At 71.8% G+C, this 56,745-nt stretch carries 53 protein-coding genes, 1 tRNA gene and 1 pseudogene (1 of these 55 only partly in view); 20 read left to right on the forward strand and 35 right to left on the reverse strand.

The genetic code is table 11. The features are described 5' to 3' along the window. From J7I97_RS39455 to rsmI, 4 genes and pseudogenes are all read right to left on the reverse strand, one after another. Positions 1–1,163, reverse strand: a pseudogene (locus J7I97_RS39455) (hypothetical protein); the annotation flags it as partial. 112 nt (positions 1,164–1,275) lie between these two features. Then, entirely contained in the window at positions 1,276–2,151 is an 876-nt protein-coding gene (locus J7I97_RS03925) for a TatD family hydrolase (protein ID WP_214930962.1), read from the reverse strand. Positions 2,152–2,181: 30 nt separating this feature from the next. Continuing rightward, on the reverse strand, positions 2,182–2,574 hold the full coding sequence (locus tag J7I97_RS03930; protein WP_214931057.1) for a hypothetical protein: 393 nt from the start codon (positions 2,572–2,574) through the stop codon (positions 2,182–2,184). Positions 2,575–2,848: 274 nt separating this feature from the next. Further along, positions 2,849–3,697, reverse strand: coding sequence for a 16S rRNA (cytidine(1402)-2'-O)-methyltransferase (gene rsmI, locus J7I97_RS03935; protein WP_214930963.1), 849 nt, complete (start codon positions 3,695–3,697; stop codon positions 2,849–2,851). A gap of 156 nt (positions 3,698–3,853) precedes the next feature. On the opposite strand from rsmI, the gene J7I97_RS03940 reads away from it, so the two are divergent. The 5 genes from J7I97_RS03940 (at position 3,854) to J7I97_RS03960 (ending at position 9,509) form a co-directional block, all read left to right on the forward strand. Further along, entirely contained in the window at positions 3,854–5,632 is a 1,779-nt protein-coding gene (locus J7I97_RS03940) for a phospholipid carrier-dependent glycosyltransferase (RefSeq protein WP_214930964.1), read from the forward strand. Positions 5,633–6,049: 417 nt separating this feature from the next. Continuing rightward, entirely contained in the window at positions 6,050–6,670 is a 621-nt protein-coding gene (locus J7I97_RS03945; protein ID WP_214930965.1) for an antibiotic biosynthesis monooxygenase, read from the forward strand. Between the two features lie 108 nt (positions 6,671–6,778). Beyond that, the gene (locus J7I97_RS03950; protein ID WP_214930966.1) at positions 6,779–7,198 is read left to right on the forward strand and encodes a GAF domain-containing protein; all 420 of its coding nucleotides are present in this window, start codon (positions 6,779–6,781) and stop codon (positions 7,196–7,198) included. 160 nt (positions 7,199–7,358) lie between these two features. After that, positions 7,359–9,005, forward strand: coding sequence for a penicillin-binding transpeptidase domain-containing protein (locus J7I97_RS03955; RefSeq protein WP_214930967.1), 1,647 nt, complete (start codon positions 7,359–7,361; stop codon positions 9,003–9,005). 33 nt (positions 9,006–9,038) lie between these two features. Beyond that, positions 9,039–9,509 (forward strand): YbaK/EbsC family protein, encoded by a 471-nt coding sequence (locus J7I97_RS03960; RefSeq protein WP_214930968.1) that lies wholly within the window; start codon positions 9,039–9,041, stop codon positions 9,507–9,509. A gap of 113 nt (positions 9,510–9,622) precedes the next feature. Here J7I97_RS03960 and J7I97_RS03965 read toward each other — a convergent pair whose 3' ends face one another. From J7I97_RS03965 to J7I97_RS03980, 4 genes are read right to left on the reverse strand one after another with little or no spacing between them, the layout of a single operon-like run. Next, a complete protein-coding gene (locus J7I97_RS03965; RefSeq protein ID WP_214930969.1) occupies positions 9,623–10,834 on the reverse strand; it encodes a serine hydrolase domain-containing protein in 1,212 nt (403 codons plus the stop codon). Between the two features lie 38 nt (positions 10,835–10,872). Further along, positions 10,873–11,649 carry an energy-coupling factor ABC transporter ATP-binding protein gene (locus J7I97_RS03970; RefSeq protein ID WP_214930970.1) on the reverse strand — a complete coding sequence of 259 codons (777 nt, stop codon included), beginning with the start codon at positions 11,647–11,649 and terminating at the stop codon, positions 10,873–10,875. A 23-nt stretch (positions 11,650–11,672) separates the two neighbouring features. Further along, complete coding sequence (gene cbiQ, locus J7I97_RS03975; protein WP_214930971.1) at positions 11,673–12,434, reverse strand: cobalt ECF transporter T component CbiQ; 762 nt, start codon at positions 12,432–12,434, stop codon at positions 11,673–11,675. 1 nt (position 12,435) lies between these two features. Continuing rightward, positions 12,436–13,497, reverse strand: coding sequence for an energy-coupling factor ABC transporter permease (locus J7I97_RS03980; protein WP_214930972.1), 1,062 nt, complete (start codon positions 13,495–13,497; stop codon positions 12,436–12,438). A 188-nt stretch (positions 13,498–13,685) separates the two neighbouring features. Between J7I97_RS03980 and J7I97_RS03985 the strand changes: the two genes are divergently transcribed. Next, positions 13,686–14,108, forward strand: coding sequence for an SsgA family sporulation/cell division regulator (locus J7I97_RS03985; RefSeq protein ID WP_214930973.1), 423 nt, complete (start codon positions 13,686–13,688; stop codon positions 14,106–14,108). Between the two features lie 77 nt (positions 14,109–14,185). On the opposite strand, the gene J7I97_RS03990 is transcribed toward J7I97_RS03985, so the two are convergent. Together J7I97_RS03990 and J7I97_RS03995 are read right to left on the reverse strand one after the other, a co-directional pair. After that, entirely contained in the window at positions 14,186–16,393 is a 2,208-nt protein-coding gene (locus J7I97_RS03990; protein ID WP_214930974.1) for an MMPL family transporter, read from the reverse strand. 104 nt (positions 16,394–16,497) lie between these two features. Continuing rightward, a complete protein-coding gene (locus J7I97_RS03995) occupies positions 16,498–17,088 on the reverse strand; it encodes a TetR/AcrR family transcriptional regulator (RefSeq protein WP_214930975.1) in 591 nt (196 codons plus the stop codon). A 166-nt stretch (positions 17,089–17,254) separates the two neighbouring features. On the opposite strand from J7I97_RS03995, the gene J7I97_RS04000 reads away from it, so the two are divergent. Continuing rightward, positions 17,255–20,536: a S41 family peptidase gene (locus J7I97_RS04000; protein ID WP_214930976.1), complete on the forward strand. Its 3,282-nt coding sequence runs from the start codon at positions 17,255–17,257 to the stop codon at positions 20,534–20,536. Between the two features lie 103 nt (positions 20,537–20,639). Here J7I97_RS04000 and J7I97_RS04005 read toward each other — a convergent pair whose 3' ends face one another. The 4 genes from J7I97_RS04005 to J7I97_RS04020 form a co-directional block, all read right to left on the reverse strand. Further along, positions 20,640–20,831 carry a hypothetical protein gene (locus tag J7I97_RS04005; RefSeq protein WP_214930977.1) on the reverse strand — a complete coding sequence of 64 codons (192 nt, stop codon included), beginning with the start codon at positions 20,829–20,831 and terminating at the stop codon, positions 20,640–20,642. 76 nt (positions 20,832–20,907) lie between these two features. Beyond that, complete coding sequence (locus J7I97_RS04010) at positions 20,908–21,792, reverse strand: SDR family oxidoreductase (protein WP_214930978.1); 885 nt, start codon at positions 21,790–21,792, stop codon at positions 20,908–20,910. Beyond that, positions 21,789–22,727 (reverse strand): alpha/beta fold hydrolase, encoded by a 939-nt coding sequence (locus J7I97_RS04015; RefSeq protein WP_214930979.1) that lies wholly within the window; start codon positions 22,725–22,727, stop codon positions 21,789–21,791. The genes J7I97_RS04010 and J7I97_RS04015 overlap by 4 nt, the downstream gene beginning before the upstream one ends. Next, positions 22,724–24,277 (reverse strand): NAD(P)/FAD-dependent oxidoreductase, encoded by a 1,554-nt coding sequence (locus J7I97_RS04020; protein WP_214931058.1) that lies wholly within the window; start codon positions 24,275–24,277, stop codon positions 22,724–22,726. The genes J7I97_RS04015 and J7I97_RS04020 overlap by 4 nt, the downstream gene beginning before the upstream one ends. 167 nt (positions 24,278–24,444) lie before the next feature. Between J7I97_RS04020 and J7I97_RS04025 the strand changes: the two genes are divergently transcribed. After that, positions 24,445–25,143, forward strand: coding sequence for a MerR family transcriptional regulator (locus J7I97_RS04025; RefSeq protein ID WP_308365415.1), 699 nt, complete (start codon positions 24,445–24,447; stop codon positions 25,141–25,143). A 35-nt stretch (positions 25,144–25,178) separates the two neighbouring features. Here the strand turns inward: J7I97_RS04025 and J7I97_RS04030 are convergent, their stop codons facing one another. After that, on the reverse strand, positions 25,179–25,982 hold the full coding sequence (locus J7I97_RS04030; RefSeq protein WP_214930980.1) for an exodeoxyribonuclease III: 804 nt from the start codon (positions 25,980–25,982) through the stop codon (positions 25,179–25,181). A gap of 69 nt (positions 25,983–26,051) precedes the next feature. Here J7I97_RS04030 and J7I97_RS04035 point away from each other — a divergent pair, with 69 nt between their 5' ends. After that, a complete protein-coding gene (locus J7I97_RS04035; RefSeq protein WP_214930981.1) occupies positions 26,052–26,543 on the forward strand; it encodes a GNAT family N-acetyltransferase in 492 nt (163 codons plus the stop codon). A gap of 423 nt (positions 26,544–26,966) precedes the next feature. Here J7I97_RS04035 and J7I97_RS04040 read toward each other — a convergent pair whose 3' ends face one another. From J7I97_RS04040 to galU, 9 genes are all read right to left on the reverse strand, one after another. After that, positions 26,967–28,328: a CoA transferase gene (locus tag J7I97_RS04040; RefSeq protein ID WP_214930982.1), complete on the reverse strand. Its 1,362-nt coding sequence runs from the start codon at positions 28,326–28,328 to the stop codon at positions 26,967–26,969. Between the two features lie 326 nt (positions 28,329–28,654). Beyond that, complete coding sequence (locus J7I97_RS04045; RefSeq protein ID WP_214930983.1) at positions 28,655–29,542, reverse strand: hypothetical protein; 888 nt, start codon at positions 29,540–29,542, stop codon at positions 28,655–28,657. A 219-nt stretch (positions 29,543–29,761) separates the two neighbouring features. Continuing rightward, a tRNA-Ala gene (locus J7I97_RS04050) sits at positions 29,762–29,835 on the reverse strand. Between the two features lie 77 nt (positions 29,836–29,912). After that, a complete protein-coding gene (locus tag J7I97_RS04055) occupies positions 29,913–30,950 on the reverse strand; it encodes a hypothetical protein (RefSeq protein ID WP_214930984.1) in 1,038 nt (345 codons plus the stop codon). 146 nt (positions 30,951–31,096) lie between these two features. Beyond that, positions 31,097–31,690: a GNAT family N-acetyltransferase gene (locus tag J7I97_RS04060; RefSeq protein ID WP_214930985.1), complete on the reverse strand. Its 594-nt coding sequence runs from the start codon at positions 31,688–31,690 to the stop codon at positions 31,097–31,099. Positions 31,691–31,707: 17 nt separating this feature from the next. Next, a complete protein-coding gene (locus J7I97_RS04065; protein WP_374195434.1) occupies positions 31,708–32,370 on the reverse strand; it encodes a molybdenum cofactor biosynthesis protein B in 663 nt (220 codons plus the stop codon). After that, complete coding sequence (gene moaC, locus J7I97_RS04070) at positions 32,367–32,846, reverse strand: cyclic pyranopterin monophosphate synthase MoaC (RefSeq protein WP_214930986.1); 480 nt, start codon at positions 32,844–32,846, stop codon at positions 32,367–32,369. The genes J7I97_RS04065 and moaC overlap by 4 nt, the downstream gene beginning before the upstream one ends. Before the next feature lie 73 nt (positions 32,847–32,919). Then, entirely contained in the window at positions 32,920–34,275 is a 1,356-nt protein-coding gene (glp, locus tag J7I97_RS04075; protein WP_214930987.1) for a gephyrin-like molybdotransferase Glp, read from the reverse strand. Positions 34,276–34,279: 4 nt separating this feature from the next. After that, complete coding sequence (gene galU / locus J7I97_RS04080) at positions 34,280–35,182, reverse strand: UTP--glucose-1-phosphate uridylyltransferase GalU (RefSeq protein WP_214930988.1); 903 nt, start codon at positions 35,180–35,182, stop codon at positions 34,280–34,282. 45 nt (positions 35,183–35,227) lie between these two features. Between galU and J7I97_RS04085 the strand changes: the two genes are divergently transcribed. Beyond that, positions 35,228–35,890, forward strand: coding sequence for a 5-formyltetrahydrofolate cyclo-ligase (locus J7I97_RS04085; RefSeq protein WP_214930989.1), 663 nt, complete (start codon positions 35,228–35,230; stop codon positions 35,888–35,890). Here the strand turns inward: J7I97_RS04085 and J7I97_RS04090 are convergent. Further along, on the reverse strand, positions 35,885–38,731 hold the full coding sequence (locus tag J7I97_RS04090) for a penicillin acylase family protein (protein WP_214930990.1): 2,847 nt from the start codon (positions 38,729–38,731) through the stop codon (positions 35,885–35,887). The genes J7I97_RS04085 and J7I97_RS04090 overlap by 6 nt on opposite strands. A 280-nt stretch (positions 38,732–39,011) precedes the next feature. Here J7I97_RS04090 and J7I97_RS04095 point away from each other — a divergent pair, with 280 nt between their 5' ends. From J7I97_RS04095 to mscL, 7 genes are all read left to right on the forward strand, one after another. Next, positions 39,012–40,469, forward strand: coding sequence for a potassium/proton antiporter (locus J7I97_RS04095; protein ID WP_308363430.1), 1,458 nt, complete (start codon positions 39,012–39,014; stop codon positions 40,467–40,469). A 388-nt stretch (positions 40,470–40,857) separates the two neighbouring features. Next, a complete protein-coding gene (locus J7I97_RS04100; RefSeq protein WP_308363427.1) occupies positions 40,858–42,180 on the forward strand; it encodes an MFS transporter in 1,323 nt (440 codons plus the stop codon). 67 nt (positions 42,181–42,247) lie between these two features. Continuing rightward, on the forward strand, positions 42,248–42,574 hold the full coding sequence (locus J7I97_RS04105; RefSeq protein ID WP_214930992.1) for an FmdB family zinc ribbon protein: 327 nt from the start codon (positions 42,248–42,250) through the stop codon (positions 42,572–42,574). A gap of 76 nt (positions 42,575–42,650) precedes the next feature. Further along, positions 42,651–43,484 (forward strand): S-methyl-5'-thioadenosine phosphorylase, encoded by an 834-nt coding sequence (locus J7I97_RS04110; protein ID WP_214930993.1) that lies wholly within the window; start codon positions 42,651–42,653, stop codon positions 43,482–43,484. Beyond that, on the forward strand, positions 43,436–43,699 hold the full coding sequence (locus J7I97_RS40155; RefSeq protein WP_374103548.1) for an orotidine 5'-phosphate decarboxylase / HUMPS family protein: 264 nt from the start codon (positions 43,436–43,438) through the stop codon (positions 43,697–43,699). Before J7I97_RS04110 ends, J7I97_RS40155 begins: the two co-directional genes overlap by 49 nt. Positions 43,700–44,078: 379 nt before the next feature. Further along, positions 44,079–44,366 (forward strand): hypothetical protein, encoded by a 288-nt coding sequence (locus J7I97_RS39795; protein ID WP_308363424.1) that lies wholly within the window; start codon positions 44,079–44,081, stop codon positions 44,364–44,366. Between the two features lie 123 nt (positions 44,367–44,489). Next, positions 44,490–44,993, forward strand: a complete 504-nt coding sequence (mscL, locus tag J7I97_RS04125; RefSeq protein WP_214930995.1) for a large conductance mechanosensitive channel protein MscL — start codon at positions 44,490–44,492, stop codon at positions 44,991–44,993. 10 nt (positions 44,994–45,003) lie between these two features. On the opposite strand, the gene J7I97_RS04130 is transcribed toward mscL, so the two are convergent. From J7I97_RS04130 to J7I97_RS04155, 6 genes are all read right to left on the reverse strand, one after another. Next, positions 45,004–45,213 carry a hypothetical protein gene (locus J7I97_RS04130; protein ID WP_214930996.1) on the reverse strand — a complete coding sequence of 70 codons (210 nt, stop codon included), beginning with the start codon at positions 45,211–45,213 and terminating at the stop codon, positions 45,004–45,006. A gap of 133 nt (positions 45,214–45,346) precedes the next feature. Beyond that, on the reverse strand, positions 45,347–45,715 hold the full coding sequence (locus J7I97_RS04135; RefSeq protein WP_214930997.1) for a hypothetical protein: 369 nt from the start codon (positions 45,713–45,715) through the stop codon (positions 45,347–45,349). Further along, positions 45,712–46,356 carry a ubiquinol-cytochrome c reductase iron-sulfur subunit gene (locus J7I97_RS04140; RefSeq protein WP_214930998.1) on the reverse strand — a complete coding sequence of 215 codons (645 nt, stop codon included), beginning with the start codon at positions 46,354–46,356 and terminating at the stop codon, positions 45,712–45,714. Before J7I97_RS04140 ends, J7I97_RS04135 begins: the two co-directional genes overlap by 4 nt. Continuing rightward, positions 46,353–46,952, reverse strand: a complete 600-nt coding sequence (locus J7I97_RS04145) for a 4Fe-4S dicluster domain-containing protein (protein ID WP_214930999.1) — start codon at positions 46,950–46,952, stop codon at positions 46,353–46,355. The genes J7I97_RS04140 and J7I97_RS04145 overlap by 4 nt, the downstream gene beginning before the upstream one ends. Positions 46,953–46,959: 7 nt before the next feature. Then, a complete protein-coding gene (locus J7I97_RS04150; protein WP_214931000.1) occupies positions 46,960–49,278 on the reverse strand; it encodes a molybdopterin oxidoreductase family protein in 2,319 nt (772 codons plus the stop codon). Continuing rightward, entirely contained in the window at positions 49,275–50,393 is a 1,119-nt protein-coding gene (locus J7I97_RS04155) for an MFS transporter (protein WP_214931001.1), read from the reverse strand. The genes J7I97_RS04150 and J7I97_RS04155 overlap by 4 nt, the downstream gene beginning before the upstream one ends. 192 nt (positions 50,394–50,585) lie before the next feature. Between J7I97_RS04155 and J7I97_RS04160 the strand changes: the two genes are divergently transcribed. Further along, positions 50,586–51,740, forward strand: coding sequence for a low temperature requirement protein A (locus J7I97_RS04160; protein ID WP_214931002.1), 1,155 nt, complete (start codon positions 50,586–50,588; stop codon positions 51,738–51,740). A gap of 43 nt (positions 51,741–51,783) precedes the next feature. Next, positions 51,784–53,040 (forward strand): cytochrome P450, encoded by a 1,257-nt coding sequence (locus tag J7I97_RS04165; RefSeq protein WP_214931003.1) that lies wholly within the window; start codon positions 51,784–51,786, stop codon positions 53,038–53,040. Between the two features lie 148 nt (positions 53,041–53,188). Here the strand turns inward: J7I97_RS04165 and J7I97_RS04170 are convergent, their stop codons facing one another. Continuing rightward, positions 53,189–53,683, reverse strand: coding sequence for a DUF5949 family protein (locus tag J7I97_RS04170; protein ID WP_214931004.1), 495 nt, complete (start codon positions 53,681–53,683; stop codon positions 53,189–53,191). 57 nt (positions 53,684–53,740) lie between these two features. Further along, positions 53,741–54,358 carry a DUF4352 domain-containing protein gene (locus tag J7I97_RS04175; RefSeq protein WP_214931005.1) on the reverse strand — a complete coding sequence of 206 codons (618 nt, stop codon included), beginning with the start codon at positions 54,356–54,358 and terminating at the stop codon, positions 53,741–53,743. A 211-nt stretch (positions 54,359–54,569) separates the two neighbouring features. Between J7I97_RS04175 and J7I97_RS04180 the strand changes: the two genes are divergently transcribed. Beyond that, positions 54,570–55,022, forward strand: a complete 453-nt coding sequence (locus J7I97_RS04180) for a DUF6299 family protein (RefSeq protein WP_214931006.1) — start codon at positions 54,570–54,572, stop codon at positions 55,020–55,022. A gap of 100 nt (positions 55,023–55,122) precedes the next feature. Here the strand turns inward: J7I97_RS04180 and J7I97_RS04185 are convergent, their stop codons facing one another. Then, positions 55,123–55,266 (reverse strand): hypothetical protein, encoded by a 144-nt coding sequence (locus tag J7I97_RS04185; protein WP_214931068.1) that lies wholly within the window; start codon positions 55,264–55,266, stop codon positions 55,123–55,125. Between the two features lie 109 nt (positions 55,267–55,375). Then, positions 55,376–56,745: the 3' portion of a SpoIIE family protein phosphatase gene (locus J7I97_RS04190; RefSeq protein ID WP_214931007.1), read on the reverse strand. Its footprint extends 718 nt past the window's final position; only the last 1,370 of its 2,088 coding nucleotides appear in the window; its start codon lies off the right edge, out of view; its stop codon occupies positions 55,376–55,378.

Raw genomic sequence — 56,745 nt, forward strand, 5'->3', positions numbered from 1 at the left:
GCCCCCGCCCCCGCCCCGGCGTCTCCCCCTCCGGCGGCCCGCCGCCGGCCGGGCACCCCGGGCACTCCCGTCCCGGGATCCGGACTCCGCCGTCGGCCGGTACCGGGACCCGCCGGGGCGGGCAGAGTGCCGGCCGCCGCGCCCGCCTGCGGGGCCCCACGCCGCCTGCCGGGTCCGGAACCCGCCAGGGCGGGCGGGGTGCCGGCCGCCGTGGCCGGCTGCGCGGCTCCGCGCCACCTGCCGGTGCCGGGTCCCGCCGGGGGCGCCGGTTCACCGGCCTCGGCCGCGAGTCCTCGGCGTCGGCCGGGCGGGATGTCCGCGCCGCCGTCGACCGGACTTCCGGCGCGGCGCCGTCGGCCAGGCCCCGCGGCCTCCTCCGGGTCCTCCCGCAGGGCGGCTGTCCGGCCCCGCCGCCCCGACCCAGCACCCCCGCCGCCGTCCCCCGCCAGGGCAGGCGGGGTGCCGGCCGCCGTGGCCCACACGCCCTCCGGCCCGGCCGTCGCCGCCCCCGCCGTGTCCCACACGCCCCCCGGGCTGGAAATCGCCTCCCCCCGGTCCCACACACCATCCGCCGGCCCAGCCGCCGCCTCCGCCTTCGCCGGGTCCCACGCACCGTCCAGCGGCCGGGCCTCCGCTTCCGCCCTGGCCCACGCGCCGCCCTGGCCGGCCTCCTCCCGCGTCGGCTCCCACACGCCGTCCGGCGGCTCGGCCACCAGTTCCGCACGGGCCCACGCGCCACCAACCGGACCGGGCACCTCCCCCCGGTCCCACACGCCGTCCGGAGGCTCAGCCACCGCTCCCGCACGGGCCCACACGCCCCCACCCGGACCGGGCACCGCCGCCCCCCGGTCCCACGCGCCGTCCGGCCCGGCCGCCGTGTCCTCTCCCGTCAGGGCCCACGAGCCACCCGGGCCGGCAGCCGCCTCCGCCCCGTTCCAGTGGGCCGGGCCCCCGGGCGTGGCAGGGCCGATGCCGGCCGGCGTGTCCGGGCCGGGAGGGGGGTCCCAGGCCAAGGCCGGGGAGGCCATCGGCTCGGGCTCGGGGGTCCAGGTATCAGCCGGGGAGGCCATCGCCTCGGGGGTCCAACTGTCGGCCGGCCAGGCCATCGGCTCGGGGGTCCAGGTGTCGGCCGGCCAGGCCCCCGGCAAAGGACTTTCGCTCACGACGCTCGCTCCACTGGTCCGGCCCCGCTGGTTCGGGCACGGCACCCTAGCGGGAGTGGCCGTCACTCACCAAAGCCGACTGGCTACCCAGCGTGTCGCAGCGGCGGCGGCGTCAGTACGCGAAGGCCCGCGCCGTGTTGGCCGCCAGCGCCGTCGCCATGGCGTCCTCGTCGAGGCCGCGGACCGCGGCCATCGCCCGCACCGTCAGCGGAATGAGGTACGGCGCGTTGGGCCGACCGCGGTACGGCGCCGGGGTGAGGTACGGGGCGTCCGTCTCCACCAGGACCAGCTCCAGCGGGGCCACGGCGAGCGCGTCGCGCAGCGGCTGGGCGTTCTTGAAGGTGACGGTTCCGGCGAAGGACATGTAGTAGCCGGCGGCGGCGCACTCGCGGGCCATCTCCGCGTCCCCGGAGTAGCAGTGGAAGACGGTGCGCTCGGGCGCGCCCTCCTCGCGCAGCACGCGCAGCACGTCCGCGTGGGCCTCGCGGTCGTGGATGACGAGGGCCTTGCCCTGCCGCTTGGCGATCTCGATGTGCGCGCGGAAGGAACGCTCCTGCGCGGCCATCCCCTCGGGGCCGGTGCGGAAGTAGTCCAGCCCGGTCTCGCCGACGGCCTTGACGTGGTCGAGCGCGGCCAGCGCCTCGATCTCGGCCAGTGCGTCGTCCAGCGCGGCCTCGCCACCGCCGGCCCTGGCGCCCTGCCGCGACCAGCCGTCGGGGTCCCCCAGGACGATCCGGGGGGCTTCGTTCGGGTGAAGGGCCACGGCCGCGTGGACGTTTTCGTGGGCGGCCGCGGTCTCGGCCGCCCAGCGGGAGCCCTTCACGTCGCAGCCCACCTGGACCACCGTGGTCACGCCCACCGAGGCGGCCTTGCGCAGGCCCTCCTCGACGGTGCCGGACTGCATGTCCAGATGGGTGTGCGAATCGGCCACCGCCACCCGGAGGGGTTCGGGCAGCGGGGGCAGGGCGTCGTTCGAGGTACGGCTCATACGGCCGATCTTATGACCGGGTTATGGGGCCTACCGCCTGAATATCGCCCGCAGCCGGGCCAGCAGACCGCGCCGTTCGTCCCGCCCCTGCGGGTCGATGGCCACGGGCCCGGGTGCGTCGTGCGACACGGGCGTCTTCCGCGGCTTCGGCGTGCGCGGGGTGTACGCCCCGGCCGGCACCGGTCCGGCGATCCCGGGCGCGATGCGGTGGTGGTAGATGTTGTCGAGCGTGCCCAGCACGGACGAGACCTGACCCTCGCGCATGATCCGTACCACGTGGCCACCGCAGTTCAAGCACGTCGGGTTCGACAGCGGAGAGGAAACCTTTTCGCCGTTGACCGTGTAGATGATGAACGGCTGGCCGTGGCCGTCGACGTGGTGCTCGATCTCGTACCCCTGCTCCCAGCCGTACCCGCACTTCATGCATGCGAAGGAGTACGCCTCGTGCACGGTCTGCACGGCAGGTGTGAAGGCGGCGGCCGGTACGTCGGCGGATACGGAAACCGGGGTGACCGGGGTGTCAGCGATCTCACTCATGCGAGCTCCTCTTGTTCCACTGGTGCCATTGCCAGTGGACGCCTCTTCGGGCGGGAGCGCATCAGGCCCTGTCTACTGTTGGACGGTCTTTGGGCGACTCATGCCCAAAGCGCCCGGTGCGCGGTCTGAGCTTTGCTTTTCAGGTTAGCTCTTTACCGACTTACGGCACCTTTTGTGCCGCATTCTTTGCCGCCACGACCGCGTCGAAGACCTCTCTCTTGGGTACCCCCGCTTCGGCCGCGACCTCCGCGATGGCCTCCTTGCGCCGTTCGCCCGCCTCCTCGCGCACCCGGACCCTGCGCACCAGTTCCTCGGCGTCGACGTCGCCGGGCCGGGGCGCCGGCGCGCCTTCGACGACGACGGTGATCTCCCCGCGCACGCCTTCGGCGGCCCAGGCCGCCAGCTCGCCGAGCCCGCCGCGCTTGATCTCCTCGTAGGTCTTGGTCAGCTCGCGGCACACGGCGGCCCGCCGGCCGGCGCCGAAGACCTCGGCCATGGCGGCCAGGGTGTCGTCGAGCCGGTGCGGGGCCTCGAAGTAGACGAGGGTCCGGCGCTCGCCCTCGACCTCGCGAAGCCGGCCGAGGCGCTCGCCGGCCTTGCGCGGCAGGAACCCCTCGAAGCAGAACCGGTCCACCGGCAGCCCGGACAGGGCGAGCGCGGTGAGGACGGCGGACGGCCCGGGCACGGCCGTGACCTTGATGTCCTTCTCCACGGCGGCGGCGACAAGCCGGTATCCGGGGTCCGAGACGGAGGGCATCCCGGCGTCGGTCACCAGCAGGACGCGCTTGCCGGCCTCCAGGGCCTCGACCAGCTCGGGGGTGCGGGCGGACTCGTTGCCCTCGAAGTACGACAGGACGCGCCCGGTGGTCTGCACGCCGAGCCCCTGGGTCAGCCGGCGCAGCCGCCGGGTGTCCTCGGCGGCGACCACATCGGCCCGCTCCAGCTCGGCGCCGAGCCGCGGCGGGGCGTCCGCGAGGTCCCCGATCGGGGTGCCGGCGAGCACGAGCACGCCGGCCCCGCCTGCCGCAGAAGCGGAGGAAGGGGAGGAAGCGGAGGATTCGGAACCGGGCGGCTGGTCAATTGTCACGCACCCATCCTCTCAGCCGTCCCACCCGGCGCGCCCCGGCGCTGGGGTTCGCACAGATCCGTTCCCTACGATGACCCGGTGACCAGTACCGCGACGCCGCCGCCCAGCCCCGCGGGGGCCCCGCCCGCCCCTCCGGCGGGGCGCGACTCGACCGAACAGCCGTCCCCCTGGCTGCGCCGCCTGCGCGGCTTCGGCTACGTGCCACCCGCCGGAGCCGGGCCGCGCGGCGCGGACGTGCGCACCCGCCTGGTGCCCCCGTACACCCGGCCGTCCGCGCAGTTGTGGACGGCGCTCGGCATCCCGGCCGTGGAGGAGCGCACCTGGCAGCGGGTCCTGGCGTGGGCCGGGCCGCTGCTGGTGGCGCTGGTCGCGGGGGTGCTGCGCTTCGTTCACCTGGGCAGCCCCAAGGCGGTGATATTCGACGAGACGTACTACGCCAAGGACGCCTGGGCCACGGTCCATCAGGGCTACGAGGCGAGCTGGCCCAAGGACATCGACAAGTCGATCCTCGCCAACCCCGACGGGATCTCGCTGCCGCTGGACGCGGGCTACGTCGTGCACCCGCCGGTCGGCAAATGGGTGATCGGGCTCGGCGAGTGGATGTTCGGTTTCACGCCGTTCGGCTGGCGGTTCATGACCGCGGTGCTCGGCACCCTGTCGGTGCTGATGCTGTGCCGGATCGGGCGGCGCCTGTTCCGCTCGACCTTCCTGGGGTGCCTGGCGGGCGCGCTGCTGGCGGTGGACGGCCTGCACCTGGTGATGAGCCGTACGGCGCTGCTCGACCTGGTGCTGATGTTCTTCGTACTGGCGGCCTTCGGTGCGCTGGTCATCGACCGGGACAAGGCCCGGGCCAGACTCGCGGCCGCGCTGCCGGTGGACGCCGAGGGCCGGGCCCGCCCGGATCTGAAGATCGCCGAGACCCTCGGCCTGGGCTGGCGCCCGTACCGGATCCTGGCAGGCGTGTGCCTGGGCCTGGCCTTCGGCACGAAGTGGAACGGCCTGATCGTCCTGGCCTTCTTCGGCGTCCTCACCGTGCTGTGGGACGTCGGCGCGCGCCGGACCGCGGGCGCGGGCGCCCCGTACGCGGCGATGCTGCGCCGCGACGCGGTGCCCGGCTTCCTGTCGACCGTCCCGGTGGCGATCGCGGTCTACCTGGCCTCCTGGACGGGCTGGATCCTGAGCCCCGACAACGGCAAGGGCGGCTACTTCCGCGACTGGGCCGCCAAGAACGACCGGGGCAGCTCGCTGTCGTTCCTGCCGGAGTGGCTGCGCAGCCTCTGGCACTACGAGACCGAGGTCTACAAGTTCCACGTCGGCCTGACCTCGGGGCACACCTACGAGTCAAACCCGTGGAGCTGGCTGATCCTGGGCCGGCCCGTCTCCTATTTCTACGAGTCCCCCGAGCCCGGTACCGACGGCTGCCCGGCGACCGAGGCGGGCAAGTGCGCCCGCGAGGTCCTGGCGCTGGGCACCCCGCTGCTGTGGTGGGCGGGCTGCTTCGCGCTGCTGTACGTGCTGTGGCGCTGGTTCTTCCGCCGGGACTGGCGGGCGGGCGCGATCGCCTGCGCGCTGGGCGCGGGTCTGCTGCCCTGGTTCAACTACCAGGAGCGGACCATCTTCTTCTTCTACGCGGTGGTCTTCGTCCCGTACTTGTGCCTGGCGGTGGCCATGATGATCGGCGCCCTACTGGGCCCGGCGGGCTCCTCGGAACGCCGCCGCGCCCTGGGCGCGATCGGGGCGGGCGTCCTGGTCCTGCTGATCGTCTGGAACTTCATCTACTTCTGGCCGATCTACACGGGCCAGACGCTGCCGATGGACTCCTGGCGGAACAGGATGTGGCTGGACACCTGGGTCTAAGACTTGATCCGTGATCCACCAGAGGGTGAGCTGCGGATTGCAGCCGGGGCGGGTCCCGGGCTTCCCGGCGTGGTCACGCACGAGGCGTGTCTCATCCGGAGTCGCTCGGGGTCGCCGTCGTGGGGTCGTCCTCGTCAGTGAGGCGGACGAACGCGGCGAGGGCGGCGGATACGAGGTCGCGCTTTCCAACGAGGCCGCAGGCGATGCACTTGTGCTCACGATCCCAAAGGAAGGTTCCGAGCGCCGGAACGTTTCTGAAGGGCGGATGACCGAAGCCGGCCGACTCGATGACGACAAGTGGCAGAAACGTGCCACAACCGAATGGGCCACTCGTATCGCGGAACGGCCCGGTTCGGCTTCGCATGGAGGGGAGCCGCGTGCCACCGCCGCGGGGCCCTCCCCTTGACAGGACCAGCCATGCAGACCTTGTACGTGCGCACCACCTACGCCACCGGCGACCCGGCCAAGCTCGACGGTGTGCTCGACGCGCTCCGCAGCGAGGCCCCCGGGCTGCTCTCCCAGAACCCCGGCTACCAGCGCTACGGGCTGTTCGCGGACCGCGAGATCGGCAAGATCCTCATGGGCTCGTGGTGGGAGAGCGAGAGCGCCCGGGCAGAGAGCGACACGCGGCTGCGCGAGCGCCGCGCGCAGCTGCTGGCGCCCTTCGCGGACACCGTGACCGCCGAAGACTGGGAGGCCGTGTCGTACACGCCCACGCCCCAGGTGGCGCCGGGCATGTGGCTGCGGATCGGGCAGGTGGAGCTCGACCCGTCCGACGCGTCCTCGTACCGGCAGGTGTTCGATGAGCAGGGCCGTCCCCAGCTGGAGGCCCTCGACGGTGCGGTCAGTGCGACGCTCTTCATGAATGCTGCGGCGGGGCGCGCGAACGTCGGCGCACTGTTCCGCGACAGGGGCGCGCTGGCCGCGTCGCGGGGGCCGCAGTCGGCGATCCGCGGCGCGTTCCTCAAGAAGACACACGCAACATTGCGGAGCCTGGAGGAGTTCGAGCTGATCATGGCGCACCGGCCGCAGGCCTAAGGGCCTGATCCGGAAGACAGGCCGCCACTCCACGGCCGGTCGAGGACCGCTTGAGGGCCCCTGGCCGGGACGGCTGCCGGTGGGGGCGGTTGTGGCACGCTGCCCGCCATGAGCGAAGCAGCGAACGCGATCGAGACCTGGCTCCGGCAGTGGATCAGCGCCCATGGCGGGGTCGCGGGCACCGTTCATCTGCGCCGGGGCGACGACATGACGCTGGCCGCCGCCGTGAACATCCCGCCGCCGGTGGTCGCGATCGTGGGGGTCGTGCCGAAGGGCAAGGGCATGGCCGGCCTCGCGTTCGAGCGCGATGTGCCCGTGTCCACCTGCAACCTGAAGACAGACACGACCGGTGACGTGCGGCCGGGCGCCAAGGCGGTGGATGCAAACGCCGCAGTGGCAATTCCGGTCCACGATGCGGCCGGGGAGATCCGCGGTGTCGTCGGCATCGCCTACAGGGGCGAACGCGCCATGGATGACGGTGAACTCGCCCTCCTGACGCGGGAAGCCGAGGCTGTGCCGGCCGCATAGGTCCGGCCTTCGTGTCGGCCGGACCGCCGCGCGCCGCGGGCTCCCGCGCATGTTCCGGTCCGGTAACAACTGCACACTGCTCCGCTCGCGCAGAGTAAGGTCCACACCAGGGGTTCTTGAACATGTTCATAGAGCCGTGGCTCCTGGGGAGGGGACGCAAGTGAACGGGGCGGCAAAGGGCGCCATCATCGGCGGGGTGTTCCTCGCGATGGTCGGCGGTGCCGGGTACGGGGTGTACGCGCTGGTCGGGGACGCCGGCGACGACAGCGGCAAGGGCCCGGGACAGGGCGCCGGCGGGGACACCTCCGTCGTGGCGGCCAAGGGCAGCGGGCCCATCACCGGCAAGGAGGCGGCCCAGGCCGCCAAGGCCTTCCTCGCCGCCTGGGCGGCCGGGGACGAGCGGGCGGCCGCCGACCTGACGAACAACGCGCAGGCCGCGCAGTCGGCGGTGTCCGACTTCAAGTACAAGACGTACGTGACCAAGACGGTGATCACCCCGGGCAGGCAGGACGGCGCCACGGTCCCCTACAAGGTCGAGGCGGAGATCACGTACGAAGGCGTCACCAAACCCCTGGCGTACGAGTCGCAGTTGACCGTCGTGCGCGGGCTGACCAGCGGGAAGCCGCTCGTCGACTGGCAGGCCTCGGTGATCCACCCGCAGCTCCAGCAGGACGAGAAGCTGCGCGCGGGGGCGCCCGCCAGCCCGCCGGTCAAGGCCGTCGACCGCAACGGCGAGGAGCTGACCGTCGAGAAGTACCCCTCGCTGCGACTGGTCCTCGACGAGCTGCGGGAGACCTACGGCGGCAAGGCGGGCGGCAAGACGGGCGCGGAGGTGTGGATCGAGCCGGCCACCGCGAACGCGCCCAAGCGGACTCTGCTCACCCTGGTGGAGGGCGAGCCGAGCACCATCAAGACGTACCTGGACGCGAAGGCGCAGGCGGCGGCGGAGAAGGCGGTCGCCAAGTACCCGGAGTCCTCAGTGGTCGCCGTCCAGCCGAGCAACGGGCACATCCTGGCCGTCGCGAACAACCGCAAGGACGGCTTCAACGCGGCGATGCAGGGCGCGCGCGCCCCCGGCTCGACGATGAAGATCGTGACGGCGGCGATGCTGCTCGACCGGGGCAAGGCGGCGGCCGACAAGCCCGCCGAGTGCGTCAAGGAGGCCTCCTGGGGCGGCCGTTCCTTCCACAATCTGGGCAACTTCGAGCTGCCCGGGGCGAGCTTCGCGACCAGCTTCGCCAAGTCCTGCAACACCGCCTTCATCAAGCAGATCGACGACGTCAAGGACGACTCGGCGCTGTCGAAGGAGGCCAGGGAGGTCTTCGGCATCGGCCTGGACTGGAAGACGGGCGTCAAGTCGGTGGACGGCAAGGTCCCCGAGGCCACGGGCGCGGAGGCGGCGGCCGCGTACATCGGGCAGGGCCAGATCACCATGAACCCGCTGAACGTCGCGTCCATCACGGCCACCGCGCGCAGCGGCCGGTTCCACCAGCCGGTGCTGGTCTCGCCGGAGCTCGACGGGCGCACGGTCGCCACGGCGCAGCGCCAGATGAAGTCGTCGGTGCGCCAGCAGCTGGTCTCCATGATGCGGCTGACGGCGACCAGTGGGACGGGCGCGAACGCGATGCGGCCGGTCGGCGGCGACAAGGGCGCGAAGACCGGCTCGGCGGAGGTCGACGGCGCGGGCAGCCCGGACAGCTGGTTCACCGGCTTCAGCGATGACGTGGCCGCGGCCGCGATGGTCGAGGGCGGCGGGCACGGCGGCGACGCGGCGGGCCCGATCGTGGCGCAGGTGCTCAATTCCTGACGCGGGGACCGGTCCTGGCATTAGCGTGCCGGTATGACGACCACGCACCCGTTGTTCGCGAAAGCCCTGGCCGAGCTGGGGCTGGACGTGACCGTACGCACCTTCCCGGACGGGACCCGCACCGCCGCCGAGGCGGCCGCCGCGATCGGCTGCGAGCTCAGCCAGATCGTCAAGTCGCTGATCTTCGCGGCGGACGGGGTCCCGGTGCTGGTGCTGATGGACGGGGCCTCGCGCGTCGACGTGCAGGCGGTCCGCCGGGAACTCGGCGCGCAGAAGGTCACCCGGGCCGATGCCGCGCTGGTCCGGGAGACCACCGGCTACGCGATCGGCGGCGTCCCGCCCTTCGGGCACCGCACCCGCACCCGGGTCCTGGCGGACCGGTCCCTGCTGGCCCACGACGTGGTCTGGGCGGCGGCCGGAACCCCGCACACGGTGTTCCCGATGCGGCCGGCCGAACTCATCACCCACGCGGGCGCGACCCCGGCCGACGTCCGGGAACGCTGACCCGCCGGGGCCGCCGCGCCGGACCGGGCGTCGCGGCGGACCGGGCGCCGCGCCGGACCGGGCGCCGCGCCGGACCGGGCGCCGCGCCGCCTGGGCCGCCGCGCCGGACGGGGTCAGAGCGAGGCGCGGACCGCCCGGACCAAGGCCTGTGCCCGCGGGTCGGCGGTGACCGACTTGGCCAGGCCGTTGGTGACGTAGCCGAAGCCGATCCCGGCCTCCGGGTCCGCGAAGCCCAGCGAGCCGCCGCGCCCCGGGTGCCCGAAGGAGGCCGGGGACAGCAGCGGGGACGCCGGGCCGTGCAGCATGTATCCCGGCCCGAAGCGGGTGTTCACCACCAGAACCCGGTCCGGCCCCGCCGAGAGTTCGCGGGACGCCAGGGCCGCCGTCTCGGGCGTGAACAGGCGGCTGCCGTCCTGCGTGTCGCCGAGCGTGGCCGCGTAGAACCCGGCCAGGGCGCGGGCCGTGCCGATGCCCGCCGAGGCCGGCAGCTCCGCCGCCCGGTACGCGGGGTCGTTCTCGTCCGGGAGGGGATCGATCGCCGCGAAAGCCCGCCGGGTGAGGGAGTCGGGGTCCGCGTAGGCATCCGAAACGTTTCTGCGCGGGCGCAGCTTCAGCCCGCCCGCGGCCTCCGGCGGATCGACGGGGGCCACCCGGCCCACCCGCCCCGCCGCGGCCTCCGTCTCGGGAAGGCCGATCCAGAAGTCCAGCCCCAGCGGGCCCGTGACCTCCTGCGCCAGCCACTTCCCGAGCGAGGCCCCGGTCACCCGCAGCACCAGCTCCGACAGCAGCCAGCTGAACGTCTGCGCGTGATAGCCGTGCGCGGTGCCCGGCTCCCAGTACGCCGCCTGCTCGGCGACCGCGCGCGCCCCGGACGTCCCGTCCGCGGCCTCCGCCGCGGTCAGGCTCCGGTCCAGCGCCGGGACCCCGGCCCGGTGCGCGAGCAGGTCGCGGACCAGCGTCCGCTCCTTGCCGCCCGCCTTGAACTCCGGCCAGTACGCCGCCACCGGCGCGTCCAGGTCCAGCAGGCCCCGCTGGCTCAGCAGCAGCGGTACCGCGGCCGCCACGCCCTTGGTGGCCGAGCGGACGACCTGCGCCGTACCGGCCACCCAGGGGTCGGCCCCATCGGCGGCGTCCGCGTCCGCGGCCGCGCCCGCATCCGCCGCGCCCGCATCCGCGTCCTTCGTACCGGCCCACAGGTCCACGACCCGCCGCCCGTCCCGGTACACGGCGACCGCCGCGCCCCGGTCCCCGAGCACCTCGAAGTTGCGTACGAAAGCTTCGCGGACGGCCTCGTAGCCCTCCGCCACCTCACCCTGGATGTTCACGAGCGCTCCAACAATCAACGTCGCACTCTTATGCCGCCTTATGCCGCCGCCGCCACCGTCACCGAGCGGGGGTCGAAGCCGAACGGAAGTTCCAGGCGGTGTGCCCGCATCAGCTCCTCGTCGCACAGCAGGTCCTGCGTACGGCCGTCCGCCGCGATGGCGCCCTCGCTGAGGATCACCGCGCGCGGGCACAGCTCCAGCGCGTACGGCAGATCGTGCGTGACCATCAGCACCGTCACGTCCAGCGAGCGCAGGATGTCGGCCAGCTCCCGCCGCGAGGCCGGGTCCAGGTTGGACGAGGGCTCGTCCAGGACCAGGATCTCCGGCCGCATGGCCAGTACGGTCGCCACCGCGACCCGCCGGCGCTGCCCGAAGGAGAGGTGGTGCGGCGGCCGGTCGGCGAACGCGGCCATCCCGACCTGCTCCAGGGCGTCCCGGACGCGTGCCTCCAGTTCCGCGCCCCGCATCCCGGCCGCCGCCGGGCCGAAGGCCACGTCCTCCCGGACGGTCGGCATGAACAGCTGGTCGTCGGGGTCCTGGAAGACGATGCCCACCCGGCGCCGGATCTCGGCGAAGTTCCGCTTCTCCACCGGCAGCCCGGCCACCTTCACGGTGCCGACCCCGCCGCCGAGGATTCCGTTGAGGTGCAGCACCAGGGTGGTCTTGCCGGCGCCGTTGGGGCCGAGCAGCGCAACCCGCTCGCCCTGTCCGACGGTCAGGTCGACCCCGAACAGGGCCTGGTGCCCGTCGGGGTAGGCGTAGGCGAGGCCCGCCACCTCCAGCGAGGGAGCGGAAGAGGAAGCGGGGGGAGTCACACCAGTCACCTCAGGCACAGCAGTCACAGTGTCCAGCCCATCAGACAGACGGCGAGGGCCGTCACCGGGAATGCGGCCGCGTACGCCCACTGGGCGCGCGTTGCCGCGACTTCGTCGATCACCGGCATCGAGCCGGTATAGCCGCGGCTGACCATCGCGAGGTAGACCCGCTCGCCGCGCTCGTAGGAGCGGATGAAGAGTGCGCCGGCCGTCTTGGCCAGCACCCCCCAGTGCCGGATACCGCGGGCCTCGAACCCGCGCGAGCGGCGGGCGATCGACATCCGGCGCAGCTCGTCGGTGATGACGTCCCCGTAGCGGATCATGAACGAGGCGATCTGTACCAGCAGCGGCGGCAGCTTCAGCCGCTGAAGGCCCAGCAGCAGCGCCCGCAGCTCGGTCGTCGAGGCCAGCAGCACGGAGGCGGCGACCCCGAGCGTGCCCTTGGCCAGCACGTTCCAGGCGCCCCACAGGCCGGAGACGCTCAGCGACATCCCCAGGACCTCGACGCGCTCGCCCTCCGCCACGAAGGGCATCAGCACGGCGAACACCACGAAGGGGACCTCGATCAGCAGCCTCCGCAGCAGGAACCCGGCCGGAATCCGGGCCGCCGCGGCGACCGCCGCGATGAGGACGGCGTAGAGGCCGAAGGCCCACACCGCCTCGCGCGGGGTGGACACCACGACCAGGACGAAGGCGAAGGTGGCGGCGAGCTTGCAGTGCGCGGGGAGCTCGTGCACCGGCGAGTGCCCGTGCCGGAAGAGCTTGTGGGCGTGGCCTGCGCCCATCTCAGAGCACCGGGGAGGTGGTGGAGGCGGCCGTGAGCTCGTCCGTGCGGCGGCGGCGCACCGTCCAGAAGATCCCGGTGCCCGCGACGACGGTCGCACCGACGCCGATGACACCGGCGAGGCCGCCGGAGAGACGGGCGTCGGAGACGTCCTTGACGCTGTAGTCGGCCAGCGGGGAGTCGGCGGCCGCGTGCTCCTTCACCTTCTGGTCGATGCCCTGGTCGGCGGCGACCTTTTCCAGGCCGTCGGGGCTGGCGGAGGCGTAGTAGGAGACGAAGCCGGCCAGTACGAGGGCCGTGACCAGGCCGGTGGCCCACACCTTCTTGGTGGAGCGGGCGGAACGGGCCACAACGGCCACCGGCGCCGCGGCCGGCGCGTCCACGAGCACGCCGCCCACGCGCAGCTTCAGCGGCGTGGCCAGTCCGCGCGCCCCGTGCACCAGGTCCGGCCGTACGGCGAGCACGGCGCCCACGGTCGCCGCGGTGATGGCCGCCTCGCCGATGCCGATGAGCACGTGGACGCCGACCATGGCGGTGAACACCTTGCCGGGCGGGACGTCGGTGGTGCCGCCGATGGCGTAGAGGAGGGTGAACATGACGGCCGCGCCGGGCACCGAGAGCAGCGCCCCGGCGAAGGCGGCGACGGTGGTCGAGCGACGGGTGCCGGGCAGCAGCCGCAGCAGCCCGCGGAAGACGGCGTAGGCGACGACCACGGTCACGACGGCCATGTTCATGACGTTCACGCCGAGGGCGGTCAGGCCTCCGTCGGCGAACAGGATGCCCTGCATGAGCAGCACCACGGACACGCACAGCACCCCCGTACAGGGGCCGACGAGGATCGCGGCGAGCGCCCCGCCCAGCAGGTGGCCGCTGGTGCCGGCGGCAACGGGGAAGTTCAGCATCTGCACGGCGAAGATGAAGGCGGCGACGAGGCCCGCGAGCGGCGCGGTGCGTTCGTCAAGTTCCCGGCGGGCGCCACGGAGGCTGAGGGCCACCGCACCGGCGGCTGCGACGCCTGCGGCCATGGAGACGGGGGCGTCGATGAAGCCGTCGGGTACGTGCATGGGCTGCTCCGCTTCCTGCGGTGGGCGTACGGTCGATCACTGAATCTTGAGCCGTTCAAGAATAGGGCCTACTTGCAAATGGTTGGCAAGAGCGCGGGTGCCCCAAGTAGGACCACGCGGATTCGGGGGAATATGTGCGAGGCTGGGGGAGATACGGACGTATACGTTCCGATCGAGGAGTCTTGTCGATGTCAGCGACCGCCGAGAATCCCCCCGCCCCGACCGCCGGCGCGCGTGCGGCCGCCACCGCAACCGCCTCCCCGACCGCCGTCGAGGAGCGGGTCCGTGCCCGCGTGATCACCGACGATCCGCTCTACCGGACGATCCCGGTCGCCCTCCGTTTCGCCCCCGCCGAGCCGCTGGCCGTACGGATCGTCTTCCCCGCGGGCCTCTCCCCCGAGGGCACCGACAACGAGTGGGTCTTCCCCCGCGCCCTGCTGGAGGCCGGCCTGCTCGCCCCGACGGGAACCGGTGACGTACGCATCTGGCCCTGCGGCCGCGTCCAGGCGGTCGTCGAGTTCCACTCCCCCGAGGGCGTCGCCGTGGTCCAGTTCGACATCGCCGCGCTCCGCCGCTTCCTGCGCCGCACGTACGCCGCTGCCACCCGGTAGGAGCAACGGGACCGGCCCCGCCCCACCTGGTCGGGTGGGACGGGGCCGGTCCGTTCATGCAGCGGGAGCGGAGCAGGTCAGGCGGTGACCAGCTCGCGGTCCTTGTCCGGGCCCTCCTTCGACGGGGAGGAGCCCTCAAGGTGCTTGCGCAGGCTCTCGCCCTCCACGTCCACGTTCGGCAGGAGCCGGTCGAGCCAGCCCGGCAGCCACCAGGCCTTGTGGCCGAGCAGTGCGAGCACCGCCGGGACGATGGCCATGCGGACCACGAAGGCGTCGAAGAAGACCGCGGTCGCGAGACCGAAGCCGATCATCTTGACCATCTGCTCGCTGGACCCGATGAAGCCCGAGAACACCGCGATCATGATGACGGCGGCGGCCACGACCACCCGCGCGCTGTACTGGAAGCCGGTCACCACGGCCTGGCCCGGCCGCTCTCCCTGGACGTACGCCTCACGCATGCGGGTGACCAGGAAGACCTCGTAGTCCATGGCCAGACCGAAGACCACACCCACCATGAAGATCGGCATCATCGACATGATCGGACCGGTCTGCTCGACACCGAAGAGCGAGCCGAGCCAGCCCCACTGGAAGACCGCGACGACCGCGCCGAGGGCCGCGACGACCGAGAGCAGGAAGCCGAGGGCCGCCTTGAGCGGGACCAGGATCGAGCGGAAGACCAGCATCAGGAGCAGGAACGCGAGGCCGACCACCAGCGTCAGGTAGGGCAGCAGCGCGTCGTTCATCTTCTGCGAGAAGTCGATGTTCACCGCGGTCTGGCCGCTGACGAGCACGTCCTTCCCGTTGCCCTCGCGGATCTTGTGGACCAGGTCCTCGGTCTCCACGGAGGACGGGCGGTCCCTCGGGATGACGTTGATGATCGAGGCGTCCTTGGCCTCGTTCTGCATCGGCGGGGTGACCGCGGCCACGCCCTCCAGGCCCTTGATCCGCTCGACCGTGGCGTCGGCGAGCGCCTTGTCGCCGTCCACGACCACCATCAGCGGGCCGTTGAAGCCGGGGCCGAACCCGTCGGAGAGCAGGTCGTACGCCTTGCGCTGGCTGGTGGACACCGGCTTGGAGCCGTCATCCGGCAGGCCCATCTCCAGCTTGCTCGCCGGGATCGCGATCGCGCCGAGGCCGATCACACCGGCCAGCAGGACCATGACCGGGCGGCGCAGGACGAAGCGGGCCCAGCGGGTGCCGCCGTTGGGCTTGGGCTCGGCGCCTTCCGGGGTGACCTTGCCCTTGCCGAACAGCTTGCTCTTCTTGCCGGCCGGCAGGACCGTGCGGCCCGCGAAGCCCAGCATGGCCGGGACCAGGGTGAGCGCGACGAGCACGGCGATGACCACCGTGCCGGCGGCCGCGAAGCCCATCTTGGACAGCATCGGGATGTTGACGACGGCCAGGCCCACCAGGGCGATGACCACGGTCAGGCCGGCGAACACGACCGCGGAGCCCGCGGTTCCGACGGCCCGGCCGGCCGCCTCGTCACGCTCGCGGCCCTCGGCGAGCTCCGCGCGGTAGCGGGAGACGATGAAGAGCCCGTAGTCGATGCCGACGGCGAGGCCGATCATCATCGCGAGGGTGGAGGTGGTGGTGCCGAGGTCCAGCGCGTTGGCCAGCGCGGCGATCGAGGAGACACCGATGCCCACGCCGATCAGCGCGGTCAGCAGCGGCAACCCGGCCGCTATCAGCGAGCCGAAGGTGATGATCAGGACGACCGCCGCGACGAGGATGCCGACGACCTCACCGGGACCGGACTTGGGCGCCGCGATCAGCGCGTCGCCGCCGATCTCGACGGTCAGCCCGGCGGCCTGGGCGTCCTTGCCGGACTCCTTCAGCGCGTCGCGGGTCTTGTCGGTCAGCTCCATGCCGCTGACCTTGTACTTGGTGCTGATGTAGGCGGTCGTGCCGTCCTGGCTGATCGCCTGCGACTCGTACGGGTCGTCGACCGAGGCGATCTGGTCGGCGCCCGCGCCGCCCTTCAGACCCGAGATGATCTTCTCGACCTCGGTCTTGGTGCCGGGGTCAGTCACCTTGGCGCCGGCCGGTGCCTTGATGACGATACGGGCGGTGGCGCCGTCGGCGGCCATCCCCGGGAAGCGTTGTTCCAGCAGGTCGAAGGCCTTCTGGGCCTCCGTGCCGGGTATCGAGAACGAGCCGGAGCTGGGCGCCGGCGCGGTCGCCGCGCCCAAGATGGCGGCGAACAGCAGCGCCACCCAGGCGAGGGCGACGAGGCGGCGGCGCCGGAAGGCGCCCCTGCCGAGCCGGTAGAGGAAGGTGGCCACGTCGGTGGTTCTCCCGTTCAGGTCGTGGGATGGATCCGGGATGGATCAGGGCATGGAAAGCCGGCCCGACGACGAGAGCGGCGTGTCAGGAGCAGCGGTGAGACTCAGACGCCGAGGGCGGGGAAGACCACGGCGTCGATGAACCGACCGAGGAAGGTCCGGTCGACGGACCGGTCCTCGATCAGCGGGAGCGAGATGAACGCCCCGATGAGCATGTGCGGTACGAAGTCCAGGGCCGGACAGTCCGGAGCGATCTCGCCCCGGTCCACCGCCCGCTGGAGCATCACCTGCAAGCCGGTGATCTCCGGGTCGACCAGCAGGTCCCGCAGTGCCTTGTGAAGCTCCGGGCTCGCGTGGACGGCGTGGGCCAGGCCCCGCATCAGCGCGGTGTCCTTGGCCATCTGCGCGTCGTCCGAGCGCTCGACCATGAGCGCGAAGTCCCCGCGCAGGCTGCCCGTGTCGATCTCCCGGAGGGAGACCGGCTGGGTGCAGCGCAGGGCCCTGGCGACCAGCTCCGGCTTGCTCCCCCACTGGCGGTAGAGGGTGGCCTTGCTGGACTTCGTACGCGCCGCGACCGCGTCCATGGTCAGTGCCTCGTAGCCGACCTCACGGAGCAGGTCGAGGACCGCCCCGTGGAGTTCGGCTTCCCGCTCGGGGGTGATCCGGCTGCGTCGCGACGAGACCTCGTCGATCATCTTCGCGCACCTCCCATCAGACATCGCCCCCGAACGAAACCGTTTCGTACGGTTAAGACGATACCCCTCGCCTTAGCGAAACGAAACCGTTCCGTTTCGCATTCGGGAGTGGCATGGATCACCTGTACGAGTTGCCAGCCCCCCTCGGCGCGGAAAGCATTGGGGGGTGAGTCACGACGCCGCGTACCTCCGTTTCCCGCACCTGCACGGCGATCTGCTGTGCTTCGCCACCGAGGACGATCTCTGGGTCGCCCCCCTCGTCCCCGAGGGCGAAACCCCCGGCCGGGCCTGGCGGATCACCGTCGACCGCACCCGGGTCGGCCACCCGCGCTTCTCCCCCGACGGCAAGCACATCGCCTTCACGACCTGGCGCAGCCTCGACCCCGAGGTCCACCTCGCCCCCGTCGACGGCGGCCCCGCCCGCCGGCTGAGCTACTGGGGCTCCACCGACACCCGGGTCTGCGGCTGGACCCCGCCCGACAAGGACGGCCGCAGCGACATCCTGGCCGTGTCCTCGCACGGCCAGCCCTTCTCCTACTACTCCTGGGCGTACGACCTGCCCACCGACGGCAGCCCCGGCGGCCAGCTCCCCTGGGGGCCGGTGTCCGACATCGCCGTCCACGACGAGCCCGGAGGCGAGCGGCGCACCCTGCTGCTCACCGGCAAGCCCCCGCACGAGCCCGCCGCCTGGAAGCGCTACCGGGGCGGCGCCACCGGCCGGCTGTGGCTGCACGGCAAGCGGCTGCTGGAGGACATCGAGGGCCACCTCGACTCGCCCATGTTCGTGGACGGGAGGATCGCCTTCCTCTCCGACCACGAGGGCATCGGCAACCTCTACTCCTGCCTGCCCGACGGGACCGACCTGCGCCGGCACACCGACCACGACGAGTTCTACGCCCGGCACGCCTCCAGCGACGGCTCCCGGGTCGTCTACCAGTGCGCCGGGGACATCTGGCTCGTGGACTCGCTGGCCCCGGACACCGCCCCGCGCAAACTCCAGGTCCGCCTCGGCGGCCCGCGCGCGGGACGGCGTACCTACCAGGTGCCGGCCGCCAGCCATGTCGACTCCCTCTCCGTGGACGCCACCGGGCGCGCCAGCGCGGTCGTCGTGCGCGGCAGCCTGTACTGGCTCACCCACCGCGACGGGCCCGCCCGGACCATCGCCGACACCCCGGGCGTACGGGTACGGCTGCCCGAGATGCTGGGCAGCGGCGGGAAGGTCGCGTACGTGACGGACGCCGAGGGGGAGGACGCGATCGAGATCGCCTACCTCCCGCGGGCCTCCGGCGACCAGGAGCCGCGCCGGCTGGCCTCCGGCGAGCTGGGCCGCGTACTGGAGCTGCTGTCCGATCCGGACGGAGAGCGGCTCGCCATCGCGTCCAACGACGGGCGGCTGCTGCTCATCGACGCGACCGAGGAGTCCGACGGTCAGGTCACCGAGCTGATCCGCTCCATCAACGGGCCCGTCACCGACCTGGCCTTCTCCCCCGACGGATGCTGGCTGACCTGGTCGCACCCGGGCATCGGGCGCTCGCTGCGCCAGATCAAGATGGCCCGGATCTCCGGACCGGGCGCGCACACCATCGTGGACGTCACCAACGGCCGCTTCGAGGACGAGAGTCCGGTCTTCACCCGGGACGGCCGCTTCCTCGCCTTCCTGTCGTGGCGCGGTTTCGACCCGGTGTACGACGTGCACACCGGCGACCTGTCCTTCCCGCTGGGCTGCCGCCCGTACCTGGTGCCGCTGTCCTCGGCCACCCCGTCCCCCTTCGCGTTCACACCCGACGGCCGCCCGGCGGCGGGCGGACTCGACCCGGTGGAGAGCGAGTCCGGCGAAGGCGACGGCACGGTGACCGTCGAGGTGGAGGGCCTGGAAAGCCGGGTCACGCCCTTCCCGGTGGCCGCCTCCAAGTACTCGGCCCTGCACCCGGTGAGCGGCGGCGGGCTGGTGTGGCTGCGCTGGCCGATCTCCGGCGCGCTCGGGGAGACCTTCGCCAACCCGGCCGACACCACGGGCAAGCCGACGCTGGAACACTTCGACATCACCAAGGCCCGCAAGAGCGAACTGGCCTCCGGGCTGGACTGGTTCGCGCCCAGCGGCGACGGCACCCGGCTCGTGATCAACGACGACGGCGACCTGCGCGCCGTCCCGGCGACCGAGTCGGGCGACAGCGACTCCACCGTCTACCTGGACCTGCGGCGCATCCTGCACGAGGTGGACCCGGCGGCCGAGTGGCGCCAGGCCTTCGAGGAGGCCGGGCGGCTGATCCGCGCGTACTTCTGGGAGCCGGACATGTGCGGCATCGACTGGGACGGGGTGCTGCGACAGTACCGCTCCCTGGTCGAACGGGTCGCCTCCCCCGATGAGTTCGCCGACCTGATGCGCGAGGTGCTCGGCGAACTCGGCACGTCCCACGCGTACGTGTCCCCCGCGCGCAGGAACGAGGGCCCGCCGCACTACCAGCGGGCGATCGGGCTGCTCGGCGCCAACCTCGTACACAGGGACGAGGGGTGGATGGTCAAGCGGATCCTGCCCGGCGAGTCCTCGGACTCCAAGGCCCGCTCCCCGCTCGCCGGCACCGGCATCCGGGAGGGCGCCGTACTCACCCACGTGGACGGGCGCCCGGTGGACCCGGTGACCGGGCCCTACCCGCTGCTCTCGGCCGCCGGCGGCACCACGGTGGAGCTGACCTTCCAGCCCGCGGAGGGCGAGGGGCACGCCCGGCGGGTCGCGGTCGTGCCGCTGATCGACGAGCGGCCGCTGCGCTACCAGGACTGGGTGTCCAAGCGGCGCGCGGTGGTCCGGGAGGTCAGCGGCGGCCGGTGCGGCTACCTGCACATCCCCGACATGGGCGGCTCGGGCTGGGCGCAGTTCAACCGGGACCTGCGGATGGAGATGTCCCGGCCCGCGCTGATCGTGGATGTACGCGGCAACGCGGGCGGGCACATCAGCGAGCTGGTGGTGGAGAAGCTGACCCGCTCGATCCTCGGCTGGGACCTGACGCGCAACGCCCAGCCGGTCAGCTACGCCTCCAACGCGCCCCGCGGCCCCATCGTGGCGCTGGCCGACGAGGCGACCTCCTCCGACGGCGACATGATCACCGCGGCGTTCAAACTCCTTGGGCTCGGCCCGGTGGTCGGCCAGCGCACCTGGGGCGGGGTGGTCGGCATGACCGGCCGGCACACCCTGGGCGACGGGACCGTGATCACGGTGCCGATGAACGCCGCGTGGTTCCCGGAGTACGGGTGGTCGGTCGAGAACCACGGCGTCGAACCGGATCTGCCGATCCTGCGCACCCCGCTCGACTGGGCGGAGGGGCGGCACGCACAGCTGGACGACGCCGTGTACCTGGCGCTGGAGCTGCTGGAGCAGGACCCGGCCGCGGTGCCGCCCGGCTACACGGACGTACCCGACGGGCGCCGTCCGAAGCTGCCGCCCAGGACGTAGGCGGGCATGTTCGAGGGGCGCGACCCGCGGTGTTCCGCGGGTCGCGCCCCTCTAAGCCGCAGCCGTAGCCGAAGCCGAAGCCGCAGGCCGAAGCCGGCTGGGGCTAGGCGTCCCAGGCGTCGTCGGTCTCGTCGAACTGGGAGCGCGCCGGGTCCGGCTTCTCCTGACCCTGGGACTTCTTGTCCCTGAGCTGCTGGGCGCGTTCGGACGCCTCGTCCTTCGCGCCCTTCCGGGCCTGCTGCGCCTTGCCCTTGAGCTCGTTCGCCTTGTCCTGGAACTGGTCCTTGATGCCCATGCTGTTCACTCCTGAAGAGGTGTAGGGGACTGGGCCTCGACCAGACTTGCACGGGCGGACAAAGCTCGCATTTCGATCAGTTACTCTGCGTACGCTCCTGCTCGTCGGCGGCGCCTCCGGCCCCCACAAGCCCCTTGGAAACACTGGCGAGTCGCGGCTCGAAGCGCTTCATCTCCCGCTGCCCGACGGCCGAGATGATCCCGGGCAGGTAGCCCCGTACGCCCTGCATCCCGCGCAGCCACCACTGCGCGTACACGTGCGGCGAGCGCCGCTCGATGCCGGCCACGATCCGGTCGACGGCCGGTCCCAGCGGGTACGTACGGTTCGACGGCCACGGCAGCCGCTGGCGCAGCTCCCGCATCACCTCGTCCTGGTCGGCGCCGCGCACCATATCGGTGTCGGTCCAGGAGAGGTAGCCGACGCCCACCTTGACGCCCTTGTAGCCGACTTCGGCGCGCAGGCAGTGGGCGAACGCCTCGACGCCGGACTTGGAGGCGCAGTACGCGGTCATCATCGGCGCCGGTGTGATCGCGGCGAGCGAGGCGATCTGCAGGAAGTAGCCGCGGCTCTCCGTCAGGACGGGCAGGAAGGCCCGGGCGGTCACCGCCCCGCCGATCAGGTTGACCTCGATGACCCGGCGCCAGGCCTCGGGGTCGGAGTCGGCGAACGGCCCGCCGGCGGCCACGCCCGCGTTCGCGACGACGATGTCCACCTTGCCGAACCGCTGCTTGACCTCCTGCGCCACCCGGGCCATCGCCTCGTGGTCGGTGACGTCGGCGTACCAGTGGTCGCTGTCGGTGTGCAGCCGCCCGGAGACCTCCTTGAGCGCCTCCGGCTCCAGGCCCACCAGGGCGATCCTCGCCCCGCGCGCGGACAGCTTGCGGGCGAGCAGCTCGCCGACCCCGCGGGCGGCGCCGGTGACGACGGCGACCTGGCCTTCCAGACTCCTGCGAGCGCTCACGGCGTCTTCTCCTTCTCGGTGGTGTCCTCGGTGGTGTTGAGATACAGCGCGGACAGCTCGCGCACGGCGTTCGTGACGGCCTCGGGGGCCTCGATCGGGGTCATGTGCCCCATTCCGGTGAGCTCGGTGAGCCCCACGCAGTTCGGCAGCGCGGCGGCCAGCCCACGGGCGTGCACGACCGGCGTCAGGCGGTCGTTCTTGCCGCCGATGACGGCGGTGGGCGCGGTGAGAGCGGCCAGGTCCGCGTCCAGGTCCAGCCCCGCCAGTACCTCCGACCAGGCGTGCCGGACCCGGGTGGGGCAGGCGTGCACGATACGGGCGCACGCCTCGACCCTGTCGGGCGCGGAGCCGGGGCCCATGGTGGCGTACTTCAGCACCTGCTTGGCGACGGGCGTGACGGGCCCGAGCGGGGCGCGCGATCCGAGGACCGCGCCGGTGATACGGGTCCTCGCGCGCCCGGCGCGCAGCGGCACGACCAGGGCCTCCGCGACCAGCCGCGAGCTGCCGGTGCTGCACAGCAGCGCGGCCGCGGTGCGCTCGGCGAACTCCGGCCGCCCGGCGGCGGCCATGATCGTCATCCCGCCCATGGAGTGCCCGGCGACGATCGCCCGCTCGCCCGGCGCGAGGGTGGCCTCCAGTACGGCGACGAGGTCGTCCGCGAGGGCGGTGGTGCTGTAGGCGGAGGCGGCGGGACTGCGCCCGTGCCCGCGCTGGTCGTAGGCGATGACCCGGTGGTCGGTGGCCAGGGCCCGTATCTGCACGGCCCAGAAGGCGGTGGAACAGGTCCAGCCGTGCGCCAGCACCACGGCCGGCGCGCCCTCGTCCCCGTGCACCTCCACATGCAGCCGGGACCCGTCGGCGGACACGGCCACCAGCTCCCGGCGGGCGACGGGAAGCGCGTACGGCCCCGCGGTGACGTGCGTCAGCCGGCTCATGCCGCGCCCTTTTCCGCGGCGGCGGCCGCCGGGACCGGTTCGCGGTCCCGGATGCGCAGGACCTCGTACTCCGACAGGTCGACCGTGCGCGTCTCCGTGCGGAACTCGCCGGTCGTGCCCGGCCAGACGGTCGTGTTGCGGCCGCCCGCGTCGAGGTACCAGCTGGTGCAGCCGCCGGTGTTCCACACCGTGCGCGTCATCCGGTCCTGGACCCGCCGGTTCCACGCTTTCACCGCCGACGGCCTGGCCGCCAGCGCGGTCCGGCCGCCCAGCACGTTCAGCTGCCGCATGTAGTCCGCCATGTAGTTCAGCTGCGACTCGATCATCAGGATCATCGAGCTGTTCCCGAGCCCGGTGTTCGGCCCGATGATCGTCATCCAGTTGGGGAAGCCGGCCGCGGTCGCCCCGCGCAGCGACTGCATCCCGTCCTTCCACTGGTCGGCGAGGGTCTTGCCCTCGGCCCCCACCACCCGGTCGGCGATCGGCATGTCCGTGACATGGAAGCCGGTCCCGAAGATGATCGCGTCGACCTCGGTCTCGGTCCCGTCGGCGGCAACGAGGGTGTTGCCCCGGATCTCCTTCAGCCCGGAGGCGACCAGATCCACATTCGGGCGGGCCAGCGCCGGGTAGTAGTCACTCGACAGCAGGATCCGCTTGCAGCCGATCCGGTACGAGGGCGTCAGCTTGGCCCGCAGCCCCGGTTCCTTGATCGAGCGCGCCATGTTCGCCTTGGCCAGCGACTCGACCAGCCCGAGCTGGTTCGGCCGCTTGGTGAAGGCGCTGACCTGAAGCTCCCGGATCCCCCACAGCAGTCCTCGGCGCGCCGCCCGGGTGAAGGGCAGCTGGCGGTGCAGCCAGCGCTCGACGGCGGAGATGGCCCGGTCGCTGCGCGGCATCACCCACGGCGGGGTGCGCTGGAACAGCGTCAGCCGGTCCACGTCGGGCGCGATCGCGGGCACGATCTGGATGGCCGAGGCGCCGGTCCCGATCATCGCGACGCGCTTGCCGCGCAGGTCGTAGTCGTGGTCCCAGCGCGCGGAGTGGAAGACCTTGCCGGGGAACTCGGCGAGCCCCGGGATCTCCGGCATCCTCGGATCGGAGAGCGGCCCGGTGGCGGACACCACCACATCGGCGGTGAGCTCCCCCGCGGCGGTCTCGATCTCCCAGCGCAGCGCGTCGGCGTCCCAGCGCATCATCCGGACCTCGGAGTTCAGCCGGATATGCGGCCGCAGCCCGAAGGTGTCGGCGACGTGCTCCAGGTACGCCCGGATGTGCGGCTGCCCGGAGAAGGTCCGGGGCCAGTCCGGGTTGGGCGCGAACGAGAACGAGTACAGATGCGACGGCACGTCACACGCGCACCCGGGGTAATTGTTGTCGCGCCAGGTCCCGCCGACCGAATCGGCGCGCTCCAGTACGACGAAGTCCGTGATCCCCTCGCGCCTCAGCCGGACCGCGGCCCCGAGCCCGCCGAATCCGGACCCGACCACCGCCACCCGTACGTGCTCGCGTTTGCCGCCCACACTGCTGCCGCCCACATTGCTGCCGCCCATGCCCGCCGCCTTCCGCTTCCGCTCCGCAGTCCCAGCCACACCATCGCGCCACCATCGCGCCACACTGCCAGCAATCACTGGCACAATCGGGAGAGTAGAGCAGCTCCGTACCCATGGGTAGGGGTCGCGCCCGGAAAGTTACTTCCGGTACGCCATAGGCTGCGCCTGTGGCGAAGGAAGAGACGGAAGCAGCGAAGGCAGCGAAGGCAGTGCGCGAATACCGTACGGAGGAGCTGGCCGAGGCGGCCGGCATCCCCGTCCGCACCCTGCGCTTCTACCGCGAGCGCAAACTCCTCCCCCCGCCGCGCCGCGAGGGCCGCATCGCCTGGTACGACGACCACCACCTGGCCCGGCTGCGCACCATCGCAGCCCTGCTGGAGCGCGGCCACACCCTGGGCGGCATCGCCGAGCTCACCGCCGCGTTCGAAAGCGGCCGCGACGTCAGCCAGCTCGGCGAGCTGCTCGGCATCGGCTGGTCCGAGGAGACACCCGTACGCCTGACGCCGGAGGCCCTCGCCGACTACTTCGAGGGCGAGGTCACCCCGGAGAACCTGGCGGCCTCCCTCGACCTCGGCTACGTCGCCGCCGACGGTGACGAGATCGTGCACGTCAGCCGCCGTCTGCTGGACGTCTCCTCGGCCCTGGTCCGCGAGGGCGTCCCGCTGTCGGCCGTCCTGGAGACGGGCCGCCGGGTCCGCGAGCACGCGGACGCGCTGGCCACCCTGTTCACGGAGCTGATCGCGACGCACCTCTCCGAGGACGCCCTCCCGCGCCTGCGCCCCTTGGCGAAGAGCGTGGTCGAGGCGGAACTCTCGATGGCGATGGACCGCTTGCGCACACGGGCGGATCAGGACCCCAGCTCGTAGACCACGGATCAGGACCCCAGCTCGTAGACCACGGATCAGGACCCCAGCTCGTAGACCACGGTGACGGGAGCATGGTCGGACCACCGCTCGGGGTGCGTCTCGGCCCGCTCCACGAAGGCCTTCACGGCCCGGGCGGCCAGCCCGGGGGTCGCGATCTGGAGGTCGATGCGCCAGCCGGCGTCGTTGTCGAAGGCCCGCCCCCGGTAGGACCACCAGGAGTACGGCCCTTCCACATCCGGATGAAGAGCCCGCACCACATCCACGTACCCCGCGGTGCCGTAGACCTCCCCGAGCCATTCCCGCTCCTCGGGCAGGAACCCGGCGCTCTTCCGGTTGCTCTTCCAGTTCTTGAGGTCGGCTTCCCGGTGGCAGATGTTCCAGTCGCCGCACACCACGACCTCACGCCCGTCCGCGGCCGCCTTCGCCTTCAGTCCCTCCAAATAGGGAAGGAACTCGCCCATGAACCGGTACTTCTCGTCCTGCTTCGCGGTACCGGCCTCCCCGGAGGGCAGGTAAAGACTGGCGACAGTCACCCCAGGAAGATCTACTTCCAGGTACCGCCCGCTCGCGTCGAATTCCGCACTCCCGAATCCGACCTGCACCCGCTCGGGCGCCCGGCGCGTGTACACCGCGACCCCGGCCCGCCCCTTGGCGGCGGCCGGCGCGAACACGGTGTGCCAGCCCTCGGGCACCCGGGCCTCGTCCGGGATCTGCCCTTCCTCGGCCCGTACCTCCTGCAGGCAGACCACATCGGCATCCGACCCGGCAAGCCACGGCACGAAGCCCTTCTTGGCGGCAGCACGGATCCCATTCACATTCACGGACGTCACAGTGATCAAAGCGGGCTCCCCATATCGCACAAAACGCGAGCAGCCTACCCGGCGTCCCCTCCCGCGTACGATGTTCGAATGTCTGACGGGATCCAGCTCTGCACCGTGCCGTACGACCACCCGGACGCGGTCAAGCTCAATGACCAGGTCCAGATCGAATACCAGGAGCGCTACCAGGGCGAGGGCGATCTCACCTATCTCGACCCGGCGATGTTCGCCCCGCCGAACGGCCTCTACCTGCTCGCCTACGACGCCTCGGGCACCCCGGTGGCCAGCGGCGGCTGGCGGAGCCAGGACGAGAACGACGAGGGCTACTCGGACGGCGACGCCGAGCTGAAGCGCATGTACGTCATCCCGGAGGCCCGCGGCCTGGGCCTGGCCCGCCGCATCCTGGCAGAACTGGAAGCCGACGCCCGCGCGTCAGGCCGCCTCCGCATGGCCCTCGAAACCGGCGACCAGCAGCCGGAAGCCATAGCCCTCTACCGCTCATCGGGCTACACAGTGGCCCCAAAATTCGGCCACTACCGCCACTACGACAACAGCCTCTGCATGGCCAAGCCCCTCCACTAGCCCCAACCGCCCCGCCGCCGCTTGAGGCGCGGGGCCGGGGGCGGAGCCCCAGGCAGCCCCTCCGACGCCGGAGGCGCGGAGTCCGGGGCCCAGCCCCAGAAACCCTCCAGCCCCACCGGCGCCTGAAGCGCAGAGCCCGGGCCAGAACCCCAGGAACCCTCCAGCCCCCGGCGCCTGAAGCGCAGAGCCCGGGGCGGAGCCCGCGGATCCCTCCAGCCCCGCCGACGCTTGAGACGCGGAATCCGGGGCGGAGCAACCCACCGGCGCCCGAGACGCAGAACCCAGGCCGGAGCCCCAGGAACCCTTCAGCCCCGCCGGCGTTTGAGGCGCGGGGTCCGGGCGGAGCCCGGGGAAACGGAGAAAGGGCGGGGCGGGGAGAAAGCCCGCGCAGCGGCCCAGCGGCCCCAGCGGCCCGGTGGAGCATCACCGCCAGACCGGCCGATCCGACCCCCACCGAGACGGCCCCCGCCCCCACCCCCCAAACGGCACCGGCGCCCCCGCATACCGCAGCACCCCATACCCCGAGGAAACCTCCCGCAGCCACGGCTCAGCCGCATACCCCGCCTCACCCGGACCCGCCGGACCCGCCGGCCCCGCCGGAACATCCCGAACCAGCCAAGACGCCGTCCCCGCCAGGGAAAACCGCAACCCCCGCCCACCCCCCTCGGCCAGCGCCCGCAAAACCCCCGCCGCCACCAGATACCCCGTCCCGTGATCCAACGCCTGCGCAGGCAACACCCCAGGCACCCCCGGCCGCCCCCCACCACCGCCCCCGCACACCGCCGCGATCCCATATCCCGCCTGCACCAGCGAGTCGAACCCGCGCCGCCCCGCCCACGGCCCCCACCCCCGCCACCCCCACGCACACAGCTCCGCCACCACCAGCCCCGGCCGCCCCGCCAACAGCTCGCGCGCCCCCAGCCCGTAGCGCTCCAACGCCCCCGGCCGGTACCCGCTCACCACCACATCCGCCCCGTCAAGCAGGCCCTCGAGCACGGCCCGGTCCCCCGCGTCCGCCAGGTCCAGCACCGCCGACCGCTTCCCGAACCCCGTATCCGCATGCGCGTCATCCGACTCCGGCAGCCCCGGCGAGTCGATCCGCAGCACGTCCGCCCCGAGCAGCCCCAGCGTCCGCGTCGCGACCGGCCCGGCGATGACCCGGGTCAGGTCCAGCACCCGTACCCCCGCCGCAGGCAGCGGCAGCGCCGCCGCCCCCAGCACCCGCCCCTGCCCACCGGACTCCCATACCTCCACCAGCGGCTGCCGCTCCCCGTACCCCTCCGCCACGGCGACGGCAAGCCCGCCCTCCCCGTACACCAGCTCCTGCACCTCAACAGCGCCCCGCCGCGCCACCGCCTCCCGCAACCCCTCCGGGGTACCGGCACCGGCCCCCAACGCCCGTACCAGCGCTTCCCGGTGATGCGGATAGTTCGCGTGCGTCCGGACCCAGCCGTCCGCCGCCTCCCAGAACCCCGACAGCGGCGCGAACGTGACCGGCTCCCGCCCCTCCACCCGCAGATGCCGCTCGCTGACGAACGCCGTCGCCACCGCGCCCTCGTCGACCACCAGTGGAGCCACATCGTCCACCCCACCGCCGCCCCGCACCGCGGCCAGCTCCGCCGCGGCGAGCGAGCACACCCCAACCGTGGCCCGCGCCAACTCCCGTACAGGCAGCGGACCTTCCCCCAGGTCACTGCCTCCGCGGTACGCCACCCGCCCCACCAGCTCGCCCGCCCCACCGAGCGCGGCCCACGCCTGCGATGTCCCACCGTCATGAGTAGTCACGTCGACATTCTCAACGAAAGAACCGGGGACCCAGCCGTACAAGTTGTCGCGGTCGGTCCGGGCCCGAGCCCGATGTCCATTCCTTCGCCCTCGACCTGGTCGACACCGCGCGCCGCGGACTACGACCCGGTGCCCGCCCCGCGGGATGTCACATGACCACGGGCCGCAGCCACCGAGCCGCGCCACGTGCTCCTGAGGGCCAGTAGGAGGTCCGTTTCGCTGACGCGGCCTCGGCCATGGCTGGGAGCACCTCACCCAGCAGGCTCTCGAGAACACCCCCCGCGCCTGGGCCACTGGCGTGGACCGCACGCGTCGTCACCTTGACATCAGGCCTGTTCCCAAGGCGCGGGATCCGGACGGCGAAGCCACCACCAACCATCCGGGTCCTGTTCGGCTGACGCGCCCGTCAATTCCCCACGGAGACCGCCTGCGACGTCTTCCGTTGTCGCTACCGCAAAGCGCCTGTCCAATTGTTCCAGAGCCGCATTCAGCAGCGCGGTCACTTCACGAGGCAGGCAGGTGCCGATTTCCGCAAGGTCGTCGCGGGCTTCCAGCCGCTCTCGATAGAGGTCGGCCGGATACCAACCCGACGGTGCCCAGCCAGACTCCATCTGCCTGATGACCCTCTCCCACACCACCAAGTTGACCTTCGCGGACCAGATAGAGCTACCGCTGTCATCGTCAGCGGCCTGTCGCACCTTCTCAACTGACGCTGCGAAGGCTTGGGCAATGGGAGTGTCCGGCCGTTGCTCCCGTACGATCTCGGCGAATCGCGTCACCGTTGCCCGCGGGAGCTGAGCAACCGGCGCCTCGACGGCGGTAACCGTGTAGAGCGGTCGCTCATCGTCGGAGAGTTCGAGCCGGGCGCGGGTGAGGAGGCCCTCCTGCGTTACCGCCCAGTAGGCGCTGGGAGGCGCTTCCGAAGCGGGAAAGAGGACGGTCGTCGTCGCGGCCTTCGCGAACCTCGCTGCAACGTCGCGCTCAAGCGGCTGATCAGCAACTTCCTCCTGGGCATAGATGTCGAGCGACCAGGCCAAGTCGCCGTGAATCGCTCTGTGTTCGCACGAGACAAGTGCGTCCCAATTCCGGAGGTCGGGGTCACCGTCAGGATCGGCCACATCCACATCACCCACCGCGACGCCGAGACATCCGGCGAGTGCCACAGCCATGCTCTCGGGTCGAATGGGGTCGACGGTAAGGATGCTGTAGATCACTGATACGTCCCGTTGTAGATGGCGGCCCGCGCGAACACCTGACACCCCAGCACCAGCGCAGCCCCGGCGCCACTCCGACACCAGACCACCGCCCGAGGCCCCGCCCACGTTCGGGCACCACCTCGAGCACGTCCCCACAAACGCCGAGATCCCGCCCAGCCTTTCGGCTGAACGGGATCTCGTGACGATTCCCGAGAGCTACTCGGGAACTGTCGTCTGTGGACCTGTGGGGATTTGAACCCCAGACCCCCTCGATGCGAACGAGGTGCGCTACCAGACTGCGCCACAGGCCCTTGCGACGTGTGAAACATTAGCATCCCCGCGCGGGTGCTCCAAAACCGGTATCGGGAGCGTCCGCGCAGGTCACCGATCACTCGTTCGCGGCGCGCGGGCGGCCCTCGCCCTCGTACTGATCGAACAGCGGGGTGCGGCCCCGGTCGCGGCCGCGTGGGCGGGGCGGGGTCGGCTGCTTGGAGTCCGGCTTCGCGGCCGGGGCGGGGACGTGCGGCTGGGCGCGCAGCCTCGGCTCCGTCGGCTCGGCGGTGCTGGAGCGGGCCGAGCTCCAGCCGTCCGGGGCCGCGGGGCCGGTGGCGCGCGGGGCGACCGGCGCCGTCACGTACGTCGGCAGCGGGACCGGGACGGGCTCCCAGCTGTCACCGCGGGCCGGGCCCCGGTCGCGTTCGCGCTGCTGGTCCACCCACTCGGCGTGGTCGGTCTGCTCCACCAGGGCGCGCCGTCCCGCCTCCTGCGGGGAGACCGGTGGCGCGGGGTCCGGTTCGCCGCCCTCGACGGCCTCGGGCTCGCGGCGGCGCGGCCGGTTCTCCCTCAGCTGGCGCGCGGCGGCCTCGGCGCGGCGCCGGTCCATCGTGAACTCGTACCGCCGCCGCTCCTGGACCCGCAGGTGGACGATGTACGTGCTGAGGAGGAGAGCCGGGAGGGCCGGGGCCCACAGGAACCGCAGCCCGCCGACGGCCGCGACGACGGCGCCGAGCGTGAAGACCAGGAAGAGCAGCGCGGTGGTGCGCCGGCGGCGCGCGAGCGCCTGGAGGCGCTGTTCGCGCCGGGCGCGCTCCGCCCGGTCCACCCGATCGGCCGCGGCCGATCTGGGTTCCGCCCGGGTCGGGGGCACGACAACGGCCCGGGCGTCGGCGTCCACGGAATTCACCGTTTCCGTCGCGGCGTCCGGGTCCGCTTGGGCTTGGGGCTCCGCCTCGTCACCGCGCTCACGCAGCCCCTTGGCGTAACGGCGCTCCATCCCCGCCCGGCCGGACAGCAGCCGAATGGCGGTGGAGAAGCGTTCCGTCGGACGGGCTTCGTTCAGCTCGTCCTGCCTCCGGAGCCACATGGGCACCAAGTAGGCGGCCCAGGCCCCGACAATGACTGCGTAGATGAGGCCGCTGCTGCTCACACCTCACACCGTAGAGGGGCGCGGCCGAGCGGATCCGCCAATTGAGCCGGTGTGTCGCACGAACTGGCTGATATCACGGACTTTTTTTGTGATTCTTCGGATCAGGTTATGGACGAATCCGTTTGGAATTCGAACGCTTTATCGATTCACCGCGGATTGGCACGCTTCCACCGGCTCAGCAGGCCCTCCGGGGCCTCCTCCGCCGTGAGCGCGAACACGAGGTGGTCCCGCCAGGCTCCGTCGATGTGCAGGTAGCGCGGCCGCATGCCCTCCTCGCGGAAGCCGAGCTTCTCCACCACGCGCCGGCTCGGGGTGTTCTCCGGACGGATGCAGACCTCGATGCGGTGCAGCCCCACCTTCGCGAAGCAGTGGTCCACGGCGAGCGCGACGGCCGTCGGCATCACGCCCCGCCCCGCCACGTCGCGGTCCACCCAGTACCCGACATGGCCCGCGCACATCGAGCCCCAGGTGATCCCGGCGACCGTCAGCTGGCCGACCAGCCGGCCCTGGTACTCGATGACGAACGGCAGCATCCGCCCCGCGTTGGCCTCCGCCCGCAGATGGCGCACCATCTGGCGGTACGTCGGCCGCTGGATCACCGGTCCCCACGGCGCGGGCGGCGGAATCGTGGCCTCCCACGGCCGCAGCCAGTCGCGGTTGCGCCGGTTGACCTCGCGCCAGGCACGCTGGTCGCGCAGTTTTATCGGCCGGAGCGTGACATCCCCGTCGGTCAGTACCACCGGCCAGGAGGGGCCGTTCAGCTCGCGCTCCCGGTGGGCTCCGACGACGGTCTCGGGTGGTCGCCGCCCCGGATCTGGTCCACGGCGTGCGGCAGGATGCGGCCCAGCACGGCGAGGCCGTCGCGGACACCGCCCGTGGAACCCGGGAGGTTCACGATCAGGGTGTGGCCCGCCACGCCCGCCAGGCCCCGGGCCAGCGCCGCGGTCGGCACCTTGGCCAGGCCCTCGGCGCGGATGGCCTGCGGGATGCCCGGGATCTCATAGTCCAGCACCCGCGCGGTGGCGTCCGGGGTGCGGTCGGTCGGCGAGATGCCGGTGCCGCCGGTGGTGATGATGACGTCGTACCCGGCGGCCACGCCCTCGCGCAGCGCCTGCTCGACGGGGTCGCCGTCCGGGACGACGCGCGGGCCGTCCACCTCGAAGCCGAGCTTCTCGAGCGCCTCGGCCAGCAGCGGCCCGCCCTTGTCGGCGTACACGCCCTGCGAGGCCCGGTTGGAGGCGGTGACGACCAGAGCCCGCAGCAGCGGAGCCCCGGCGGCAGGCGGCTGCGCCGGCCAGGCCTCGCCCGCGGCGGGACCGTGGCCGACGGGCTCGTGGCCGGCGGACCCGTGTCCGACGGGCCTGTGGCCAGCCGGCCCGTGGCTGTGGCTGTGGGCCTCGCCGCCGCGCGGGGCGTTCACGCGCGGGTCCAGTCGCCGGACTTGCCGCCGGTCTTCTCCTCCACCCGGACGTCCGTGATGACGGCGCCCTTGTCGACGGCCTTGACCATGTCGATCACGGTGAGCCCGGCGACCGCGACGGCGGTCAGCGCCTCCATCTCGACGCCCGTGCGGTCGGTCGTCTTGACGGTGGCCAGGATCTCGACCGCGTCGTCGGCCACCGTCAGGTCGACCTTCACGCCGGACACGGCCAGCGGGTGGCAGAGCGGGATCAGGTCGGGGGTCTTCTTCGCCCCCATGATCCCGGCGATCCGCGCGGTGGCGAGGGCATCGCCCTTCGGCACGCCCTCGCCCCGCAGCAGCTCGATCACCCGGGGGGAGACGAGGACGCGCCCGCTGGCTCGCGCCGTCCGGGTGGTGACGTCCTTCTCCGAGACGTCGACCATCCGGGCCGCGCCGGCCTCGTCGATGTGCGTCAGCCTGCTGTGCGTGCTCATATGTCGTGCCGCTCCCGCTCCGGGCCCCGCAAGGGCCTGTGTGGTGCAACACGCTACCCGCACCCGCGGGTACTCAGCCGAGCAGGACCACTTCCAGCTCCGCCCCCGGCTCCACCGAGGTGACGTCCTCCGGTACGACCATGAGCGAGTCGGCGTGCGCCAGTGCGGCGATCAGGTGCGAACCGGATCCACCGACGGGGCTTACCGTTCCGCTCTCGGCGTCGTACTTACCGCGCAGGAACTGGCGGCGGCCGGCCGGGGAGCCGATCGCCTTGTCCGCCTTGAGCTCGGCCCGTACGACCGGACGGCTGACGTCGGGCAGGCCCATCAGGGCGCGGATCGCCGGGCGCACGAACAGCTCGAAGGAGACGTACGAGGACACCGGGTTGCCGGGCAGCGCCAGCAGCGGGGTGTGGTCGGGGCCGATGGAGCCGAAGCCCTGGGGCTTGCCGGGCTGCATGGCGAGCTTGCGGAAGTCGACCCCGCCGGCGTCGATGTCCTCGCCGTCCGCGCCCCCGGCGGCGACCGAGGTGAGCGCCTCCTTGACCACGTCGTAGGCGCCCACGCTGACCCCGCCCGTGGTGACCAGCAGGTCGGCGCGGATCAGCTGGTCCTCGATGGTGGCGCGCAGGGTGTCGGCGTCGTCGGAGACCGCGCCGACGCGGTACGCGATGGCGCCGGCGTCCCGCGCGGCCGCGGCCAGGGCGAAGCTGTTGGAGTCGTAGATCGTCCCGGGGGTCAGCGCCTCGCCGGGCTGGACCAGCTCGCTGCCGGTGGACATCACGACCACGCGCGGCCGCGGCCGCACCCGGACGGTGCCGCGCCCGATGGCGGCGAGCAGCGCGATCTGCGGCGGCCCGAGGATTGTTCCGGCGGCGAGCGCGAGGTCCCCGGCCTGTACATCGCTTCCGCGCGAGCGGACATGCGCCCGTGCCTGCGCCGCGCGGTGCACCCGTACCTCTCCCGCGGCGCCCTCGGGCGCGGCACTGGCCGGGGTCATCCCCGAGGCGGCGCCGCCTCCCGTACCGCCGTCGGTCCACTCGACCGGTACGACGGCCTCGCTCCCGGGCGGCAGCGGGGCGCCGGTCATGATCCGGGCGGCCTGGCCGGGGCCGACGGTGGGCAGGTCGCCACTGCCCGCCGCGACGTCCCCGATGACCGTCAGCACCGCCGGGAACTCCTCGCTGGCACCCTGGACGTCGGCCACGCGGACGGCGTACCCGTCCATGGAGCTGTTGTCGAAGGGCGGGAGGGCGACGGGCACGGTGACGTCCTCGACCAGGACACAGCCCTGGGCGTCCAGCAGCTGGAGCTCGATGGGCTCCAGCGGCCGGACCGCGGCGAGGATGTCCGCGAGGTGCTCGTCCACCGACCAGAGGCGCTGCTCCCGCTGCGCGCGGCCGGTGTCCTGCGGTGCGGAACTGCTCAAGGTGCTACATCTCCTCCGTGACGTAATGGCGAAGCCAGGTGCGGAACTCCGGGCCCAGGTCCTCACGCTCGCACGCGAGGCGGACGATGGCCCGCAGATAGTCCCCGCGGTCCCCGGTGTCGTAGCGGCGGCCCCGGAAGACCACGCCGTGCACCGGGCCGCCCACGCTCTCGTCGGCGGCCAGCTTCTGCAGGGCGTCGGTGAGCTGGATCTCCCCACCGCGGCCCGGCTCGGTCTCCCGCAGTATGCCGAAGATCGCGGGATTGAGGACATACCGTCCGATGACCGCGAAATTGCTGGGCGCGTCTGCCGCGTCGGGCTTCTCGACCAGGCCCGTGACGCGGACGACGTCCGGGTCGTCGGTGGGCTCGACGGCGGCGCAGCCGTAGAGGTGGATGCTGGAGGGGTCCACCTCCATGAGGGCGACGACGGTGCCGCCCGTGCGCGCCTGGATGTCGACCATGTTGCGCAGCAGCGGGTCGCGTGGGTCGATGAGGTCGTCGCCGAGGAGGACGGCGAAGGGCTCCCGGCCGACGTGCGGCTCGGCGCAGAGCACGGCGTGGCCGAGGCCGCGCGGGTCGCCCTGGCGCACGTAGTGCATGGTGGCCAGGTCGCTGGACTCCTGGACCTTCTTGAGCTTGTCGTCGTCGCCCTTGGCGATGAGGGCCGATTCGAGCTCGTAGTTCCGGTCGAAGTGGTCTTCGAGGGGTCGCTTGTTACGCCCAGTGATCATGAGGACGTCGTCCAGCCCGGCCGAGACCGCTTCCTCGACCACGTACTGGATGGCCGGCTTGTCGACGACCGGGAGCATTTCCTTGGGCGTCGCCTTGGTCGCCGGAAGGAAGCGAGTGCCGAGGCCCGCGGCCGGGATGACGGCCTTTTTGATCACGGGGTGCGACTGAGTCATGCCAGCACGATAGTGGGTCGCACAGAACGTCCAGGTTAGATTCCGATGAATAGATCCACTTACGCCCCCATTCCAAAGGAGAACCATCCGCTAGTGGCAGGAAACCCCATAAATCCGGCGGCGAAGGCCGCGCTGCGCCGGGAACTCCTCGCCGCCCGCCGCGGCCTGACCCCCGAGGCCTGCGAAGCAGCGGCCCGCGCGCTCTCCCGCTCCGCCCTCGCACTGCCCGAACTCTCCGGTGCCCGCACGGTCGCCGCGTACGTCTCCGTCGGCACCGAACCCGGCACCCGCGAGCTGCTCGACGGGCTGCGCGCGGCCGGGAAGCAGGTGCTGCTGCCCGTACTGCTGCCCGACAACGATCTCGACTGGGCCGCGTACGAGGGCCCGGGCAGCCTCGCCGAGGCCGCGCACCCCGGGAAGATGCGGCTGCTGGAGCCGGCCGGGCCGCGGCTCGGGCCGGACGCGGTCACCGGCGCCGACGCCGTGCTGCTGCCCGGGCTGGCGGTGGACGCCCGCGGGATGCGGCTCGGACGTGGCGGAGGTTCGTACGACCGGGTGCTGGCCCGGCTGGAGCGGGCCGGGGCGCATCCGGCGCTGGTGGTGCTCCTCTACGACGAAGAGGTGGTCGCGCGGGTCCCGGAGGAACCGCACGACCACCCCGTTCAGGCGGTGGCCACCCCGTCAGGGGTGGTGCGCTTCAGTTCATGACCCCGGCTTGAGGGTCAGGGTGTTGACCGTCGCCTTGTCCACGGCCTCCTTGCCGAAGGGCCACTCCAGCAGCTCGCCCTTGGCCCACAGGGAGGTCTGGTCGGTGTAGTGGGAGTGGTAGGCGTGGCCCGAGGCGCCGGTCAGGTTGATCCAGCGGGACTTGTCCAGGTCGTTGAGGTTGACGACCATCCGCATCGACGGCACCCAGGTGACCCGGTACCCGCTGGAGGCGTTCCAGCCGGTGGCGTTGACGGTGGCCTCGCCGCCGCCCACGTTCCACGGGCCGCGGTTGAGGAGCCACTGCATGAAGCCGGGGCCCTCGGTGCCGATGGTCTGGTTCTTCAGCATCAGCTGGTGCAGCCGGCCCCAGCTCCAGGTGGACTGGTCCTTGCCGAGCTTGGCGGTGAGCTCCCAGCGGGCGTCCTTCATGGCCCGGGCGAACAGCTCGTCGCGGGTGTTGGTCTCCGGCTTGTGAAGGGCGGAGGGCGAGTGCCACCACGGCGACTTCTCGTCCTTGACCAGGCGGCGGACCACCTCGAACCAGCGGTCGCCGCCGTCCGGCTGCGCCGAGTCGGAGCCGCGCGTACCGCACTCGCGGACGGTCGTGGTGAGGTCGTCGACCGGGCCGGTCGCCTCCTCGCGGACGTTGATGCAGCTGCCCTCGATGCGCAGCTCCTTCGGCATCTTGTCGCCGAAGGACAGCTTGAGGATGTTGCGCCAGACCGCGTTGAAGTAGGCGGCCGCCGCCGAGTCGGGCTCCTGGGTGTAGTTCCAGCCGTCCAGCAGCTTCTGCGCGGCGCGCACGTCCGGGTCGGAGACCTGGATCTTGGCCAGCATCGGGGTCAGCAGCGCGGCGATCTCGCTGCTGTTGTCCATCTGCATGGTGCGCATGTCGTCGGTGGAGATCTTGCCGCTGTCCTTGATCTTCGCCTCGATGAGGTCGTTGATCCGCTGGCTGCGCGCGCCGTAGCCCCAGTCGGTGGTCAGGACGTACGGGTACTTGCCGGTTCCGGTGCCGCTCTCGGTGACCGCCTGGTTGGCGGTGACGATGTAGCCGCGGGCCGGGTTGAGGTCGTACGGCATCTCGTCCTGCGGGATGTAGCCCGCGTTGCCGTCCTTGCCGCCCTTCCACGCGTACTTCGAGTCCCAGCCGGGGGCCGGCATGCGGCCGTCGCCGGCGCCGCGGATCGGGATGCGGCCCGGGGCCTGGTAGCCGATGTTGCCGCTGGGGCCCTTGTTGTCGGCGTAGATCAGGTTCTGGGACGGGACCTCGAAGTCGCGCGCCGCGGCGCGGAAGCTGTTGAAGTCCTTGGCCCGGTCGAGCTTGAAGACCGCGTCCATCGATTTGCCGGGGTCCAGGGCGGTCCAGCGCAGGGCGACGGCGTAGCCGTTGCCGCGGTCGGGGGCGGAGCTGGCGACGGGGGCGCGGGCGCCGACCGTGGCGATCTCGTCGCTGCGGTCGGAGATCAGGGGGCCGTTGTTGGTGCTGCGGACGGTGATCTTCTTGCTCTTGCCGCCCGCGACCTTGATCTCCTCTTCACGGATGGTGAAGGGGACCGTCTTGTTGTCGTAGATGTAGCCGTCGGGCTTGACCTGCTCCAGGTAGAGGTCGGTGACGTCGGCGCCGAGGTTGGTCATGCCCCAGGCGATGTCGGCGTTGTGGCCGATGACCACGCCGGGCATGCCCGAGAAGGTGTAGCCGGCCACGTCGTACTGGCACGCGGCGGAGGCGGCGCGGCAGTGCAGGCCCATCTGGTACCAGACCGAGGGCAGCTGCGGGGCGAGGTGCGGGTCGTTCGCGAGCAGCGGCTTGCCGGTGGTCGTGTACTTGCCGGAGACGACCCAGGAGTTCGAGCCTATGCCGCTGCCGTTGGGGCCGAGGATGGCGGGGATCTCGTCCAGGGTGTTGGCGAGGGCGCTCATCTGCGTGCGAAGGCCTACGGTCGCGCCCTGGGCGGTGGCGTTGCCGGCGAGGCCGGTGGCCGTGCCGCTGCCGGAGCTGGCGGACGCCTGGGATCCGGTGCCGGAGCCCGACCCGCTGCCCGCGCCGGACCCGGTGGAAGCGGAGCCCGCGGCTCCCTGGGGCGTGTACTTACCGCCGTCGGTCTTGCCGCCCTCGACGATCGGCTTCTTCCGGTCGAAGGGGTACGGCGGGTAGAGCTCGTCGATCTGCGCCGGCGTGAGCGTGCCCGACATCAGCGCGCGGTCGATCTCGTCCTGCATGTTGCCGCGCAGGTCCCACGCCATCGCCTTGAGCCAGGCCACCGAGTCCACCGGGGACCACTGCTCGGGCTGGTAGTCGTCGCTGATCTTGAGGGCGGCGTGCTCCACGGAGAGGTCCTTGCCGGACTTCCCCTTCAGGTACGCGTTGACTCCCTCGGCGTAGGCCTGGAGGTACTTCTTCGTCTCGGGCGAGAGCTTCGTGTCGTACTCGGCCTGCGCGACCTGGCGCCAGCCCAGCGTGCGCAGGAAGGCATCGGTCTCCACCTGCCCGGAGCCGAACATCTCGGAGAGCCGCCCGGAGGTCATGTGACGGCGTACGTCCATTTCCCAGAAGCGGTCCTGCGCGTGCACGAAGCCCTGCGCGCGGAAGAGGTCCTCGTCGCTGTCGGCGTAGAGCTGCGGAATTCCGTGGGAATCGCGCTTGACGTCCACGGTCCCGGCCAGGCTGGGCACCTTCAGGGACCCGGTCGTCTGGGGGAAGGAGGCGCGCACGTTGTCCGCGCTCCAGTACGCCCCGTAGCCGAGGCCCGCGAAGAGCGCCAGGACCAGCACGAGCACGATCAGACGGGCGCGTCGTCCCTTCTTCTTGACGGAAGGGGCGTTTTCGTTGGCGGGCATCGCTGTCCTTAGAGGGGCAGGGTGGTCCTGGGAGTGCTGGGAGCAACCATAGGCGCAGGACCCGGTTCGTTGATCCGCCAGGGGTCGAGGTCCTGAGGACAGGGCCCGTCGGCCGTTTCACAATGTGGTTATCACGTAAAGGGCGCGTCAAAGATTAGGTAAAGTAACGAAGTACTTGCCGCACCTGCCGCCAGGAGGAACGATCCGCCAGGCGCATTGAGGAAAGGGCCGCCCGCTGACTGTCCACACGCTCAATGAGCTACTGCTGGTCTGCTCGCTCGTGCTGCTCGTCGCCGTCGCGGCGGTACGCATCTCTTCACGCAGCGGCCTCCCCAGCCTGCTCATCTACCTCGGCATAGGCATCGCGATAGGCCAGGACGGCATCGGCAACGTCGTATTCGACAACGCCGAGCTGACGCAGGTCATCGGTTATGCCGCACTCGTCGTGATCCTCGCCGAGGGTGGTCTGGGCACCAAGTGGAAAGAGATCAAGCCGGCCCTGCCGGCCGCGATCGCGCTGTCGCTGGCCGGCGTCGCCGTCAGCGTGGGAGTGACGGCGGCGGGCGCGCACTACCTGGTCGGGCTGGACTGGCGACAGGCCCTGCTGATCGGCGCGGTCGTCTCCTCGACCGACGCGGCGGCCGTCTTCTCCGTCCTGCGCAAGGTGCCGCTGCCCTCGCGGGTGACGGGTGTACTGGAGGCGGAGTCCGGCTTCAACGACGCACCCGTGGTCATCCTGGTGGTGTCCTTCGCGACCCTCGGCCCGGTGGACGAGTGGTACGTCCTGATCGGCAAGATCGCGCTGGAGCTGGCGATCGGCGTCGCGATCGGCCTGACCGTGGGCTTCCTGGGGGCGTACGGCCTGCGGCACGTGGCCCTGCCCGCCTCGGGCCTCTACCCGATCGCCGTGATGGCGATCGCCATCACCGCGTACGCGGCGGGCGCGATCGCGCACGGCTCCGGGTTCCTCGCCGTCTACCTGGCGGCCATGGTGCTGGGGAACGCGAAGCTCCCGCACTGGCCGGCGACCCGGGGATTCGCGGACGGGCTCGGCTGGATCGCCCAGATCGGCATGTTCGTCCTGCTCGGTCTCCTCGTCACCCCGCACGAGCTGGCGGGCGACTTCTGGCCGGCGGTGGTCATCGGGCTGGTGCTGACCATGGTCGCGCGGCCGCTCGAGGTCTTCGTCAGCCTGCTGCCGTTCCGGCTGCCGTGGCAGGAGCAGGCCCTGATGTCGTGGGCCGGCCTGCGCGGAGCGGTGCCCATCATCCTCGCGACCATCCCGATGGTGTCCGGCATCGAGGGCAGCGACCGGGTCTTCAACATCGTCTTCGTGCTGGTCGTCGTCTACACGCTGGCGCAGGGGCCGACCCTGCCGTGGGTGGCGCGCAAGCTCAATCTCCGCGAGACCGACGAGATCGCCGCCGACCTGGGGATCGAGTCGGCGCCGCTGGAGAAGCTGCGCGGGCACCTGCTGTCCTTCGCCATCCCGCCGGCCTCGCGGATGCACGGCGTGGAGGTGAGCGAGCTGCGGCTGCCCGCCGGGGCCTCGGTCACGCTGGTGGTCCGGGACGCGAAGAGCTTCGTACCGGCGCCGTCGACGGTGCTGCGGCACGGGGACGAGCTGCTGGTGGTGGCCACGGATCCGGTCCGGGACGCGGCGGAGGCCCGGCTGCGGGCGGTGGCCCGGGGCGGCAAGCTGGCCGGATGGCTCGGGACCGGGTCGAACGGGTCTTGAGCAGATCCCGAACAGAGCGTTAGAGCGGCGTTCTAAATCTATGATTTCGGGAACTTCGGGGCCGTCTTGCCCCGATTTCAGGGGCTGCGGAATGCGAACTTCCAGTTAATCGCAGGCGAAGACGGCCTTGTCGCCGGAATCACAAGGCGCGATAGCGACTCTGCCTGTACGATAAAGGCACACCACATCGAACCAACTCTGCCTGACGCAGAGCTGGCGCGACCGCAAAGCGGCCGTGGCACCCTCCCGCAGTGGGCGCCCAGGTATCACTCGGTTCTGCGCAAGAGGACAGCTCTCGGGGCTCCCACATGTACGGGTGCGACTCGCTCACAAGGTGATGCATCGTCCGCAGTCGGGGAGTTCTACCAGGCAGCGGAAAGGCCAGGCCGTGACATCCGCGGTCACGACCGACACGTCCGCCCGCCCCGGCTACGGGCAGCTCCTGCGCACGCCCGGCGCCCTCAGCTTCCTGCTCCCCGGCTTCGCAGCCCGGCTGCCCTTCGGAATGCTGACCATCAGCATCCTGCTGCTCGTGCAGCACACCAGCGGTTCCTACGCCAGCGCCGGCATCGTCGCCGCCGTCACCGGAATCTCCATGGCGCTGTGCGCCCCCGTGATGGGCAACCTCACCGACAAGTACGGCCAGAGCGCCGTCCTGCTGCCGGCGGTCGTGATCCACGCCGCCGCCGTGAGCACCCTGGCCGCCCTCGCGCTGATCGGCGCACCCGTGATCGTGCTCGCGCTGGCCGCCATTCCGGCCGGTGCCTCGGTGCCGCAGGTCGGCCCGATGGTCCGTGCCCGCTGGGCCGCCAAGCTTGAGGGCTCGCCGCTGCTGCCGACCGCCGCCGCGTTCGAGTCCGTCACCGACGAGTTCACCTTCGTCGTCGGCCCGGTCCTCGCGACCGCGCTGTGCACCGGCCTCCACCCGTCGGCCGGCCTGATCACCGAGGCCGCCCTGACGCTGCTCGGCGGCCTGCTGTTCGCCGCCCAGCGCGGCACCCAGCCCACGGCGCACACCGCGTCCGCCACCGGCACCAAGCGCGCCTCCGCACTGTCCTTCGCGGGTCTGCGCGTCCTGATCGTGGCCTTCCTCGGGATCGGCGCCGTCTTCGGCGGCATGCAGGTCTCGCTGGCGGCCTTCTCCAACGAGATCGGCAACCCGGGCGCGAACGGTCTGCTGTACGGCGTCTTCGCGGCCGGCAACATGGTCGCGGGCATCGCCTGTGGCGCCATCGCCTGGAAGATCGGCCCGCGTCGCCGGCTACTGCTCGGCTACATCGGCCTGACCGCCGCCGCGTCGCTGCTGTGGACCGCCGACTCGATGATCCTGCTGGCCGCCCTCGGCCTGCTGGTCGGACTGTGCATCGCCCCCGCCCTGATCACCGGCTACACGATGATCGAGTCGCTGATCCCGGCGAACGCCCGCACCGAGGCCTTCACCTGGCTGACCGGCGCGATCGCCTTCGGGCAGGCCATCGCCGTGATCGTGGCCGGCCGTCTGACGGACGCGCACGGTTCCTCGTACGGCTTCCTCGTGCCGCTGGCGGCCACGGCGCTGGCACTGGTCACCCTGCTCGGCCTGCGCGCCAAGCTGGCGCCGAAGGCCCCGAGCCGGATCGTGAACTCGTCGGCGACCCGTGCGGTTGCCGCCCCTTCCGCAGGGGTGAACGAGCGTGGGATGGGTCACCGCGTGCCGGTGACGGTGGACTGATCCGCCGGAATACGTCACCATGGAGCGTCGTTAGCACTCATTGAGTCAGAGTGCCAGGAGGAAATTCGTGCCGACCTACCAGTACCAGTGCACCGAGTGCGGTGAGGGCCTTGAGGCCGTGCAGAAGTTCACCGATGACGCACTGACCGTGTGCCCGAACTGCGACGGACGCCTGAAGAAGGTGTTCTCCGCGGTCGGCATCGTCTTCAAGGGCTCCGGTTTCTACCGGAACGACAGCCGTGGCGCTTCGTCGAGCAGCACGCCTGCCTCGAAGCCGGCGTCGTCCACGACTTCGACCGCTGCCGCCCCGGCCGCTTCGTCGTCGTCCTCGGCGGCCTCGTCGTCTTCGTCTTCCAGCACGTCGAGCACGAGCAGCTCCACCTCGGCTGCCTGACCTCGTCTGTTTCCGTAAGGCCCCGTCGCCCCTCCCGGGCGGCGGGGCCTTACGCATGCCCGGTTAGGGTGACGCCATGGCGAACGCAGAGATCGGTGTCATCGGCGGCTCGGGCTTCTACTCCTTCCTGGAGGACGTCTCCGAGATCCAGGTGGAGACCCCCTACGGTCCCCCGAGCGACTCCCTGCACCTGGGCGAGCTGGCGGGGCGGCAGGTGGCCTTCCTGCCCCGGCACGGGCGCAGCCACACCGTGCCGCCGCACAAGATCAACTACCGGGCCAACCTGTGGGCGCTGCGCTCGGTCGGCGTCCGCCAGGTGCTGGGCCCCTGCGCGGTGGGCGGCCTGCGCGAGGAGTACGGGCCGGGCACGCTGCTGGTGCCGGACCAGCTGGTCGACCGGACCAAGACCCGCGTCCAGACCTTCTTCGACGGGGAGCCGCTGCCCGACGGCACCGTCCCGAACGTCGTGCACGCCACCTTCGCCGACCCGTACTGCCCGGTCGGCCGGTCGGTGGCCCTGGCGGCGGCCCGCGGGCGGGCCTGGGAGCCGGTGGACGGCGGCACGATGGTCGTGGTCGAAGGCCCCCGGTTCTCCACGCGCGCCGAGTCGAAGTGGCACGCGGCGATGGGCTGGTCGGTCGTCGGCATGACGGGCCACCCGGAGGCCGTGCTCGCCCGCGAGCTGGGGCTCTGCTACACCTCGATGGCGCTTGTCACGGACCTGGACGCGGGCGCGGAGACGGGTGAGGGCGTGTCCCACACGGAGGTCCTGCGCGTATTCGGCGAGAACATCGGCCGCATGCGCGAGGTCCTCTTCGACGCGGTGGCGGCCCTCCCGGCGACGGAATCCCGCGCCTGCCTGTGCATGCACGCCCTCGACGGCTGGGACCTGGGCATCGACCTGCCGTAGGACGGGCGGGGCTTGCCGGGTCGCGGCAGGGTCGCGGGCGGGGTCGCGGCAGGGTCGCGGCCGGGGTCGCGGGCGGGGCAGTCGGCGGGCACGCCCGGACGGGAACTGCGCAGGCCGCCTTCGCCGCCGGGGCCTCGCATGTCGTGGTGGGCCGGTCGGTCACGCGGGCCGCGGACCCGGTGGCGGTGCTGGAGCGGGTCCGGGCCGTCGGCTGACTCGTGTGGGTGACGCGGCTGTCCACAGGCTGGGGATCATCCACAGGCCCGGGCGAGGTTTCGCGGGGCGGGGGATCGTGAGGGATGTCCGGGCGCTGGATCCGGACACCGGAACACACAGAGCTTGGCGGTGGCCGTCATGTCCAGGACCCCTTCCCTTGTCCCGTCTTCTACGTGCCCTCCCGCTTCTTCTACGTGTCCTCCCGCGCGCCCGGTTCCGTCCTTCCCCCCGCTGCGCGTGGGGCGGGGCGGGGACCGGCTGCGCAGGGCCCTGAGGCGCCGGCGGCGTGCCGCCTCAGCCGGGCTGGCCGTCGCGGCGGCCGCGCTGGCGGTGGGCGGGACGGAGGCCCAGGCCTCACGGGGTGGCGCGCCGCCAGACGTGAAACCACCCCCCGTCGCGGTGCGGATGGTGTCGGCGCCGGTGCGCATCGCGGACGCGGCGACGGTCCGGCTGCTGCGTGCCGGGGACCGGGTGGATGTGGTGGCGGCCGAACGCTCCGCACCGCCCCGGGTGGTGGCGGTGGCGGCCCGAGTGGCCGAAGTACCGGATCCGGAGAAGGGCGGCGGGGACGGCGGGGCACTGGTGGTCCTGTCCGTGCCCCGGGAAACCGCGCGGGCTCTGGTGGGGGCGGGCACGGTGTCACGACTGGCGGTGACGTTGTGCTGAATCAGAGATACGTGCCGCGATGTCACCTTGTGGCAAGCACCGATTGGACACGCCATGCCTGGACTGCCGTAGCTTTCGGAACCGTTGGCTCCGTGTTCGGCAGATGCGAAGAAAGGCTCAGTGGTGAGCGAGAAGAAGAAGGAGAGCGTCCTGGCGGGCTTCAAGGCCTTCCTGATGCGCGGCAACGTCGTCGACCTGGCGGTGGCCGTCGTCATCGGCGCCGCGTTCACGAACATCGTGAACGCGGTGGTGAAGGGGATCATCGGCCCGCTGGTGGGCGCGGTCGGCACGAAGAACCTGGACGTCTACTCCTCGTGCCTGAAGGATCAGTGCGGCATCGACGCGAAGGGGGAGCCGACGGGTGTCAACATCATGTGGGGCTCGGTGCTCAACGCGACGCTGACCTTCCTGATCACCGCCGCGGTCGTCTACTTCCTGATGGTGCTGCCCATGGCGAAGTACCTCGCCAAGGTGGAGGCCCGCCGCCGGGCCAGGGATGGCGTGCAGGAGACCATGGAGATCACCGAGCTGGAGGTCCTCAAGGAGATCCGCGACCACCTGGTCGCACAGCGCAACGGCTCGGGCCCGGCCGGGGTGCCGGCACCGGGGCGCGGCGGTTCGTTCTGACCCAGGCCGCTCAGAGGTGGTGCGGCGGCTTCTCGTCGAGGAAGCGGGCCAAGTCGGCGGCGCTCCCGCCGGCGGGCGGCCGCTCGCCCCACCCGCGGTCGGTGTCGTCGGAGGACTGCTGGTCCAGGGGGTCGTCGAAGACGAGCTTCGGCTTCGGCCTGGGCACGGCCTCGGGCTTGGGGTCCTGTGCGCCGGAGGCGGAGGCGGGGGCGTTGCTCATGCCTCCAGGGTACGGCCGCCCCCGGCTCCATCTGCGACTGCTTCAGGGCTGCGGCCCGCGGCTCGGAGCCCTGGCCCGCGGCCTCCTTCATGTGCTGGGTTCGGGGTGGGGGGTGGGCATGGGCATGGTCACCTCACCGGTCCTTCGGGTCGAGGAGCCACAGGCCGATCACGACGAGAGAGGACAGGATCAGGAATCCCGCCCCCCACCAGGCCGTGGCGGTGTTGCCCTTCATCCACTCGTCGACGGTCACGGTCAGCGCCCAGAGCTGTCCGACCACGACGGTGAGGGCCAGGGCCAGCCTGGCGTTGAGTTTCGAGGAACGCTCCGGCTCCTGCTCGGTGCCGGCCCCCGGACCGGGGCCCGTGTGCCGGATCCGCGGGTCGCCGTAGCCGCTGGTGGGGCGGATCTGCGGATACCGTTCCCGCACCGGCCGGTTCAATCGGGGCTCGGCACTGGCCGGGTGGTATTCCGGGCGCGGAGGCAGCTGTTCGTCGGTCATGTCCGGGCGCTTTCCGTGTCGCCGTCCGTGCCGGGGCAGCCCAGGGTGCGGGCCAGCTCGGGGCGGGACTCGCCGAACTGGCGGCACAAGGCCTCCTGGGTGGGCTCTCCCGACCGGGCGGTCGCGACGGCCCAAATGCTGCCGTCGGTCTCCTCGGTCAGGAAGACCTTGGGGAGCGGGCGGGGCGGTGGGCCCGCGGCGACCTCGCCGGTGCGCGCGTCGAAGACGCCCTCGTGACAGGGGCAGTACAGCTCCCCCTCGGGGCCCCGGTCCTCGCGCCACAGCACGGCGCAGGCCAGGTGGGTGCAGATGGCCGAGTAGCCCACGAGGGAGCCGTCCCACAGCCGTACCGCGAGGGCCCGGTCCTCGTCACCGGGGAAGCGGAAGGCCATGGACTCCCCGGGTGCCAGCTGGTCGGCGACCTTCTTGCTCTTGGGCAGCTTCTCGCTGTCGCCGTGCCGGTCCAGGATGCCGGCGGCGACGCCGACACCGCCGATGGCCAGCCCGCCGGAGACGGTGGCGACGATCCGCAGGTAGTCACGGCGGGTGGTGAGGGAGTCGGCGCTGATCCGGTCGCGCAACTGCTCGGCGGCGTCGCCGTCGGGGCCGGGGGCGGGGGCCGGCTGCTGGGTCACGCTCATCTGACGTCGACTCCATTGATCTCGACGACGGGGAGGCCGCCGGGGACGGGCCATTGGACCTTGTCGGCGGGGACGACCATCGCGACGCCGGTGCTGACCGCCACGTCGCCGAACACGAAGGAGTCGGCGACCTGGACGCCGGGGCGCTCCGCCTGGAGCTCTTCGAGGGTTCCGTAGAAGAGGGCACCGGTCGGGCAGACAGTGGCGCACATGGGGGCGAGGCCGTAGGCGGTGCGGTCGTAGCAGAGGTTGCACTTCATCTGGAGCTTCGCCTGGAGGTCGATCTTCGGGACGCCGAAGGGGCAGGCGTTGACGCAGTTGGCGCAGCCGATGCAGCGGGTGGTGTCAGCCGTTTGGACCACCCCGTCCGCGGTGACCAGGATCGCGTCGGCGGGGCAGACCTCGGCGCAGGGGGCGACCGGGTCCTCGCAGTGCATGCAGACGGTCGGAAGGGAGGCGACGGACCGGCCGGCGTCGGTGTAGTCCAGGTGGATCATCGACTTGCCTCGGTGCGAGTCGCATTCGCGGCAGGCGGAGACACAGGCCTGGCAGCCGATGCAGCGACCCGGGTCGATGAAGATCGTTCGGCCCATCATGGCGGAGTCAGTTCCTCTCCGCCGTGCCACGGCCCTGCGGGGCCGTGGGGGGCAGCGGGTCGGTGCGGGAGACCTGGGTCTGCGGGTAGGCCTCGTGGCCGGGGGCCGTGGGCGGTGCGGGCACCTCGTCGATCCGCTCGGCGGACTCGATCCGGGCGGCGCAGACCTTGTACTCGGGGATCTTCGAGCGGGGGTCGAGGGCGTCGATGGTCAGGGCGTTCGCGGACGTCGGGACGGGCCAGTGGTACGGGATGAAGACGGTGTCGGGACGGATGGCCTCGGTGACCAGGGCCGGGAAGACCTCGCTGCCGCGGCGGGTGACCACCCGCACCGGGTCGCCGTTGCGGAAACCGTGCGAGGGGTGGACCTCCACCCAGGGGCGCGGGGCCTGTTCGACGAGGGCGCCCAGACGGCGGGTCTGGTTGCCGGAGAGGAAGTGCGCGACGGTGCGGCCGGTGGTGAGGGAGAGGGGGAACTCCCCGGTGTAGGCGTCCATGGGCGGATGCCATTCCACGACCTGAAGGTGGATCTTGCCGTCGGGGTGGTAGCTCCGGCCGTCCTCGAACAGCCGGGGTGTGCCCGGGTGCTCGGTGGAGGGGCAGGGCCAGGCGATCCCGCCGGTCTCCTCCAGGCGGTCGTAGGTGATGCCGTAGTAGTCGTTGACCGTGCCGGCGGAGGCGATCCGCAGCTCCTCGAACACCTCGCGGGAGCCGGCGAAGTCGAAGTGGTGGCCGGCACCGAGCCGTTTGGCCAGCTCGCAGATGACCCAGGTGTCGGTGCGGACCCCGGCCGGGGGTTCCTGGGCCTTGTTGTGCTTGACCACCCGGGCCTCGGCGTTGGCCATCACGCCCTCGTCCTCGGCCCAGGTGGTGACGGGGAAGACGACGTGGGCGTTGGCGGCGGTCTCGGAGAGGAAGAAGTCGAACTGGGCGTGGAACTCGGCGGTGTCGTAGCCGTCCTTGACCACCCCGTAGTTGGGGAGGGAGACGAAGGGGTTGTTGCAGATGCCGATGAGGCCACGGATCTCGCGGCGCTGCATTTGCCAGACCATTTCCATCATGGAGGTGCCGGCGCCGGGGAGCTCGGATTCCTCGATGCCCCAGATCTGGCAGATCTGGCGCCGGTGTTCCGGGTCGGTGATCGAGCGGCCGCCGGGGAGGAGGTCGGACTTCTGGCCGTGTTCGCGGCCGCCCTGGCCGTTGCCCTGGCCCGTGATGGTGCCGTAGCCGGCGCCGGGCTTGCCGATGTTGCCGGTGGCCACGCACAGGTTGATGACGGAGAGGCAGTTCTCGACGCCCTGGGAGTGGTGTTCGATGCCCCGGGCATGCCAGGCCATGGCCTTGCCGGCGGCGGCGAAGACGCGGGCCACCTGGACGATCTGCTCGGCCGGGACTCCGCAGATCCGGGCGGAGCGGGCGGGCGGGTACTCCTGGACGGTGGCCTTGACCTCGTCCCAGCCGGTGGTGCGGGCGGCGAGGTAGGCCTCGTCGGTCAGGCCCTCGGCGACGATCACGTGCAGGACGGCGTTGAAGAAGGCCGAGTCGGTGCCGGGCTTGAGGGCGACGTGGATGTCGGCGGTGCGCGCGATGGCCGTCTCGCGCGGGTCGACCACGATCAGCGAGGCGCCCCGGTCCCGGGCGCCCCACAGGTACTGGGTCATCACGGGGAAGCACTCCCCCACGTTCGACCCGGCGATGAGCAGGCAGTCGGTGAGGAGGATGTCGGAGAAGGGGTTGCCGGCCCGGTCGATGCCGAAGGCGAGCTTGTTGGCGCCCGCGGCGCTGACCATGCACAGCCGGCCGTTGTAGTCGACGTGCTTGGTCTTCAGCGCGACCCGGGCGAACTTGCCAACGAGGTAGGTCTTCTCGGAGAACAGGCTGGCTCCGCCGAGCAGCCCGAAGGCGTCGTTCCCGTACTCGCCCTGGATACGGCGGATCTCGGAGACGGTGAAGTCGAGGGCCTCGTCCCAGGAGACGTCCCTGAACTCCTCGTCACGGGAGCGGCGCATCAGCGGGGCGGTGAGCCGGTCGGGGTGGTTGACCTGCTGGTAGGCGTTGATGCCCTTGGGGCACAGCCGCATGCGGTTGATGTCGTGATTGCGGGGCTCCACGCCGAAGACCTTGCCGCCGCGGTCCACCCGCAGGTACATCCCGCACTGCACGCCGCAGAAGCAGCAGTGGGTGGGGACGAGGGTCTCGCCGTTCTGGTCGGCGTGCCACTTGTCCGCGGGGATGCCGCCCGCGTCGCGGAAGTTGCGGGTGCCGGGCGGGGCGATCGAAGGGGCGAGGGGCAGCGGCGCGGGCTCGGCGGGGTCCGTCGCGGTCACTTGAAGCCCTTCTTGACATGGGCCAGGTAGACACTGCCGCGCAGCACCCGCTTGCAGCGCGGGCAGTATTCGGCGAAGGCGTCGAAGTCGAGCTTCAGGTCCCGCATGGTGCCGCGCAGGTTCTCGACGTACGGCGTGGTGTCGATGGGCTCTCCGCAGCGCTTGCAGGCGAAGACCTGGTCCTCCTGGCGGGCGGTGTACTTGAACAGCTGCATGCCGACGGCGGCCGGCCGCTGGACGATGTGGAAGAACTTCCCGAACGGGATGTAGATGAGGGTGAAGACCACCGACACCATGTGCAGGATCGCCAGGGACTCGTAGCCCCCGCCGTGCAGGAAGATCGACGAGAAGGTCAGCAGCAGACCCGTCACGGAGATCACGATCAGGCAGATCAGCGGCAGCAGGTCGTACGCGAACCGCTGGCCGGTGATGGCGCCCCGGTCCCTCATCCGCCGCCACAGGAAGTACGAGGCACCGGGGATGACCAGCACGGCGGCGATGTCCAGGCCGTGGAACATCAGCCAGCCGGCGATGCTGAGCGAGTCGAAGCCGAGGATCTTGAAGCCCCACATCCGCATCTCGTAGCCCGGGCCCGATCCGCTGCCGGAGGTGAAGGTGAACCAGCCCCAGGTCAGCGGGAAGGTGATCAGGGCGGCCAGGATGCAGCCCCAGAAGATCAGCTGGTGGGCGGCCCAGCGGGCGCGCGAGCGGGCGCCGAGGAACTTCTGGAAGCCGAGGTAGGTGACGATCATCTTCGGCAGGGCGGTGGGGGCCTTGCGGAAGTTGGCGGCCGAGAAGAAGCTGCCGAAGCCCTTCTTGAAGAGCCGGCGCGCGCCGGGCGCGGAGACCCAGACGGTGTACCGGTAGGCCACGCCGAAGGCCAGGAAGACGGTGGCGACGGCGTACGGCAGCAGGCCCGAGTCGAAGTCGCGCAGGAGCCTGCTCCCCAGCACGATCGCGGCGATGAGCAGGAGCGAGACGACGGTGCCGGCCAGAGTGGCCCGTGCGGTGACGGACCGCCCGACGGGCGGCAGCGTCGCGGCCGTCGGCTGCCCGGTCCCGGTCGGAGGCGGCGGGGGCGGCGCGGCGGCGAGGACTTCTGAGGGCTCGGACACGCCACCACGCTAGGTGGTATGTCCCTGCATAGCCCGTTATGCAACCAAGTGGGCGAATCCCTCAGACGAGGGTCGGCCCCTGCCGGGCGTGGAAGGGCAGTACGTCGAGGAGAACGTCGTCCGAGCGACAGGCCGAGGTCCCAAGCGCGCGCCTCGCCTGCCGACCGGCGGACGGCTGCTGTCCTGGGCGGCATGACGTACGTACCGATGACCGGCCGCCACCGCGAGGAGAGCCACCGGACCGCGACCCCGCTGGAGCTCTTCTTCGACCTCTGCTTCGTCGTCGCCGTGGCGCAGGCGGGCCGCCAGCTGGTCCACGCGCTCGCCGAGGGCCACGTCGGCACCGGCATCACCGGCTACTTCTTCGTGTTCTTCGGGGTGTGGTGGGCCTGGATGAACTTCACCTGGTTCGCCTCCGCCTATGACGTGGACGACGTCCCCTACCGCCTCGCGACCCTCGTGCAGATCTCCGGTGTGCTCATCTACTCGGCCGGGATCCCGCGGGCCTTCAACGACAACGACTGGACCATCGCCGTCATCGGCTACCTGGTGATGCGCCTCGCGCTCACCGTCCAGTGGCTGCGCGCGGCCGCCGGGGAGCAGGGCCCCGGCCGGCGCTGCGCGCTCACGTACGCCATCGGGCTGGTGCTCTGCCAGGCCGGCTGGACGGCGATGCTCGCGGCCCCCGAGAGCTCCCGCAAGTGGCTGTTCCTGGTGCTGGTGATGGCGGAGCTGATGGTTCCGGTCCTCGCCGAGCGCGGGTACCAGACCCAGTGGCATCCGCACCACATCGCCGAGCGGTACGGCCTCTTCACCATCATCGTGCTCGGCGAGACCATCTCCGCCGGCACGGTCGCGGTCCAGTCGGCGATCGACGAGCACGAGGCGCTGGGCGAGCTGCTGCCCATCGCCGCGGGCGGGCTGCTGCTGGCCTTCGCGGCCTGGTGGATCTACTTCGCGGTCCCCGCGCACTACCGGCTGCAGAGCAACCGGCAGGCATTCAGCTGGGGTTACGGCCACTACGTGATCCTCGCCGCGGCCGCGGCCATCGGCGCCGGCGTCGAAGTGGCGATCGAGCAGGCCGTCGGCAAGGCCCACATCTCGGACCTGGCCGCCAACCTCTCGGTGGCCGTCCCGGCCGCGCTCTTCCTGGCCTTCGTCTGGCTGCTGCACTCGCGCCACTTCAAGCGGGGCGCAGCCCAGCAACTGATGCTGCCCCTCTCGGCGCTCGCCATCCTCGGCTGCGCCTGGACCGGCCCGCAAGCGGTGCTGTGGGCGGGGCTGGTGGCGGCCGCCACCGTCGCGGTGGGCGTGACCTTGGCCCACCGGGCGCGTTCTGGTGCGTGAGGACGGTGGGCTCCGACCGACCCGACGAATGAGAGAAGAAACGATGACGGTCCCTGCACAGCGGTACGAGGACACGGGCGCGGGCCCGCACCTCGCGGACCCGGCGTTCTGGCAGCAGTCCCCCGAAGCCCGGCTCGCGGCGTTCGCCGCGCTGCGGGCCCTGGACACCCCGGTGTACGTGCCCGAGGGGAAGGGCCGCGGACACTGGGCCCTCGTACGGCACGCCGACGTACAGGAGGCGAGCCGGCTTCCCAAGGTGTTCGCGAGCGCGCCCGGGGTGACCACGCCCGAGCCGGCCCGGTGGGTGCGGGCGCTGTTCGGCGACTCCATGGTCAATCTGGACGGCGCCGACCACGCGCAGTTGCGGAAGATCGTGCAGCGGGCCTTCACGCCCCGGCTGCTGGCAGCGGCCGAGGAGGACATCCACGCGGTGGCCGCCCGCATCGTGGACGACGTACTCGCCGACCGGCCCGACGAGTTCGTCTCGGCGGTGTCCTCCCGGCTGCCCCTGGAGGTCATCTGCAACATGATGGGCATCCCGGAGCGCTACCGGGCGGAGATCGCCGACCGCGTCAACCACGCCTCCGAGAACATCGGCGTGGAGCGCGGGCTGGCCTCCCGGCTGCGCGTGCCGGGCCGCGGCCTGCGGGCGCTGGCCCGGATGCAGCGGATGGTCGCGGGCATCGGGCGGGAGCGGCGCAAGAACCCGACCGCCGACCTGATCTCGGCGCTGGTCTGCGCGAACGTGGACGGCCAGGCCCTGGGCGCCCGCCAGCTGGGGGCGTTCTTCTCGCTGCTGATGGTGGCGGGCGTGGAGACCACCCGCAACGCGATCACGCACGGGCTGGCCCTGCTGACCGACCACCCGGAGCAACGGGACCTGCTGCTCGCGGACTTCGAGAAGTACGCCGACGGCGCGGTGGACGAGATGATCCGGCACTCGACGCCGATCATCCAGTTCCGCCGGACGGTCGCGGCCGAACACACCCTGGGCGGTCACCTGTTCCGGCCCGGCGACAAGGTGGTGCTGTACTACGCGTCCGCCAACCGCGACGAGGCGGTGTTCCCCGACCCGGACGCCTTCGACATCACCCGCTCGCCCAACCCGCATCTTGGTTTCGGCGGGGGCGGGCCACACTTCTGCCTGGGCGCGCACCTGGCCCGGGTGGAGATGAAGGCGCTGTTCCGCGAGCTGCTGACCCGTCCGGTCGGGCTGCGCGCGGTGGGCCTGCCGGATCTGGCGGGGTCCAGCTTCGACAACCGGGTGCGCTCTCTCCGGTTCTCCTTCGAGCGGCCCTGATGAGGCCCTGAGGCCCTGGGGCTGACGCCCTGAGGCCCTGACGCCTGACGCCCTGCGCCGAATGCGATGGCGCGGGGCGTGGGGCGCGGGGACCGGCCGCCGGGCAGGCTGGGAGCCCGGCGGCCGGAGAGTGCGCGGTGCGGCGCGGCTACCGGCTGAGGCGCTGCACCTGGATCACACAGTGGGCGCTGCTGGTGAGCACCTGCTCGTCACCCGCGAACGCCTGGAGGACCTCCGCGGTCACCGGCCGGCCCGGAACGGCCTCGGGCCAGGCGCGGGTGGCGAACAGGAAATAGGCCTGCCCGCTCTCGTTCGCCGCGGCCACCCACTCGTCGGGCGCGGTGCAGGCCGCGTTCAGCCCGGGCATGGTCAGCGCGATCTGGTTGCCCGACAGCAGGATCTGCACCGCGAAGGTGCGCGGGCTGCGGGTGCCGTCCATGACCACGTCGCCGATGGGCAGGCCGATCTCCTCCAGCAGCCCGCGGGCGGCCGCCTCACCCGCCTCCTTGCCCTGCGGGCCGTCGCCGAGGGTGTACGCGAGGAGGTACGGGATGTCGTGGCCGTCGGAGGGGTCGCCGATCCAGGCGAGCACGGAAAGGGTGCCGAGCTGGGACCGGTCGATTTCGGCTTGAGTTGAAGTCATGCGCCGCACCCTAGCCGCCTCTCACCCGGCCCTTTCACGGCGTTTCACCCGGCCGGGCTAGACCGCCCAGAATCCCGTTCCGGAATTCGCCTGCATGTTCGTGTCCTGGTACTCGAGCCGCACAATCTGCACGTTTTCCGGGATTTCGAACACCACCCATCCCTCGGCCCGCGCACCGACGGCGAGGGAATCGAAGACGAGTGGTTTGCCGGTCGTCAGTTCACCGGTGGGCACCACCGGGAAGCGCTTCCCCGCGCTGTCGTGCGCCCACATGCGTCCGAGCGCCCCGTACGAGGCCCCGCCGACGTTGACGAACGACATCGAGGCGGCCACCCAGCGCTTGCCGGCGGGCGGGGCGAAGTTCTTCTCGACGCTGACCGCGGGGTCCACGTAGGCGTTGAGCACCGCCTCCAGGTGACGGCCGACCTGCCTGCCGTGCACCCGTACGGATTCACCCACATGGGCGTCTTTCGCGGCGGTCCGCACCACTCCGGGGGCCTCCTCCGCGTCTTCTGCGTCACCGCCCGGAGCCCCGTCGTCGACGGGGGCGGCGGGCACCGCCGCCGGGGCGAGCGCGCCCCCTTCAGGGGCGCTCTGGCAGGCGGTGGCACCGAACAGCAGGAGCGGGAGGAGAGCGGCGGCGGCGAGGACGGGAAGGGGAGCGGAGCGGCGCATGCGGGACCCTTCGGGGATCTACGAGGATCTTCGGGGATGTAAGGGGATGTAATTCGCCAGTCTCACGCGCCCGAGCGGGCAATTGCACACACCGACACGAGCCCGCGGAGCGAGTCGCCGGCCAAAATCCCAGCACAATTCGTTCCCGGCGGATTCCCGCTACCCGCATTCACCCGCATCCACCCGCATCCACCTGGAGGAACGAATGGGCGTGTCCGGCCCCCGAATGGCCCTGGCAGCACTCGCGGCACTGTCCGCGCTGACGGTCGCGGCGGTATTCACCACACCGGCCACCGCCGCATCCATGGACAATGGCATTTCCGTACAGCCGTACGCTCATATCGGCGAGGACGGCAAGGTCACTCTTTCCGGCACCTACCACTGCGACGACTCGTCACCCGTGGGGGCGGTTCAGATCGCCACGTCCGTCTCCCAGGGCGACACCCGCCTGGGCGCCAGCAACGGTGAGGTCGTCTGCGACGGCGCGGAGCACGAGTGGCGGACCACCGCCTCGCTCGCGCTCGCCCCGGAGATCCACCCCGGACGGGCGCTGGCCGAGGTCCGGCTCCAGGAGATCCGCCGTACGGGCGGCGGCCTGCTGTCGCTGCCCGTGAAGACGGTCGCCGAGGACGTCCAGGAGATCGAGCTGATCGACCACCGCTGAGCCGTGCGCGGCAGCCGCCGGTCCGCCCGGTGGCCGCCGCTACCGGCAGGCGGGGCACCGCCCCCGGCAGCGGGCCACCGCTACCGGCAGCAGGGCGCCGCTACCGGCAGGCGGGCGCCACCCCGGTCATCGACATGAACGCCACCGTCCGGCACCCGGGGTCCGCGTGCGGACGTCCCGTCGTCCAGTCCACGACCGTCGGCACCCCGGCAGCCAGCACGAGCAGCGCCAGAATCCCCGTCACGGCGCCCCTGCTCAGCCGGCGCACAGCGCGTTCCGTTCCCAAGCCGTCCGTTCCATGGCCGCATCATCACTCCGCCCCCGCCCGCCCACAACTCGACGTGACTGGCCGGTCACCCGACGCCACGGGGGGCGCCCCCGGCGTCGAACTCGCACCACACCGCCTTGCCGTCGCCCCTGGACTCCACGCCCCAGTGCGTGGCCAGCGCGTCCACCAGCAGCAGCCCGCGCCCCGTGGTGGCCGACTCCCCCGGGGTGCGGCGGCGCGGCCACACGCTGGAGCGGTCCTTCACCCACAGCCGGATCCGCCGAACCGGCTCCGGCAGCACCTCCATGGTCAGCACCGCCCCGCCGTCGGTGTGCAGCAGGGCGTTGACCAGCAACTCCCCGGCCGCCAGCTCCACATCGTCGGCGAGCTCCGGCATGCCCCAGTCGCGCAGCGCCTGCCGCAGGGCGTAGCGGGCGTCCGAGAGACCCTCCGGGTCGGCCTGGTGGATGTACTGGTGGATGCGCGGGGCGCGGTGCGTGCCCGGGTCGGGGGCGCGGCGCAGCACCAGCAGGGCCACGTCGTCGCCGGAGCCCCAGCGCTCCCAGAGCCGGTCCGAGAGGTGGTCGGCGAGCGCCCCGGCCTCCTGCGGTCCGCTCCTGACGGCGTGCGCGAGGGCCTCCATGCCCTGGGTGATGGCCGTCCCGGGCTCCTCCACCAGGCCGTCGGTGCACAGCACCAGCGTCTCGCCGGGCACCAGGTCGAGCCGGGTCTCGGGGAACTCCTCCTGCTCGAAGACCGAGGCCAGCCCGAGCGGCAGCCCGCCGCGCACATTGGGCCAGCCCGTACGCCCGTCCGTGTGCCGGATCAGCGGCCCGAGATGGCCCGCGCGGACCGCCCGGACACCTCCGGTCTCCAGGTCCACCTGCGCGTACATGCACGTCGCGAAGCGTTCGGTGTCCAGTTCGGCGAGGAAACGGGAGGCCCGGGCCAGCACGGTGGACGGCGGATGCCCCTCCCCCGCGTACGCCCGCAGCGCGATCCGCAGCTGGCCCATGATGGCCGCCGCGTGCGTGTCGTGGCCCTGTACGTCGCCCACGACGATGCCGACGCGGTCGCGGGGCAGCGCGATCACGTCGTACCAGTCCCCGCCGACCTCCCGCCCGCTCCAGGCGGAGTGGTAGCGGACGGCGATCTCCCCGCCGCTGATCTCGGGGATCCGGCGCGGCAGCATCGCGGCCTGGAGACCCGTGGCGAACTCCCGCTCCTGGTCGAAGAGCAGCGCCCGCTGGAGCGACTGCGCGACGATGCCGGCCAGGCCCAGGCAGAGGTTGCGCTCCTCCGGGCTGAACTCGCTGCGCCGCCGGTAGAACAGCACCAGCCCGCCGATGGCCTTGGCCTGCGCGATCAGCGGCAGGTAGGCCGCCGCGTCGAACCGGATCCGGTTCAGGTACTCCGCGAGCAGCGGGAATTCGTCCGCGAGCTCGGTGAGGGAGG

The sequence above is a fragment of the Streptomyces sp. ISL-87 genome, assembly GCF_018614095.1.
In the GTDB taxonomy this organism is placed as follows: Bacteria; Actinomycetota; Actinomycetes; order Streptomycetales; family Streptomycetaceae; genus Streptomyces.

Bases quoted from the DNA above. Each gene is read 5' to 3' on its own strand.
- moaC (WP_214930986.1), bottom strand. From the start codon at position 32,846: ATGAGCACGCACAGCAGGCTGACGCACATCGACGAGGCCGGCGCGGCC.
- J7I97_RS03930 (WP_214931057.1), bottom strand. From the start codon at position 2,574: ATGAAGTGCGGGTACGGCTGGGAGCAGGGGTACGAGATCGAGCACCAC.
- galU (WP_214930988.1), bottom strand. From the start codon at position 35,182: ATGACTCAGTCGCACCCCGTGATCAAAAAGGCCGTCATCCCGGCCGCG.
- J7I97_RS04110 (WP_214930993.1), top strand. From the start codon at position 42,651: ATGGCGAACGCAGAGATCGGTGTCATCGGCGGCTCGGGCTTCTACTCC.
- J7I97_RS04145 (WP_214930999.1), bottom strand. From the start codon at position 46,952: ATGATGGGCCGAACGATCTTCATCGACCCGGGTCGCTGCATCGGCTGC.
- J7I97_RS04020 (WP_214931058.1), bottom strand. From the start codon at position 24,277: ATGGGCGGCAGCAATGTGGGCGGCAGCAGTGTGGGCGGCAAACGCGAG.
- J7I97_RS04005 (WP_214930977.1), bottom strand. From the start codon at position 20,831: ATGGGCATCAAGGACCAGTTCCAGGACAAGGCGAACGAGCTCAAGGGC.
- J7I97_RS04140 (WP_214930998.1), bottom strand. From the start codon at position 46,356: ATGAGCGTGACCCAGCAGCCGGCCCCCGCCCCCGGCCCCGACGGCGAC.
- J7I97_RS04165 (WP_214931003.1), top strand. From the start codon at position 51,784: ATGACGGTCCCTGCACAGCGGTACGAGGACACGGGCGCGGGCCCGCAC.
- J7I97_RS04135 (WP_214930997.1), bottom strand. From the start codon at position 45,715: ATGACCGACGAACAGCTGCCTCCGCGCCCGGAATACCACCCGGCCAGT.
- J7I97_RS03945 (WP_214930965.1), top strand. From the start codon at position 6,050: ATGCAGACCTTGTACGTGCGCACCACCTACGCCACCGGCGACCCGGCC.
- J7I97_RS03960 (WP_214930968.1), top strand. From the start codon at position 9,039: ATGACGACCACGCACCCGTTGTTCGCGAAAGCCCTGGCCGAGCTGGGG.
- J7I97_RS03995 (WP_214930975.1), bottom strand. From the start codon at position 17,088: ATGATCGACGAGGTCTCGTCGCGACGCAGCCGGATCACCCCCGAGCGG.
- J7I97_RS04085 (WP_214930989.1), top strand. From the start codon at position 35,228: ATGAATAGATCCACTTACGCCCCCATTCCAAAGGAGAACCATCCGCTA.
- cbiQ (WP_214930971.1), bottom strand. From the start codon at position 12,434: ATGGGCGCAGGCCACGCCCACAAGCTCTTCCGGCACGGGCACTCGCCG.
- J7I97_RS03980 (WP_214930972.1), bottom strand. From the start codon at position 13,497: ATGCACGTACCCGACGGCTTCATCGACGCCCCCGTCTCCATGGCCGCA.
- J7I97_RS04090 (WP_214930990.1), bottom strand. From the start codon at position 38,731: ATGCCCGCCAACGAAAACGCCCCTTCCGTCAAGAAGAAGGGACGACGC.
- J7I97_RS03950 (WP_214930966.1), top strand. From the start codon at position 6,779: ATGAGCGAAGCAGCGAACGCGATCGAGACCTGGCTCCGGCAGTGGATC.
- J7I97_RS03925 (WP_214930962.1), bottom strand. From the start codon at position 2,151: ATGAGCCGTACCTCGAACGACGCCCTGCCCCCGCTGCCCGAACCCCTC.
- J7I97_RS03985 (WP_214930973.1), top strand. From the start codon at position 13,686: ATGTCAGCGACCGCCGAGAATCCCCCCGCCCCGACCGCCGGCGCGCGT.
- J7I97_RS04015 (WP_214930979.1), bottom strand. From the start codon at position 22,727: ATGAGCCGGCTGACGCACGTCACCGCGGGGCCGTACGCGCTTCCCGTC.
- J7I97_RS04175 (WP_214931005.1), bottom strand. From the start codon at position 54,358: ATGCGCCGCTCCGCTCCCCTTCCCGTCCTCGCCGCCGCCGCTCTCCTC.
- J7I97_RS04170 (WP_214931004.1), bottom strand. From the start codon at position 53,683: ATGACTTCAACTCAAGCCGAAATCGACCGGTCCCAGCTCGGCACCCTT.
- J7I97_RS04035 (WP_214930981.1), top strand. From the start codon at position 26,052: ATGTCTGACGGGATCCAGCTCTGCACCGTGCCGTACGACCACCCGGAC.
- J7I97_RS04130 (WP_214930996.1), bottom strand. From the start codon at position 45,213: ATGAGCAACGCCCCCGCCTCCGCCTCCGGCGCACAGGACCCCAAGCCC.
- J7I97_RS04160 (WP_214931002.1), top strand. From the start codon at position 50,586: ATGACGTACGTACCGATGACCGGCCGCCACCGCGAGGAGAGCCACCGG.